Origin of the sequence: Mycolicibacterium novocastrense (assembly GCF_001570485.1) — a bacterium.
Lineage (GTDB): Bacteria > Actinomycetota > Actinomycetes > Mycobacteriales > Mycobacteriaceae > Mycobacterium > Mycobacterium novocastrense.
In genome coordinates this window covers 1-57,671 of record NZ_BCTA01000018.1, presented here as the reverse complement: position 1 = coordinate 57,671, position 57,671 = coordinate 1, and the positions used below count along the sequence as shown (strand labels likewise).

At 64.0% G+C, this 57,671-nt stretch carries 49 protein-coding genes and 5 pseudogenes (1 of these 54 running past the window's edge); 25 read left to right on the top strand and 29 right to left on the bottom strand.

Translation table 11 applies throughout. From position 1 onward, the window contains the following. The 8 genes from RMCN_RS05610 to RMCN_RS31370 form a co-directional block, all read right to left on the bottom strand. A protein-coding gene (locus RMCN_RS05610) for a complex I subunit 4 family protein (protein ID WP_067387766.1) crosses the window boundary here: on the bottom strand, nt 1-1,326 show its 5' portion. It extends 165 nt beyond the left edge of the window; 1,326 of the gene's 1,491 nt are visible here — the first part of the coding sequence; its start codon is at nt 1,324-1,326; its stop codon lies beyond the left edge, outside the window. Between the two features lie 3 nt (nt 1,327-1,329). Next, the gene (locus tag RMCN_RS05605) at nt 1,330-3,195 is read right to left on the bottom strand and encodes a proton-conducting transporter transmembrane domain-containing protein (protein WP_067387778.1); all 1,866 of its coding nucleotides are present in this window, start codon (nt 3,193-3,195) and stop codon (nt 1,330-1,332) included. 8 nt (nt 3,196-3,203) lie between these two features. Continuing rightward, nucleotides 3,204-3,506, bottom strand: a complete 303-nt coding sequence (locus tag RMCN_RS05600; RefSeq protein WP_067387765.1) for an NADH-quinone oxidoreductase subunit NuoK — start codon at nt 3,504-3,506, stop codon at nt 3,204-3,206. Next, nucleotides 3,503-4,066, bottom strand: coding sequence for an NADH-quinone oxidoreductase subunit J (locus tag RMCN_RS05595; protein ID WP_067387764.1), 564 nt, complete (start codon nt 4,064-4,066; stop codon nt 3,503-3,505). Before RMCN_RS05595 ends, RMCN_RS05600 begins: the two co-directional genes overlap by 4 nt. Nucleotides 4,067-4,069: 3 nt before the next feature. Beyond that, complete coding sequence (locus tag RMCN_RS05590; RefSeq protein WP_067387763.1) at nt 4,070-5,008, bottom strand: complex I subunit 1 family protein; 939 nt, start codon at nt 5,006-5,008, stop codon at nt 4,070-4,072. Further along, a complete protein-coding gene (locus RMCN_RS05585; RefSeq protein WP_084377196.1) occupies nt 5,001-6,170 on the bottom strand; it encodes a hypothetical protein in 1,170 nt (389 codons plus the stop codon). Before RMCN_RS05585 ends, RMCN_RS05590 begins: the two co-directional genes overlap by 8 nt. Further along, nucleotides 6,140-6,484 carry an NADH-quinone oxidoreductase subunit A gene (locus RMCN_RS05580; RefSeq protein WP_067387761.1) on the bottom strand — a complete coding sequence of 115 codons (345 nt, stop codon included), beginning with the start codon at nt 6,482-6,484 and terminating at the stop codon, nt 6,140-6,142. Before RMCN_RS05580 ends, RMCN_RS05585 begins: the two co-directional genes overlap by 31 nt. 532 nt (nt 6,485-7,016) lie before the next feature. Next, complete coding sequence (locus RMCN_RS31370; protein WP_234787583.1) at nt 7,017-7,322, bottom strand: rhodanese-like domain-containing protein; 306 nt, start codon at nt 7,320-7,322, stop codon at nt 7,017-7,019. A gap of 310 nt (nt 7,323-7,632) precedes the next feature. On the opposite strand from RMCN_RS31370, the gene RMCN_RS05570 reads away from it, so the two are divergent. Beyond that, the gene (locus tag RMCN_RS05570) at nt 7,633-8,343 is read left to right on the top strand and encodes a DUF1326 domain-containing protein (RefSeq protein WP_084377190.1); all 711 of its coding nucleotides are present in this window, start codon (nt 7,633-7,635) and stop codon (nt 8,341-8,343) included. Nucleotides 8,344-8,663: 320 nt separating this feature from the next. Beyond that, nucleotides 8,664-9,224: an MPT63 family protein gene (locus RMCN_RS05565; protein ID WP_084377188.1), complete on the top strand. Its 561-nt coding sequence runs from the start codon at nt 8,664-8,666 to the stop codon at nt 9,222-9,224. 216 nt (nt 9,225-9,440) lie between these two features. Here the strand turns inward: RMCN_RS05565 and istA are convergent. After that, nucleotides 9,441-10,599: pseudogene (istA, locus tag RMCN_RS05560) on the bottom strand (IS21 family transposase); the annotation flags it as partial. Nucleotides 10,600-10,775: 176 nt separating this feature from the next. Continuing rightward, nucleotides 10,776-11,603, bottom strand: a complete 828-nt coding sequence (locus RMCN_RS05550) for an alpha/beta hydrolase (RefSeq protein WP_165604415.1) — start codon at nt 11,601-11,603, stop codon at nt 10,776-10,778. Between the two features lie 673 nt (nt 11,604-12,276). On the opposite strand from RMCN_RS05550, the gene RMCN_RS05545 reads away from it, so the two are divergent. After that, a complete protein-coding gene (locus tag RMCN_RS05545) occupies nt 12,277-13,698 on the top strand; it encodes a SagB family peptide dehydrogenase (RefSeq protein ID WP_067387775.1) in 1,422 nt (473 codons plus the stop codon). 332 nt (nt 13,699-14,030) lie between these two features. On the opposite strand, the gene RMCN_RS05540 is transcribed toward RMCN_RS05545, so the two are convergent. Together RMCN_RS05540 and RMCN_RS05535 are read right to left on the bottom strand one after the other, a co-directional pair. Beyond that, complete coding sequence (locus tag RMCN_RS05540; RefSeq protein WP_067387757.1) at nt 14,031-18,548, bottom strand: non-ribosomal peptide synthetase; 4,518 nt, start codon at nt 18,546-18,548, stop codon at nt 14,031-14,033. Nucleotides 18,549-18,557: 9 nt separating this feature from the next. Beyond that, on the bottom strand, nt 18,558-23,594 hold the full coding sequence (locus RMCN_RS05535) for a non-ribosomal peptide synthetase (RefSeq protein ID WP_067387756.1): 5,037 nt from the start codon (nt 23,592-23,594) through the stop codon (nt 18,558-18,560). 256 nt (nt 23,595-23,850) lie between these two features. Here RMCN_RS05535 and RMCN_RS05530 point away from each other — a divergent pair, with 256 nt between their 5' ends. The 11 genes and pseudogenes from RMCN_RS05530 (at nt 23,851) to qcrB (ending at nt 37,089) form a co-directional block, all read left to right on the top strand. Beyond that, nucleotides 23,851-24,489 (top strand): GNAT family N-acetyltransferase, encoded by a 639-nt coding sequence (locus RMCN_RS05530; RefSeq protein WP_110765759.1) that lies wholly within the window; start codon nt 23,851-23,853, stop codon nt 24,487-24,489. A 90-nt stretch (nt 24,490-24,579) separates the two neighbouring features. Next, a complete protein-coding gene (locus RMCN_RS05525; RefSeq protein WP_067387755.1) occupies nt 24,580-25,338 on the top strand; it encodes a thioesterase II family protein in 759 nt (252 codons plus the stop codon). After that, nucleotides 25,335-26,663 carry a beta-ketoacyl [acyl carrier protein] synthase domain-containing protein gene (locus RMCN_RS05520; RefSeq protein ID WP_263987683.1) on the top strand — a complete coding sequence of 443 codons (1,329 nt, stop codon included), beginning with the start codon at nt 25,335-25,337 and terminating at the stop codon, nt 26,661-26,663. The genes RMCN_RS05525 and RMCN_RS05520 overlap by 4 nt, the downstream gene beginning before the upstream one ends. Then, the gene (gene nbtC, locus RMCN_RS05515) at nt 26,644-29,757 is read left to right on the top strand and encodes a nocobactin polyketide synthase NbtC (RefSeq protein ID WP_234787582.1); all 3,114 of its coding nucleotides are present in this window, start codon (nt 26,644-26,646) and stop codon (nt 29,755-29,757) included. Before RMCN_RS05520 ends, nbtC begins: the two co-directional genes overlap by 20 nt. Next, a pseudogene (locus RMCN_RS32210) lies at nt 29,750-30,181 on the top strand (transposase); the annotation flags it as partial. The gene nbtC and the pseudogene RMCN_RS32210, both read left to right, overlap by 8 nt. 850 nt (nt 30,182-31,031) lie before the next feature. Then, the gene (locus tag RMCN_RS05510) at nt 31,032-31,301 is read left to right on the top strand and encodes a metal-sensitive transcriptional regulator (RefSeq protein WP_067387753.1); all 270 of its coding nucleotides are present in this window, start codon (nt 31,032-31,034) and stop codon (nt 31,299-31,301) included. Nucleotides 31,302-31,315: 14 nt separating this feature from the next. Beyond that, entirely contained in the window at nt 31,316-31,711 is a 396-nt protein-coding gene (locus RMCN_RS05505) for a DUF302 domain-containing protein (protein ID WP_067387752.1), read from the top strand. 2 nt (nt 31,712-31,713) lie between these two features. Continuing rightward, on the top strand, nt 31,714-32,487 hold the full coding sequence (locus RMCN_RS05500; RefSeq protein WP_067387751.1) for a sulfite exporter TauE/SafE family protein: 774 nt from the start codon (nt 31,714-31,716) through the stop codon (nt 32,485-32,487). Between the two features lie 38 nt (nt 32,488-32,525). Continuing rightward, a complete protein-coding gene (locus RMCN_RS05495; RefSeq protein WP_067387750.1) occupies nt 32,526-33,860 on the top strand; it encodes an MBL fold metallo-hydrolase in 1,335 nt (444 codons plus the stop codon). Between the two features lie 223 nt (nt 33,861-34,083). Further along, complete coding sequence (locus RMCN_RS05490) at nt 34,084-34,953, top strand: L,D-transpeptidase (protein WP_067387749.1); 870 nt, start codon at nt 34,084-34,086, stop codon at nt 34,951-34,953. A gap of 477 nt (nt 34,954-35,430) precedes the next feature. Beyond that, on the top strand, nt 35,431-37,089 hold the full coding sequence (gene qcrB / locus RMCN_RS05485; RefSeq protein WP_067387773.1) for a cytochrome bc1 complex cytochrome b subunit: 1,659 nt from the start codon (nt 35,431-35,433) through the stop codon (nt 37,087-37,089). Nucleotides 37,090-37,292: 203 nt separating this feature from the next. Here qcrB and RMCN_RS05480 read toward each other — a convergent pair whose 3' ends face one another. The 5 genes from RMCN_RS05480 to RMCN_RS05460 all read right to left on the bottom strand — a co-directional run bounded on the left by RMCN_RS05480 (nt 37,293) and on the right by RMCN_RS05460 (nt 41,488). Next, on the bottom strand, nt 37,293-38,498 hold the full coding sequence (locus tag RMCN_RS05480; protein ID WP_067387748.1) for an NAD(P)/FAD-dependent oxidoreductase: 1,206 nt from the start codon (nt 38,496-38,498) through the stop codon (nt 37,293-37,295). Between the two features lie 4 nt (nt 38,499-38,502). Continuing rightward, entirely contained in the window at nt 38,503-38,691 is a 189-nt protein-coding gene (locus RMCN_RS05475) for a ferredoxin (protein WP_067387747.1), read from the bottom strand. Nucleotides 38,692-38,733: 42 nt separating this feature from the next. Continuing rightward, a complete protein-coding gene (locus RMCN_RS05470; protein ID WP_067387746.1) occupies nt 38,734-39,663 on the bottom strand; it encodes a metal-dependent hydrolase in 930 nt (309 codons plus the stop codon). A gap of 514 nt (nt 39,664-40,177) precedes the next feature. Beyond that, nucleotides 40,178-40,909: a ZIP family metal transporter gene (locus RMCN_RS05465; RefSeq protein WP_067387745.1), complete on the bottom strand. Its 732-nt coding sequence runs from the start codon at nt 40,907-40,909 to the stop codon at nt 40,178-40,180. A 42-nt stretch (nt 40,910-40,951) separates the two neighbouring features. Then, entirely contained in the window at nt 40,952-41,488 is a 537-nt protein-coding gene (locus RMCN_RS05460) for a methyltransferase family protein (protein WP_067387744.1), read from the bottom strand. 493 nt (nt 41,489-41,981) lie between these two features. Between RMCN_RS05460 and RMCN_RS32080 the strand changes: the two genes are divergently transcribed. Continuing rightward, the gene (locus tag RMCN_RS32080) at nt 41,982-42,848 is read left to right on the top strand and encodes a flavin monoamine oxidase family protein (RefSeq protein WP_084377182.1); all 867 of its coding nucleotides are present in this window, start codon (nt 41,982-41,984) and stop codon (nt 42,846-42,848) included. Beyond that, entirely contained in the window at nt 42,730-43,314 is a 585-nt protein-coding gene (locus tag RMCN_RS05450) for a hypothetical protein (RefSeq protein ID WP_409366036.1), read from the top strand. Before RMCN_RS32080 ends, RMCN_RS05450 begins: the two co-directional genes overlap by 119 nt. Before the next feature lie 16 nt (nt 43,315-43,330). On the opposite strand, the gene RMCN_RS05445 is transcribed toward RMCN_RS05450, so the two are convergent. After that, nucleotides 43,331-43,717 (bottom strand): DUF2752 domain-containing protein, encoded by a 387-nt coding sequence (locus tag RMCN_RS05445; RefSeq protein ID WP_067387741.1) that lies wholly within the window; start codon nt 43,715-43,717, stop codon nt 43,331-43,333. A gap of 619 nt (nt 43,718-44,336) precedes the next feature. Between RMCN_RS05445 and RMCN_RS05440 the strand changes: the two genes are divergently transcribed. After that, on the top strand, nt 44,337-44,906 hold the full coding sequence (locus RMCN_RS05440) for a DUF1942 domain-containing protein (protein WP_409366035.1): 570 nt from the start codon (nt 44,337-44,339) through the stop codon (nt 44,904-44,906). A 31-nt stretch (nt 44,907-44,937) separates the two neighbouring features. Here the strand turns inward: RMCN_RS05440 and RMCN_RS05435 are convergent, their stop codons facing one another. Together RMCN_RS05435 and RMCN_RS05430 are read right to left on the bottom strand one after the other, a co-directional pair. After that, nucleotides 44,938-45,597, bottom strand: coding sequence for a TlpA family protein disulfide reductase (locus RMCN_RS05435; protein ID WP_067387740.1), 660 nt, complete (start codon nt 45,595-45,597; stop codon nt 44,938-44,940). Between the two features lie 10 nt (nt 45,598-45,607). Beyond that, nucleotides 45,608-45,898, bottom strand: a complete 291-nt coding sequence (locus RMCN_RS05430; RefSeq protein ID WP_234787580.1) for a sulfite exporter TauE/SafE family protein — start codon at nt 45,896-45,898, stop codon at nt 45,608-45,610. Nucleotides 45,899-45,987: 89 nt separating this feature from the next. Between RMCN_RS05430 and RMCN_RS32075 the strand changes: the two are divergent. The 3 genes and pseudogenes from RMCN_RS32075 to RMCN_RS31365 all read left to right on the top strand — a co-directional run. After that, a pseudogene (locus tag RMCN_RS32075) lies at nt 45,988-46,119 on the top strand (copper resistance protein CopC); the annotation flags it as partial. Nucleotides 46,120-46,209: 90 nt separating this feature from the next. Further along, nucleotides 46,210-46,710, top strand: coding sequence for a hypothetical protein (locus RMCN_RS05425; protein WP_234787579.1), 501 nt, complete (start codon nt 46,210-46,212; stop codon nt 46,708-46,710). 12 nt (nt 46,711-46,722) lie between these two features. Next, nucleotides 46,723-47,676 (top strand): CopD family protein, encoded by a 954-nt coding sequence (locus RMCN_RS31365; RefSeq protein WP_067387738.1) that lies wholly within the window; start codon nt 46,723-46,725, stop codon nt 47,674-47,676. A gap of 352 nt (nt 47,677-48,028) precedes the next feature. Here RMCN_RS31365 and RMCN_RS31810 read toward each other — a convergent pair whose 3' ends face one another. Genes RMCN_RS31810 through RMCN_RS05405 form a run of 4 tightly spaced genes read right to left on the bottom strand, consistent with a single transcriptional unit; the run spans nt 48,029 to nt 49,908 of the window. Beyond that, nucleotides 48,029-48,160: a hypothetical protein gene (locus tag RMCN_RS31810; protein WP_263987684.1), complete on the bottom strand. Its 132-nt coding sequence runs from the start codon at nt 48,158-48,160 to the stop codon at nt 48,029-48,031. Nucleotides 48,161-48,168: 8 nt separating this feature from the next. After that, nucleotides 48,169-48,681: an SRPBCC family protein gene (locus RMCN_RS05415; protein ID WP_067387737.1), complete on the bottom strand. Its 513-nt coding sequence runs from the start codon at nt 48,679-48,681 to the stop codon at nt 48,169-48,171. 13 nt (nt 48,682-48,694) lie between these two features. Continuing rightward, the gene (locus tag RMCN_RS05410) at nt 48,695-49,069 is read right to left on the bottom strand and encodes an FAD-dependent oxidoreductase (RefSeq protein WP_131808527.1); all 375 of its coding nucleotides are present in this window, start codon (nt 49,067-49,069) and stop codon (nt 48,695-48,697) included. Between the two features lie 50 nt (nt 49,070-49,119). Further along, nucleotides 49,120-49,908 (bottom strand): flavin monoamine oxidase family protein, encoded by a 789-nt coding sequence (locus RMCN_RS05405; protein ID WP_165604414.1) that lies wholly within the window; start codon nt 49,906-49,908, stop codon nt 49,120-49,122. Nucleotides 49,909-50,352: 444 nt separating this feature from the next. On the opposite strand from RMCN_RS05405, the pseudogene RMCN_RS05395 reads away from it, so the two are divergent. Then, nucleotides 50,353-50,493 (top strand): annotated as a pseudogene (locus RMCN_RS05395) (ArsR family transcriptional regulator); the annotation flags it as partial. A 72-nt stretch (nt 50,494-50,565) separates the two neighbouring features. Here the strand turns inward: RMCN_RS05395 and RMCN_RS05390 are convergent. Continuing rightward, on the bottom strand, nt 50,566-51,201 hold the full coding sequence (locus RMCN_RS05390) for a class I SAM-dependent methyltransferase (RefSeq protein WP_067387733.1): 636 nt from the start codon (nt 51,199-51,201) through the stop codon (nt 50,566-50,568). 2 nt (nt 51,202-51,203) lie between these two features. After that, nucleotides 51,204-52,157 (bottom strand): alpha/beta hydrolase, encoded by a 954-nt coding sequence (locus RMCN_RS05385; protein ID WP_067387732.1) that lies wholly within the window; start codon nt 52,155-52,157, stop codon nt 51,204-51,206. On the opposite strand from RMCN_RS05385, the gene RMCN_RS05380 reads away from it, so the two are divergent. Beyond that, on the top strand, nt 52,156-52,596 hold the full coding sequence (locus RMCN_RS05380; protein ID WP_234787578.1) for a MerR family transcriptional regulator: 441 nt from the start codon (nt 52,156-52,158) through the stop codon (nt 52,594-52,596). The two genes, RMCN_RS05385 and RMCN_RS05380, sit on opposite strands and share 2 nt — an antisense overlap. A gap of 1 nt (nt 52,597) precedes the next feature. Here the strand turns inward: RMCN_RS05380 and RMCN_RS31230 are convergent, their stop codons facing one another. After that, nucleotides 52,598-52,804 (bottom strand): hypothetical protein, encoded by a 207-nt coding sequence (locus RMCN_RS31230; RefSeq protein WP_201028792.1) that lies wholly within the window; start codon nt 52,802-52,804, stop codon nt 52,598-52,600. A 503-nt stretch (nt 52,805-53,307) separates the two neighbouring features. Here RMCN_RS31230 and RMCN_RS05370 point away from each other — a divergent pair. From RMCN_RS05370 to resB, 3 genes are all read left to right on the top strand, one after another. Continuing rightward, nucleotides 53,308-53,760, top strand: a complete 453-nt coding sequence (locus RMCN_RS05370; RefSeq protein WP_165604413.1) for a DUF2752 domain-containing protein — start codon at nt 53,308-53,310, stop codon at nt 53,758-53,760. A gap of 291 nt (nt 53,761-54,051) precedes the next feature. Continuing rightward, the gene (locus RMCN_RS05365; RefSeq protein ID WP_067387729.1) at nt 54,052-54,822 is read left to right on the top strand and encodes a cytochrome c biogenesis CcdA family protein; all 771 of its coding nucleotides are present in this window, start codon (nt 54,052-54,054) and stop codon (nt 54,820-54,822) included. Continuing rightward, nucleotides 54,819-56,411 carry a cytochrome c biogenesis protein ResB gene (gene resB, locus RMCN_RS05360; RefSeq protein WP_067387728.1) on the top strand — a complete coding sequence of 531 codons (1,593 nt, stop codon included), beginning with the start codon at nt 54,819-54,821 and terminating at the stop codon, nt 56,409-56,411. The genes RMCN_RS05365 and resB overlap by 4 nt, the downstream gene beginning before the upstream one ends. A gap of 197 nt (nt 56,412-56,608) precedes the next feature. Here the strand turns inward: resB and RMCN_RS05355 are convergent, their stop codons facing one another. Then, nucleotides 56,609-57,271: a DsbA family protein gene (locus RMCN_RS05355; protein ID WP_067387727.1), complete on the bottom strand. Its 663-nt coding sequence runs from the start codon at nt 57,269-57,271 to the stop codon at nt 56,609-56,611. Nucleotides 57,272-57,334: 63 nt separating this feature from the next. Next, nucleotides 57,335-57,671 (bottom strand): annotated as a pseudogene (locus tag RMCN_RS05350) (peroxiredoxin); the annotation flags it as partial.

Sequence of the window (57,671 nt, the reverse complement as noted above, 5' to 3'; positions counted from 1 at the left end):
CCCGGTGAACACCCGTTGGAAGGCACGCAGGAACAGCGCCGCCGTGATCAATATGCCGGGCAGCGCCACGGCGGTAACCGGCGCGGCGGCGATGCTGCCGGTGAAGATCTGGAATTCGGCGATGAAACCGGAAAACCCGGGCAGGCCCAACGACGCGAAGGCGCCGACTGCGAACAGCGCGGCCAGTTTGGGCGCCGGCCCGGCCAGTCCGCCGTAGCCGTCGAGGTCGTAGCTACCGGCCCGGTCGTAGAGCACCCCGGCGAGCAGGAACAGTGCGGCGGTGATCAGTCCGTGGCTGACCATCTGGGTCACTGCGCCGGTGACTGCCACCGAACGGGCTTCGGCGGTGTCGCCGGCGACCAGGCCGGCTGCGCCGACGGCCATCACGATGTAGCCCATGTGGTTGACCGAGGTGTAGGCGATCATGCGTTTGATGTTGTTCTGCGCCAACGCCACCAGCGCTCCGTACAGTACGGAGACCACCCCGACGGCGACGATCAGCCAAGCCCAATCTCGCCAGGCCTGCGGCAGCATCGGCATCGCGATCCGCACGAACCCGTAGGTGCCCATCTTCAGCAGTACGCCGGCCAGCACCGCGGATCCGATCGCCGGCGCGTCGGTGTGGGCGGGCGGCAGCCAGGTGTGAAACGGGAACGTCGGTGTCTTGACCGCCAGACCCAACACGATCGCGCCCAGCACCAGCCCGCCGGTCAGCGAACTGCCGGCCAGCGGCATGGCGGCTGTCAGTGCCACCATGTCGAAGGTGTGCGGATCGGCGGCGATGTAGAGGCCGATGAACCCGACAAGCAGTGCCAGCGAGCCCAGGAAGGTGTAGAGGAAGAACTTCAACGCCGAGCGGGCCGCGTTGCCGTGCCCCCAGCCCGCGATCACGAAATACATTGCCACAATTGACAGGTCGAAGAAGACGAAGAACACGATCAGGTCGGCCGCGACGAACAGGCCCAGGCTGACGCACTGCAGGAACAGGAACAACGCCGCCTGGGCGCGGGTCCGATCGGTGCTGCGCACCGCGTACCCGGCGCACGCCAGGAAGATGACCGCGGTCATGATCACCAACGGCAGTGACAGCCCGTCCACACCGACGTGATAACTGCTGTTGACGCCGGGAATCCACGGCACCTGCTCCTCGAAAGCCAACGCATTGGGCGGCGGCGACTCGTAGCCCGCCCACAGCACGAGCGTCAACGCCACCTCCGCCGCGGTGACCGACACCCACAGCCAGCGCGCGGCGCCATCGCCGATCTGGGGCACGGCAACAAGTAGGGCCGCGGCGGCCAGCGGCAGAAAGACGATCAGACTGAGCACGGTTCACCTCACCACCACGAGGAGCAGGACACCGAGCACCAGGAGGATCACGGCCACGGCGTAGTACTGGTGCAACTGGCCGCTCTGCGGTTTTCGGGCCAGCTCACCGAGGCGACGCATCCGCGACGCCACTGTCTCGACCGCGGCGTCGACGCCGCGGGTATCGGCCCGACCGGCATAGTGGGCCACGTTCACCGTGCCGGTTGCGGCGGCGTCGACGGCACGGTCGAGAAGATGGTCGTCAAAGCGTGCCAGCGTGGCGGCGAGCGCCAGCGTGGGACGTACCAGCACCGTGTCCGCCGCGTGCTGCAGGCCCAACCACCCTGCGGCCCATCGTGGTTCGGGGACACCCCAGCGCAGCACCGCCAGCACGACGGCGGCGGCCAGCACCGCCGACGCCGTCAGCTCCACGATGGTGGCGTGCGGGGCCTCGGCGCCGTCGAGATCTCGGCCAAGCCAGGTGCCGATCGGGGGCAGCACCAGCGCCCCTGCGAGCACCGCACCCACCGCCAAGGCCACCAGCGGCACCTGCTCGAAGGCACTGAGGTGGGTGGGGTTTCGTGCCTGCCCTTCGCTCGGCACCGGCTCGTCCGGTGCGACGTCCGTGCGCCACAACACCATGACGATCTTGGCGGCGTAGGCAGCCGACAAGACCGCGGCCACCATGCCCGCCGCGTAGAGCCACGGTGAGCGCTCGAGCGCGGCGGCGAGCACCGCATCCTTGGTGGCCCACATCGACAGCGGCGCAACACCGGCCAGTGCCAGCGCCGACACGGTGGCCGTCGCGCGCAGGAGCGGCCAGCGCCGCGCCGCACCGCGCAGCATGCCGAGCCGCTGGCTGCCCAGCAGCGACAGCCAGGCCCCGGCGGCCAGGAACAGCCCGGCCTTGGTCCAAGCGTGCGCAATCAGTTGGGCCGCACCGCCACTGACGGTGGCCAGGCCGGCGGCCATCACCACGAACCCCAGCTGCGCTGACGTCGACGCGGCCAGCAGTTGCTTGAGGTCGCGTTGGGCCACCGCAACGACGCCGAGGAGCACGGCGGTCACCGCACCCGCCCACACCGCGGCGGTGGCGGCCCAACCGGTGGCGGCCAGCAGCGGTGCGGTGCGCAGCAGCAGGTAGGCGCCCATCGCCACCATCGCCGCCGAGTGCAGCAGCGCACTGACCGGGCTGGGACCCTGCATCGCCCGCGACAGCCAGAACGAGAACGGCAGCTGGGCGGCCTTTCCCAGTGCGGCGACCAGTACGCCGAGCGCGATCACGTGCCGCCAACCGGCGTCAGCGGTGGGCAAGTCGGCCAACGCCAGGCCGGCACCGCCGGCCAGCGCCGCGCCGGCGGCCAGATACAAACCCAGATCGGCGCTGCGGGTGGTGACGAACGCGGTCAGCCCTGCCGACACCCGTTGCTCCTCGCGCCAGTGAAATCCGATCAGTGCGTAGGACGCCGCCCCCATCACCTCCCAGGCCAGCAGCAACGCCGGTATCGACGACGCCGTCGCCGTCAGCACCGCGGCGGATGCGAACACCAGCATCAAGCCGTGGAATCGGCCGCCCGCCAGGGCGCTGTCTGCACTGGCGAACACCAGCACCAACAACGTCACCGCCGCGACCGCGGGCACCACCGCCGCAGCCAGTCCGTCGATCCGCAAACTGAATTCGGCACCGGCGACGAACGGTGTGCCGACCGCGGGCCGCGCCACCGCCACCCATCCCGACAACGCCAGCACGGCCGCCGAAACGGTGACCGAGATCGCCGCGGCGGTCCGTCTGAGTCCGCGGCCCCACAGCGGGCTCAGCAGTAACCCGGCGCCGACGATCGCCGGTAGCCCGATGAGCGCCCAGAGCGCCAGCTGCGTCACTGATGTCATGGTCGCCATCACCCGGACAGGTCGGTGGCCATGTCGGTCATGTCGGTCTGCCGGTCGCGGTGCAACAGCGTGGCGACGGCGAATCCCATCGCCATCTCGACCGTCATCGCCGCAATGACGACCAGCAGCAGCACCTGTCCGGTCGGGTTGGGCGCCAGGAACCACCAGAACGCGGCCCCGGCGAGGATGACCGCGTTGATCATCAATTCCAGGCCCATCATCACCATCACCACGACCTGCTGAGACAGCGCCCCGTACAGGCCGACGGCGAAGATTGCCGCAGCAACGATCAGCACGGTCTGCAGAGTCATCGGCCGACCCCGCCGGGTTGCGGATCGCGGGCCGGTCTTTGGTCCAGGTCGTCGCCGAACCGGTCGTAGCGGGTGCGGTGCGCGGCCAGCACCACGCCCGCGACGATGGTGGCCACCATGATCGGGCTGATGACGATCATCGCCAACATCTGCGGGCCCATCAGAGCCTCACCGAGCGCGGCGGTGACATCCGGCGCGGGCGCACCCCGGCGGGCGGGCCAGTCGACGAGCAGGATCCCGGCCGACAGGAGCATGAACGCCGCGACGGCGATCGCGAGCGCGGGCCGCTTGCCGTGCACCATGCTCATCGGCATCAACGCCGGGTTCATACCCATGAACATGACCATGTAGACGCCCATCACGGCCATCTCCATCACCATCATCAAGATGACGATCACTCCCATGTAGTTCTGCTGCATCAACAGCACGGCGACACCGACCGCGATGAACGACGCAGCCAAGGCATAGGTGGCGCGCGCCATCGAGTCCACCCAGAACACCGCGGCACCGGCGGCCACCGCGACAACGGCGGTGGCCCAGAAGACGATATGCGTGATCATGTGTCAGCCTCTCCAGACCGCGACGACGGCGACGACGAGGTCTTGTACGAGGACAGCCGGCAGCAGTACCATCCAGCCGATCTCCATGAACTTTTCCGGCCGCAACACCGGCAGCCGCTGCTTGATCCACACCAGAACCGTCAGCAACCCAGCGGTTTTCAGGATCGTCCACAGCCAGTCGGGAAGCACCGGGCCGGCGCCGCCACCGAGGAACATCGGCACCGCGAACGCCGCGCCCGCGGCCAGCAACGCATACCGGCCGGCCCCGAACAGCAGCCGGTCCACCCCGGACAGTTCGTCCGCCACCCCGCCGGCAATGTCGACACCCAGCGCGGGACGCAACGGACCCCACACCGAAAACCCCGCCACCCCAACGCAATACACGACAAACGCGACGGGCATCCACACCACAAACCACAGGTTATGCTGCGCGGCCGAGATCGAACCGACATGCAGGCTTTGGGCGGCGATGGTCGGCGCAACCAGAGCGAACATCAACGGCAACTCATACCCCAAGCCGTGCGCCAGGAACCGGTAGCCACCGATTAGCGAATGCACCGAATTCGGTCCCCACCCCGCCAGCCACACCAACGCCCACACCATGACATCCATCGCGTTGAACCACACGACACCGACATCCAAATCGAGCAGCGTCCACCGGCCCAGGGGAACAACGGTGACCATCAACAAGGCCACGGCGAGCAGGCCCGCACCACCGATGCGCCACAACAGCGTATCGGCGGCCACCGTAACGCGACGGCGTTGGCGCAGCAGCCGGACCGTCTCATACAACGGCGCAGCGACAGGGAATTTGGCGGCACCGGCGGTGCGCGCGGTGAGCGTGGCGTCCAGGGCTGCGGCGTAGCAGGCGAGGACGGCGACCAGTGCGGCAGCAGCCAGCGACCACGCCGCGGGCACCAGCACAGCGATCGGTTCAGCCATGATGACCGGCTTGTCCGCCGCTGACGCCGTCGATTCCGAGACTCGCGATCACCAGCCGGGCCGCGGCCACATCCAGGCCGGCCACAATCCCGGGCAGGGCATCGACCACGTCAGCGCTCGACGGCGGCAGCCCAATACCGCTGCAGGCGTGGTGGATTCGGTTCAGCAGCCGGTCATAGGTATCGCCCGCCCAATCGAGGGGTAAGTCCTGACTGCGTAGCTCCTCAACAGACAGCGCACCGAGGTCGCGCAGTGACCACCGCAATACCCGAGATCGCCGCACGATGTCATGCAATTTGACCAGCAATGCCGCGGCCCGGTCACTGTCGGCGTGAGCGAGCAGCGCATCGCGCGCCCGGCGGGCCTGCCCGGCCGCACGCGGCCAGCCTGCCAGCGCCAGCACATCTACGATGTGGTCGCACTGACGGGCAACCGACGAGGCCCCGCCGTTGGATCGCAGGAAATGCTCGGCATCCACACGTAACGCCTCGGGCTTGCCGATGACGTCACCATGCAACGTGCAAGCCAGCACCAGGCCCGCCGGCCAGTGCGGCAAGATCGGACCTAACCTGGCGTGCAAGACGTCCATTTCCAGGCCGTCGCGGTCGCCGGCGCCCTGCGCGAGCGCAATTCCCGCCGGCGCCACGTCCATGTCGCCATGATCCATGTGTCCGTGGTCCATCCCGTCGTGGTCGGTGTGCGCGTGGTCCATCCCGTCGTGGTCGGTGTGCGCGTGATCCATCCCGTCGTGGCCCATAGCTTGGCGACCGCCACCGGCTACCTCCTCGACGCCGGATTGTCGGCGCTGGCGGGCGTCGTCACGGTGACGGTAGATGTCTGTGAGTGCCGTGACGGCATCGTCGAGCGCTGCACCGACGGCACCGCCGTCGGCGATCGCCGCTCGGACGCGCGGACCGGGCAACTGCTCCCACACCCGCTCCACGGCCGCAGACAACTCGGGCCCAGGCGTTCCGCACACAGCCAGCACGTCGGCACCTGCAGGCGACGGCGCGATCTGCCAGCCGCGTGCCGCCAGCTCCCGTTCCACCCCCGCCCGCAGCGTCCACTGCCCCGGAGTCTCAACCAGCAGGGCATGGGGCCGACGGGCTGCCCACCGTGCCGCCAGCGCCGTCACACCCATCGCAGTGCGCCCTCTCGCCACGCCCACACCACCGCCACGAGCAGCGCCCCGAGAAAGACGAACATCTCGACAATCGCCGATACACCGAGCTGCGCGACCACCACCGCCCACGGATACATGAACAGCATTTCGACATCGAAAGCTAGGAAGACCAATGTGGCCAGATACCAGCGGACGTGGTAGCGCGACAGCGCGTGCTCCGCGGGAAGCCATCCCGACTGAAACGGCAAGCACACCAGTGCGCGGTTCGCGCCGGAAACGACCCGGCTCGCACCGTAGGCCGCGGCAACGCCCGCAAGCGATATCGCCAGCATCCACGCCACAGCCGCGTACACGAAAGTTTTCCTCCCGCCTCGATATCCAGAACCGCTCTACGAGTGGTGCGAACATACGGTGAACGGCACCTCCCGAGCAATGACGGTTAGCCGCGCGGTCTGCTTCTAAAACCTGCCCGAGGTCTGCGCGGCCCGAAGTAGGCCGCCGCATCTATTGAGTTGAAAGATTTCGCATCACGCCGAAGAAGATCGATGCTGCGTCGCCCGACTGGGCGGCGCGGTTGGTCACCGTCGTCGGAATCGGCATTCTCGTCGGCTATCTCGCCACGGAAACGCTCGTGCAAAGGGCTGCCGATGGTGGTGCGCCCGACACTGACGTGGATCGGTTTCTGCCTCATCGCCGGATATCGGCATTCGCCCTATTCCGGTTCGACCGCGCCGGACGACTTCAGCTCACGTGCCTCTCAAGTCTGCACCACCACGTAAGTCGACGCTGCAACCGAATAGGCCCTGCGACGAGGATTTGCCTGTCGACTCGCAACTTTACCGACAGTGAATCTCGTCGCCGCAGCGTATGTGTGGCAGAGGCTGGTCAGACACCGGTCAGCGGGCGGCCATCGGCCTGCCAGGCGCGCATGCCGCCGCGAAGTTCGACAATGTCGGTGTAGCCGAGATCGCGAAGTGTCTCAGCTGCAATAGCACTCATTGGTCCAGACCGGCAGTAGATGGCCAACCTGGTAGAGCGATCGGCTGGGAGTCGACCAGCCTGCGCCGCGATCTGATCGAACGGAATCGACAGGTCCGTGCCCGCGATATCGCCTTCGAAGGGCACATGAACATTGACCGTCACCCGATTCGGCTCGGCGATGACTGCGGAGAATTCGTCGGGATCGACCAACCGGGCGGCGCTCGAGACCTGGGTCTGCGACGTTGACGTCGGGGGCGGACCTCCCGATGCGCACGATGCCAACACGAGCAAGCCGGCGGCTGTGAGAGTCGCGACAACGAATCGCGATGAAGACGCAGGAAGTACCGGCTGCTCCGGCTGTTGATACCGCGGTCGCGACGCTTCCACACGACTGCGGCGGATCGATCCACGCATGTCCGCAATATACCCCCGGAGGGTAAGGGTACTTGCGCCCAAGTCCATCGAGGGCTAACGTTCCCACCGTAGTAATACCCCCGAGGGGTATAGATAAGAGTGAAAGATGACCGCTACAACGGCCGTCGACTGGCATCTGCGCGGCGACTGGTTCGACGTGTGTAGCTGCAAGCTGCCCTGCCCATGCAGCTTTGCTCAAGAGCCCACCCACGGGGACTGCCTGTTCACCCTCGTGTGGCATATCCGCGATGGCCACTTCGGTCAGGTGGATCTAGCGGGATTCAACGTCGTCTCCCTCGGGGAGTTCACTGGCAACATGTGGGTCGGTGACCCCAACGCCATGATGAAGCTGATGTTCTACATCGACGGCAACGCCGACACCGCCCAGCGTGAGGCATTGAAGCGCATCTTCACCGGCAAGGAAGGCGGCTGGCCAGCCGAATTCGCAAGCCTCATCGCCGATTTGCGCGACATCGTGTACGCGCCGATCACCTTCGAGGCCGCCGACGATCTGACCTACTGGCGAGCCGAGATCCCGGCCAAGGTCGATGTGCGGGTCGCCGCTCTGACTGGGCCCACGTCGGATCCGAACCGGCGGGTCACCACAATCAACGCGCCGGGAGCTGAGGTTGGCCCCGGTCAGATCGCCACATGGGGCGTCGTCGAACGCGATCATGCTGTCGGCTTTCAGTGGTCGCACGAGTACCGCGGCGGTTCCAGTAAGCACTTTCCGTTCGATTGGCGACCCGACGGCGGTGACGCACGCCAGCAGGAATCCACGACGAGTGAGGGGTCGTCATGCAAGTGCCATGCCTGACCGTGGCGGCGCGCAACGACCGATGAAGGCCGGGGGAGGCCGCCGAGGGCACAACGGTCCATAGGCGGCCAACCCACCCTTCGTGCGGCGTCGGTTTGACGAGAGCCACCGGTGTGCGCACGTAAGCCGGATTCGCGCCGCCCGTGCGTTTCGCCCATGCGGCGAGAAGCCCTCCGCAATTCCGCACGACCGCCGAACGCCAAGGCCATACCCCACAACACGGGTACACTCATCTCAACTACTATCAGACTACGTAGAGAGGCGAGCTGCCGGAACCGAGTGTCGACTGTTCGCTCAATCGCCCGAAAGGACACGTTGTCATGCGACTAACGACCACGCTGACCACGACGATCGCAGCTGCGTTCGTCGCCGCCGCAACAGCGTTCGCCGCACCCAGCAATGCCACCGAGCATTGCCCCCACAAATTCGGTTCCGCACAACAGATCGTTGATGCTGGGGGCGCGGCGGTCCAGGAGTGGGTCGTTGCCGACCTCCAGAAGTCCGAGACAGTCCTACCGGGATACAGTCCACGCGGACAGCTCTGGGAAGCATCGACGACAGTACGCGCAGCCACAGGCACCCTCACCCCGATCATCCCCAACCTGCACGCAGTTACCGCAGCCGGCCAGCGCTACCCCGTGCTGTGGCAGATCGCTACCCCCCAAGGCTTGCCCGCCGCTAACCTCGCGCAAGGCCAAAGCTCCAGCGGCAAAGTCTATTTCGATATCGAGGGTACAGAGCCGATGGCAGTGATCTATGCCGACGGGAACGGCACCCACATGATGTGGTGCTGCGACGGAATGATGAAGATGCCGATGGACAATTGCCCAATGTGTGCGACTATGGAAAAGCCGTGCCCACACTGCCGCGATCGGATGTAGAACCCTAGACCTTGCCTTGCACGGAGCGAAGGAAGGACGACTCGCTGCGGAGCGGGTGGTGTTATTCGCTGTGGTGGTGATCGCCCTCAGCTCTGTGTGAAAGATCCGTAGCCGCAGCCGGATGCTCAACCGTCGAGGATGTCGACCGGCTAGGTTGAGCTGGGTGCACTGGCACAACACCAGCCGCCTCCACGGCTACCTCGGCCACCACCGCATCCCGGAAAAGATCTGCACCACTTCGCCGGCGGTGCGGGCATGCAGACGCTGCCCGATCAGCCGCCACGAAACACTGTAGAGGGCTTTGGCGGCCTTGAGGTGCGCGTCGACGCCGACGGTGCCAATGGACCATGTGGACAGCTCAAAGGACGTAAGCGGCAACGCTATCAACGCTTCAGCTTCGATGGTCTCGAACCCCCGCAGGGTGCCGCTCCCTCCAACGCCCGGCTCTTGCGGGTGTCGGCGACCTCGACACTCCAGCGTTCGCCGTCGGCCTGCATCGCCGCGACTGAGGCGAACTGGCGGCCGCACCAAAACGAGTTCCGCACATAAGTCATGGGACGTTCTACCCGAGATTTGTCTTCGGGTTTGAACGCTCGCGTCGAGTCGATCAGAGTGCCGTAGTGCACCGCGAGTTCGGCGTGGGTGCGGTTGATCTGCGTGTCGTACAGGTCGAGCTTGTCCACCCCGGTCTTGAGGTTGTCACACACCAGTCGCGCGGGCACCCCGCCGAAGAATTCGAATGCCGCGACATGGAATGCGCACCAGGTAGTTTGGTTCATCCGGCTCACCGGGCGCACGAACAGGTGCCGCGAGCTGGCCAGCACCATCACCAACGCCCACACCGCCACCCGCTTGGCCGCGGCCGGATCGACCCACATGCCCAGCGATCTGGGCCTCACTGCCGGGATCGACCCCGTGGCACCGTCACCTTCGCCCGGGCCACCTCCTCGGCGAAATACGTGGCGTTTCAGCGCCGCACCGACGATTCCGAGGCCCCCACATCATGGTCGTCGCGCAACCGTTGGGCGATGGTGGCCACCGTGACATCGTCGTCAAGCCAGCCCTTGATCCGATCGTGGTGCGGCGCGATCAGCGGCCACGTCGACGCCTGCGCCGCCGGATCAGACATTCCGGGAACCAGCCCCCGATCAACTCCGCCCACGCCTCGGCTCAACGGTTCGCCGCGGGGTTCTATCGTCGGCGATCGCCGGGCTCAGAATTTTTTGCGGATGGTTTTGCGGTCGATGCCCAGTGACTGCGATAACTGGACCTGTGAACGGCCCGCATGCCAGTGGGTGAACGACTCGACCAGGTCGACATCACGATATTTCTCCTCGCCATCAGCGGCCTTCCATCCATCACCAGATAGATGCAGAGCGAACCTTCCAACGAGGCCAACACCGGACAGACACACCGCCCAGGGGGGAATTACGTGACAGCCGGGGTGCGGAATTACGTGGCGGACAACCCCTCAAACCTGAGGAAATCCGTGACCGCTGACAGTCAACCCCAGGATTGCGTGACACGTCATCGAAGCAGCGGGTTCGATCGCTACTGTGCACCGCGGGGATCGTTGGGTGCCAGCTCGCGCCGGTGGCCGGCGATTCGGATGATCTCGTCAGCGACTAGTAGTGGTTCGGTGATGACCACTTGATGATTCGACCGCGCCGCCTCGACGTGACGCGCACCCAATCGCACAGCCGCCCGACGGTGCGCCCCCAAGAACGCCTTACGGATGGACCTGTCGAAGATCGTCGACTTCATCCCTGAGATGACAGTGATCGGGGTGTCCCCGAGAACAGGCGGATTACGCCGCAGAGTCTGCAGACCCTGGATGAAGAACCGTTCCTCTTCGTCGGCCGCCTGGACGGCACGCACGGTGAGATCTTCGGTAACCAGATCGTGCACCACGTCCGCAGGCATGCCCGGCATGGCTCGCCGAACGGCCAGCGGTAGCAGGCGCAGGCGCCTCAGGACGCCGAGCACCCACCGGCCGGCCAGCACAATCCTCCGCAAATGTTTAAGCGACGACCCGCAGCAGACGTCGAGATGTTCGTCAGCATGGTCGATGAGCACCAGCCCTGCACTCAGACACGGATTCGCCGCTGCAGCAGCCAGGGCGATCGTTCCGCCGTAGCTGTGCCCGGCTAGGACGTACGGGGCGGCATCCACCGCTGACAGCAGCTGGGTGAGGTCATCGGCGATGCGCTCCAACGTGCGTGGTTCGGGGTCGTCGTCACTGCGGCCCAGGTTGGCCCGGTCATAAACCACGGTCCGGAATCGTTGTGCCACAAGGGGCTGCACGAGTCCCCACTCCGATCGTGAAGCGCCTAAACCCGATTCGAACACCACGGTGGGGGTGCCAGTGCCTGCCGTCATGTAGTGCAGCTTGCGCCCGTCGTGTAGGCGGACAAAGTGACTGCTGCCTAGGGTGTGTATCACCTATCGTTTTCCTGTCCCAGAATTCACCAGCCCCAGGGGTTGGTCGGTAACTACACTGTTGCTATACGATTTGGCAACCCATCGATGATCGCACCGACGTTCAATGGCCCGAGTGCGGGATCACGCGGGTCGCCGTCCACGCCCACAGCAAATCGAACCGATCCGGATACCCTAAGTCAAATCCATCCCCGTTGGTCTATAGGTCTAGCGGCTCGCTCGGAGCCCGGCTCGAACGTTATCGCCGGTCCGCCGAGCATCGACAGTGCGGCGATCGCGGCGATGGCTGAGCTGGCGATCACCGACCGCACCGGTCTTCGCCGGCACGCGGCGTGGGGCCACGCACTGCTTGGATAGCAGCAGCACGCAGGGACGGTCAGGCGGTGCGGTTTGGCTGGTGGATGATCAAGCACCTCTTCGGCTGGCCGCTAGGATATAAGCATTCTCGACCGCGGGGGTTCGGCGACGTGCTGGGGTGTTGCGCCCAAACGCCGTCATCGTCCGGATGGTGCCGCGGTAGCCTCTTTGCCGTCGGCAGCCGTACGTTGTGCACAGGTAGGGACTTGTCGTTATCGCTGGTTGCGCTTGATTTACGCTGAGGCTTGACGCGGTGATGCAGTTCGAGAACGGAAGGGCTTCCGGTTTGCCCAACATCAGATATCCCCATGAGACGACATTGGCCTTGGCTTCGGGTGTCACCTGCGTGACCACTTCCGCCGGGGCGGTGCTGTTGAATCCTCCGCGCAGTGAGAGGCTTACCCGTTTGACCGCTGATCAGATACTGGCGCTGAAAGCACTCAACGTCGGGGCGGCAACGGTGGCGGAGCTGTTTGGGGCAAAAAATGCATGCGATATGGGCGCGTTATTGGATCGCCTCATCGCCGGCGGCTGGTTGACGGTCAACGTGCGCGAGGAGGGGAAGCTTCTATACTCTATTCAGCCGTTCGGACAACCCGCACCGCGGCCGGGCGCGCCGTCGCAATCCGTTGTAATGTCGAAATACGCTGTGCTGCATCGGGCCACAGAGGGCTTTATCGTCGAGCATCCCTTGGCGTGGTGCGATCTGTGCATCTATGACCCACGTCTGCTCGTTTTGCTCGACGGACCATCGACGTCCGTTTCTGACCTCTCTCCTGCAGTGACATCGCAATTCGTCGAGGACCTGCGCTGGTGCGGCATCCTTGCGGCCTGTGGTCACGAGGACTCCAGATTTGAAACCGTCAGCTGGAGCGCACCGGATGTGTGGTTCCATCGCCGCAGCACGCTCGGTGAGCGCATCGTCACGTGGGAGCGTTTTGGTCCGACCAAATGGGCCAAGGGCCGATTCCCGCAGCCCCCGGCACGCCGTGCCAACTATTCGGGTGAACCGATCGTCCTGGCCGTTCCCGACTTGACGGCGAAACGGAGCCAAGACCCGTCCCTGACGGCCGTCATCGAAGATCGAGTCTCCACAAGGTCCTTCGACGACGGCGTCCCAATCAGCGTTGAACAGCTGGCGGAGTTGCTATACCGCACAGCACGAACACGGAGCGTCCAGCCGGTCGGTGAGGGCGAGGAACTCCTATCACGGCCATATCCTTCCGCCGGCGGCCTCTATGAGCTGGAACTCTATCCGGTGGTGCGAAATGTCGCCGGACTCGAACCTGGCATGTACCACTACGATTCATTCGACCACGTGCTGCGCCCACTGGCCGCAGCGGATCCACGGGCGGTGTCCCAGCTATTGAAACCGGCTTCCGCGACTCTGGCTGGAGGCGCCGAGCCGCAAGTGCTCGTCGTCATTGCCGCGCGCACCGGTCGCATCATGTGGACCTACGAGCAGGTCTCTTACGCGCTCATTCTGAAAAATGTCGGTGTCCTCATGCAGACGATTTATCTGGCTGCTACCGCGATGGGTCTTGGTGCCTGCGCTCAGGGATTCAGTGATACCGCAGGGTTTGTCGCGGCCACCGGGGTTGAGGAGTTACAGGAGTGCAGCGTCGGTAGCATCATTGTCGGCTCGCGTGCCAAAAGTCGGCCGCCGAGCCGTCCCTGAAACAAAAGCTCCTCATCAGTCTGTGCTGTGGCCTCGAGGGTAGTGGCGGGCGGCCACAGATAGTCGTTGCGACATGCCGGACCGGGCTTTCCCGTTATTCAGCCGCTCGGCAAACCGGCCCGCGTTGGCTGAGGCATTGATGTGCGCCAACCGCACGATCGAGCTCCGGTGAGTCGCGCTCCCACGCGGTTACGGTGGTGGCAGTGCCGAATCACCTCGCAAGCGCGAAGAAATCGTCTGACGCCGCCCCAAGCCTGGTCCCTCATGCCCGGCCGACTCGCGTCTCCTCGCTGCCAGAATTCTGTGGCGGCGCATTCCTTTCCTTGACCGGCCTATTCGCCAGCCAGCACGTCGATGCCGCGCCGCCAGAGGTCCGTCAGCCGGTCGATATCGGAAGGCGCGAACAGGGCTTCATTCCAGCACCAGTTGGTGATCAGTTGAGGGCCTTCGGATGAGGCGCCTACAAGCGCACCGATGATGAGAGCGAAATGCAACGGCAGATCGGGCTCGGGATCAATGGGGAGCGCATCGATTTGGGCTCCGGTGATCAGTGACCACGGTTGGCCCTTGCCACCGCCGAGGTCCATCCGGCCCATATAGTTGAACTGGACCTGGGGTTCGGAGGCCGCCCGCAACTCGGGCGTGCGCTCGACATAACGAAGCAGGCCGTAATCCAGACCGTCATTCGGGATCGCGGCAAGGTGGGTAGCCACTGAGTCGAGTAGAGCCCGAGCCGCACCTGGATCTTCTTCAGCCCGCTCGACATCGACGGCCGCCTCACCGACGCCCAGCCGTATCGGAAATGCACTGGTGAACCAGCCGACGGTGTTCGTGGTGTCGGTGCCCAGAATGGCATCAGCGCGGCCGTGGCCTTCCAGGTCGATGAGCGTGCCGGAAGCTGGATCGGCGCCACGCTCCTTCCGCCAACTCGCAATCGTCATCGTCATTGCGGCCAGCATCAATTCGCGCATCCCCTCCTCTCTGGTGAGTGTGGCCAGCAGGCGCTCGGTGACATGAACGGGTGTGACCACAGGGGTGACTCGCAGGCTGGACCAGATATCACGGGTTGGGTCGGGGTGCCGCACACCCAACGGGGGATCGGGTTCGCGTACCTGCGTGACCCAGTATTCGCGCTGGGCCGCTACCTCGGGCGTCGTGGCTCGTTGCCACATCAGCTCCGACCACTGGCGGTAGGAGGTGAATTCTGGCAAGATCTTCGGCGCCTCTCCCGAAGTCACCGAGCGCCAGGCTTCTGCGACCTCACCCAGCATGATGTGCCAGGAGACCACGTCCACCGCCAAATGGTGCGCGGTGAGCAGCAGCACCTGGTCCTGTTCGCTGCCGGAGAACCAAACCGCTCGCACCACCGCACCTGCCCGAGGATCAATCTCGTCAATGATCGTTCGTGCGGAATGGGTGATCGCCGAACGGAATTCGGCATTGGTCGATTTCGGCAACTCCACGCGGGTAAGCAAGTCGGCGGCGACGACCGCGCCGGGTGCGCGAGTAACCAAGCGCGGTCCACTGGGAGTATCGACCAGGATGGATCGAAGCATGTCGTGCCCGTCGAGCAGCAGCTGCAGCATCGACTCGATCGACGAGCGGTCGATTTCGGCGGGCAATTGAAGCAAAACAGTATGGGTGAAGCGGCGGTAATTACCGTGCTCGTACAGCCAGCACACCATAGGCAGTGGCATCACCTCACCGTATGCAGCACTCTCGACGGCGTTGTCCGGGCCGGCCGCATCGATCGTCGCCGCCAGTTGACGGATAGTCGGGGCGGTGAACAGCATCCGTGGACTCAATGTGAGGCCACGCCGACGAGCCTTGAGAGTTACCGAGATCGCCACGATGCTGTCTAGTCCGAGCGAGAAGAGGTCGTCGTCGACGTGCGGGACAATGCCGTTGAACTGTTCTTGGAACGTTTCACACAGCAACCGTTCAGTATCGGTGGACGCCGACTCCATCCCGTTTTCAGCGACGCGCGAGAGCGCGTTTTCTGCTAGCTGGTCGATCGCGTGGATATCCAGTTTTCCGTTGGCGTTCACTGGCAGCGTCGGTAATGCCAGGATACGGGCCGGGACCATATACGACGGCAGTCGGTCGGTGAGCGCAGAGCGCAGTCGGGCGAGATCTCCATCCGATTCCTCCTGCCACACAACGAAACAGACGAGGCTGGTGGCGCCGTCGCGACGCACGACGGAAACTGCCGCGTCGTGTACGTTCGGCTGACAGCGCAGCGCGGCTACGACCTCTGCTATCTCGACGCGGTAGCCTCGAATTTTGACCTGGGTGTCGGCGCGTCCCACATAGGAATAGCCTCCGTGCGCAAGGCGACGTACCAAGTCGCCGGTGCGGTACATGCGTTGTCCCGGGCGCAGTGGGTCGGCGACGAACCGAGCGGCGGTCATCGCAGATCTACCGGCATAGCCGCGGGCCTGCTGTACCCCAGACAGGTACAGTTCCCCAACGACGCCGTTGGGGACCATCCGCAACCTCGAATCCAGGACGTAGGCGAATGTTCCAGCGTTCGTGGTGCCGATCGTCGGTACTTGGTAGTCATTGACGGGCGCCACCACGGCCTCGACGGTCATTTCGGTGGGTCCATAGCAGTTGTACACCGCTGTGGGTGATAGGTCGCGCAACTGTTCCCACAGCGTGGGGTTGATCGCCTCGCCACCTAGGGCCAGTACCGAAAGACCATGATCGAGGAGTCCTGCCGCACGCAGCTGGACAAGCATCGAGGGCGTGGTGTCGATCATGTCGATCCGGTGTGCAGCAATTCCTTTCACCAGCCGATCGGCGTCGCGCATTTGTTCGGCGTCGAATAGATGAAGCGCATGGCCATCGAGCAGACCGACCATCGGCTGCCATGAGGCGTCGAAGCTCAAAGACCAGGCGTGCGCGATGCGCATCGGGCGGCCTAGGCGCTCCCAGGCGGTTCGGTAGACGCGCTCCCGATGATCAGCGAAATAACCGAGTAATGCGGCATTGGTCCCGATGACTCCTTTGGGTTCACCGGTAGAACCAGAAGTGAAGATCACATATGCACTGTGCTCCGGATGACGGCGCACCGCTGGCGCGACGGCGCGACGGCGCAAAATGCGCTCGGCTACAGCTGGGTCGTCGAGGACCAGCCTGGGCAGCTGCGTGCCGACCAGTTCGCAGAAGGACAATTGGGTGATAGCGAGTACCGGGTTGGCTTGGTGCAGAATGGATCCGATTCGAGCTTCGGGCAGCGTGATGTCGACCGGCAGGTAGGCGCCACCTGCGGCAAGCACCGCAAGGATGGCGACGATGGATCTGCTGGAACGTGCCAACACCAGAGCAACGACGCTCTCCGGTCCGACGCCGTATTCGGCAAGCTCCATTGCCAGCCGGCTTGCCTCGGCGTGCAATTCGGCATAGGTGTATGCCTCGGCGCCGTCGGTGGTCAGCGCAACGGCGTCAGGCGTGGCTCTGACTTGCCGCTCGAACGTTTCCCACACTGTCGTAGATGGGGCCGCAACGGGTTGCCCCGCAAGGAGTCCTGTGCGCTCCGCCGACGTAAGAATATCCAGTGCGTCGGCGCTGCCGTCGCCAATACCGGGCAGTTGCCGCAATACGCTGAGCAATCGCTCGCCGAGGTCGGCGGTTGGGAAATGCGCTAGTGCTCCGCGAATCGCTTCGACGAGCACCACGAGTTCGCCATCTCGCAGGTGCGAAACCACCGTCAACGGGTAGTGAGTCAAGCTTTCCATCTCTATGGGAGAGAAGCGCACTCCGTCGGGTGTATCGACCGTGCGGATCGCATCCTCGATCGGTGCGTTCTCGAAGACGAACAACGAATCAAACAAAGTCCCTCGGCCATGTTCACGCTGAATTTCTGACAGGCTGAGATAACCAACGTCCCGCATCGCCGACGTTTCGCGCTGCAACCGTGCGCATTGCTCGACCACCGAGTCGGTTCCGCTGAAGCGGTGCACAACAGGTACGGCGTTGATGAACAAGCCGACCATGGTCTCCACGCCGAGCAAGCTTTCTGGACGACCGGAGATGATGGTGCCGAACACTACGTCGCGACGGTCGGTGAGCCTGCTGAGCACGACCGCCCACGCGAAAAGCACTGCGGTGTTGAGTGTGAGACCGTTGCACCCGGCCCACTCCTGCAGTCTTACCGCGTCGGCCTCAGGCAACCGCAGTTCCCTCTTTTCCGGCACGTGATCGCCCGCCACGACGGTGCCATCGGCGACCATGAGCGGTCCGGACACGCCGCGCAAGTACTCAGTCCATTTCGCAGTCGCGGCGGTGCGGTCCTGTTGGACGAGCCAGGCGATGTAGTCCCGATAGGGACGTGGAGTCGGTAGCTCGTTGGCTGAGGCCCCGGCCTGGTACACGGCGAGCATCTCCATGAAGAACACGGCGAGTGACCACCCGTCCACCAGAATGTGGTGCGCGGTGAAGATCATCCGTCGCCTGGTCTCACCGGGAACGGTAAGTAGGGCGACCCGCAGTGCCGGCCCACGACTCAGGTCAAACGCGCGCCGTCGTTCCGAGCGTGCGATAGCGTCGAATTCCGTTGGCGAGGCAACCCGTTCAAACCACGGCAGGGTCGCCTGCGCGGGCACGACCTGCACCGGTTTCGGTACATCACGATCCCAGAAGGCGGCGCGTAGATTCGGGTGCCGGTCCAGCATGACTTGAGCGCTGCGGCGAAGCAACTCGAGGTTAACCGGTCCGTGGATATCCACAACAAACTGCATGCTGTAAAGGTCGAGGTGGTCTTCGGCCAGTCGGGATAACGCAAACAGCCCTTCCTGCAGAGGACTCAGAGCAAGAACGTCCTCGATCGGCCGCGGAGTCGGGGTCATGGCCGCGATTCACGACTCCTTGAGCCAGGATGCAGTGAGATCGGCCAGCGCATCGGGACTCAGGCCGGATGTGCTCATCGGCGTGTACTCGTGTCCTGCTACCGGACCGGTCTCTTCTGCAGCAGCCTGAAGAGTTGCGGCGTCGACTGCCGCCGCCAACTCGGCGATGGTCCTGTGTTCAAACACCATTGCCGGGGTCAAGGGCAGTCCCCGCTCGGTAGCCTGCGCCGACCACTTGATGGAGATGATGCTGTCGCCGCCGAGCGCGAAGAAGTTGTCATCGGGTTCTGCGCCGGTGATGTCGAGCAATTGCTCCAACAGGGTGATGAGGGCCCGCTCGGTTTCCGCGGAACCTCCTGTGACCGGTTCCAATTGCTGGACCACCTTAGGGGTTGGCGGAGCAAGAAGCTCCTCCACGGCGGCTGCGGGTAGCAAGTCCAACGCGGGTAGCCTGCAATCCGGCGTCGTCGCGAATGCATCGAGTGCGGCATTCAGAGCGTCGGCGATAAGCGCGACGCTTTGCGACTCGTAAAGGTCGGCATTGGCGACGATCCGCACGTCGAGTTCTCCACGCTCTGTCACGTTCATGCCGACGTCCAGATCCAGGAGTGACACATCGAAGTCCATTGACAGCGGACAGACCGTGGTTTCCCCGGTCTCGGTCAGGTCGCGCGGCATGAGCGCCCAATCCTCACCGCGAAAATGGATAAGGACTTGGAACAACGGATTCCAGGACCGCGAGCGCGGCGGGTTCAACGCTTCCACCAAGCGTTCGATGGGTAGTTCTTGATGCGCGAAGGCATCCAGCACCGTATCGCGGCTACGCGCGACCAAGGTGCGCAGGCTTGGATCACCGGACACATCGTTGCGCAGGACCACCACGTTGGCGAACAGCCCGATCAAATGCGCGGTGGCGGATTCGACGCGAGATGCGACTGGGCTGCCAATTGCGATGTCCGTCCCGCCGCCGAGCTTGTGCAGCAATGCTGCAAGAACGGCCTGATAAACCATGAACTCAGTGGCGCTATTCTGCTCGGCGAGCTGCGTAAGCGCCGATCGACGGGCCGCGGACACCGTGAAGCTCGCCACCTTGCCGCGCTTGCCGAGCACTGGCGGCCGTGAGTGGTCGGGCGCTACCGAGATCACATCGGGCGATCCGGCCAATGCTTCACGCCAATGAGCCAGCTCAGCCCGTCCCCATCCACTGGATGCATCGAAAGCATTTCGTTGCCACAGCGCGTAATCCGCGAACTGAAGGGGGAGCGTTGCCCACTGGGGCGGCTTACCCCTCATCCGCGCGCGGTAGGCGCAGATTAGGTCTTCGGAGAGGATGCCGAGTGAGGCGTGATCGCTGACAATGTGATGGACGATCAAGAACAACACATGCTTATCCGAGTCGAGCACCAGCAGGGTCGCACTAATCAATGGACCGCGCTCCGGCGTCAAGACGTGCCGACGCAACTCGGCCACCGTTTCGTCGAAGCGATCGGCCGTGATCTTGGAGATCGGTACATCCACGTGCACTTTCGAGTGCACCGTTTGGTATGGGACTCCTTCGTGTTCATTGAAATTCGTTCGTAACGGCTCATGCCGGGCCACCACGTCGTTCAGCGCCTCGGTAAGTGCGGCGGTGTCCAGCGGGCCTTCGACGCGAAGCGCGAACGGCATGTTGAAGCCGTCATGTGCGCCTTCGATTCGATATTGGAACCACGCAGCTAACTGCGAGTAGGATAGGGGGAGCCGTTCCGGGCGAATGGATTCGACTAGCGCGGGACGGCTCGATTGCGCTCCTGGCATTGCATCGTCAGATAGCTCTTCGGCCTCCATGTCGTCGAGATCAATGTCGAATTCGGCGCGGAACCGATCGACGAGCTGAGCCGCCAATCCGGCCGGGGTGGGAGCATCGAACACCGCGCGAACGGTTAGCTCAACGCCGAACTCGGCCCGGATTTGCGCGACCAAACGGGCCGCCAACAGGGAGTGGCCGCCCAGGCCGAAGAATGAATCCTCAGCGCCGACTCGTTGCGAACCGAACAGACCGGCGAAGATTGAGCACATTCGGCGCTCGGTGGGCGTCCTCGGCGCGCGGTAGCCAGGTAGCGCGATAGGCGTTGGTGCGGGCAGCGCCCGCTTATCCAATTTGCCGGCAACGGTCAGCGGAATCTCGGGTATCACCGCGAAGGCACTCGGCACCATGTACTCCGGCAGTACCGAGCGGGTGTGTGCGCGTATGCTCTCCAGATCCAATTGCGCAGTGCCATCGGAAGGCACCAGGTATGCGACGAGCGCGGGGCCGGCCTCGGCATTGTCCACGGTGACAAGGCAATGCCGCACCGATGGATGCGTCGCAATCACGGACCGAATCTCGCCAAGCTCGATACGGAAGCCGCGAATCTTGACCTGCTCATCGGTCCGGCCAACGAATTCCAGGTCGCCGGTTATATTGCGGCGGACTAAGTCTCCCGACCGGTACAGCCGCATGCCGGGGTTGAATGGGTCGGCGACAAACCGCTGTGCGGTCAGTCCCGGACGGCCCAGATATCCACGCGCCAACTGAGCACCACCGAGGTACAACTCACCGATCACCTCGGCCGGCACCGGCTGCAACTCTTCGTCAAGTACGTAGGCGTAGACGTTGCGGTTCGGCACACCGATGGGCACTGTGCGCGCGCCGTGCGACCCGTCTACCAGCTTGTGCGTCGAGCAGACGACGGCCTCCGTTGGACCGTAATGGTTGTGTAACTGAGCGTCGAAGTGGCTGGCGAATTTCGCGGCTAACTCGCCGGGAAGCGCTTCACCGCCGACCGGAACATGACGCAGCGACCGCCATTGTTTGACCTGCGGCAGCATCAGGAGAGTGCTCAGCATTGACGGCACCACGTGGAGCACGGTGACGCCGCGGCGACTGACCAGATCGGCCAGGTAGTCGACGTCACGTGAAGCCCCGGCGTCGGCGAGGGTGGGCATGATCAACTGTGCGCCGAGCGACAACGTGATGAAGATATCCGCCAATGAGGCATCAAAGCTCACTGACGACGATTGCAGCCAGCGGTCTTCGGCGGTCATGGAGCACTCGGCGATGAAACCCTTGACGTGCTCGGAGATGGCCCGATGTGAAACCGCCACGCCCTTGGGTCGGCCGGTGGAGCCGGAAGTGTAAATGACGTAAGCCAAGTGCTCGGGGAGCAGCGGAAGTGATCGATCGGCATCGGTCAGTGCTGCGTCAGACAGCTGCGCGGCGGCGATCTCAGCGGACTGAAACTCCCGGGGCCCGATAACCGTCTGTGGGCGGGCATCGGTGACCAGGTAATCAATGCGTTCGGCAGGGAATGCCGGGTCGATGGGCAGGTAAGCCGCACCGGCTTTGAGTGCGGCGAGCGAGGCGACGATGAACTCGATCGATGTCGCAATGCGCAGGCCGATGATGTCGTCAGCACCGAGGCCCTGCTGGATGAACCAGCGTGCCAAGCGATTCGCGCGCCGATGGAGTTCGGCATAGCTTAGCTCAGTCTCGTCCGAGGAAAGCGCCACAGCGTCCGGTGTGGCAGCTGCGGCCGCTTCGAGGATCGCGACCATCGTGATGGCGGGCGTGTCGACGAGTTCGCCGTGCGACCGTGCCAGGATGGTTTCTCGCTCCCTGGGGTCGAGCATGTCCAGACGGGTGACACGGCGTTCCGGCTCGGCCAGCGCGTTGTCCAACAGCTGTAGGTAGTGAGTCACCATCTGTTCGACGAGCGCACCGCTCAGCACATCCCTCTGATACTCGACTTCGACTAACACGCCCTGCGGGTCCAACACGATCGCCAAGGCAAGCGGAAGCTGCGCGGCGACCGCGCCCAGTTCGAGCTGTCGTACAGCGACGTCGCCCAAAGCGAATCCGCTATGGCTTTTGCGCATACTGAAACCCACCCTGACCAGGCGGTCCAGGCCATCGTGGCCCATCCGGTCCGGGTTTATTTCGCGGACCACTCGATCGATGCCGACCGACTTGTGGGCGAAGCCGCTAAGACAGGTTTCGCGCACGGCGTCCACCAAAGAGGTGAAAGTGTCGTGGGCTCGTGGGCTGATTCGTAGCAAGAGCGTATTGCCGAAATACCCGATGGCAGCCTCGGTCCCGGGCCTGCGATCGGTGACAGGGACGGAAACCAAGAAATCCGCTGCGCCGGTATGGCGACGCACCAGCACACCAAAGGCCGCCAGTAGCACCATAAAAGGGGAACCGGAGCGCTTTCGGGCGAAGTTTTCGATCCGGTTGAAGAGGCCTGCGGGCAGCGCCCGAGTGTGACGTTCGGCCCGCCGAGACGGATGCGCGCCACCTGCGTCGAGACTCTCCAGCGCCTCGGGTAACGACCGCAATGTGTCAGCCCAGTAGCCGATGTCGCTAGTGCTGGGTTCTTCTGAAGTCTCGAGCACCTCGACCGCGATAAATTGTGGTGCGGGCCGACCCAGCTGGCGACCGTTGTAAGCATCGTTGAGTTCGCGGAGGAAGATAGCGCAGGAGTCCTCATCCCAACAGATGTGATGCGCGACAAGCAACAGTACGAACTCTTCCGTACCGATACGTATCAAGTTGATGCGCAGCGGCGGCTCGTTCGTGAGATCGAATGGCCGGCCGAACTCGTCTCGCGCTAAAGCCTCGATTCGCCGTTCGCGTTCCTCGTCGGTAAGATCGGTCAAACCATCTGTCCGCCAACCGGGTTCGGCACCATCGTGAAAGACTTGATATGGCTCACCCTGGTTGTCCACGCCGTAGGTTGTGCGCAGAATAGCGTGGCGCGCCACGACATCATAGAAGGCGCCGCGCAAGCGTGACTCATCCAAGGCACCTGTCAGTCGGTAGGCAACACAAATGTTCAACGCGGTGTCGGCGGGGTCCATGGTCTGCAGGAACCACATCCGGCGCTGACCAACTGATAGCCGGTAGCGCTCTCCCGCACAGATGCGCGCCGGATCGGCCGTCCTTTTCGCTGCCAGACCCTTTTCGGCTATACGCCTTCGCAGCAGTTCGAGACGACGTTCCTGCAAAGTCTCGGCATCGTCGACCATCGCTCGTCTCACCCCTGATTTCAGTTCGCTGGATCGTTCAGACTCTGCTCGGTTCTGCACCACAGGGCTGTAGCACCATCGACACGAACCGAATCATGGGAAGTCCTCTCTTCCGAGCGTTCGTAGAGCTGCCTTAGGCTAGCCTAAAGTAAGTCGATGGCTCCCGCGGCTGTTGCGGCTGTCGCGTGAGGGAGCTGGAGACACCTACCCCATGCGCTCATGGCGACCATGCGGGCCGTTCGGTTGGAGGTACGTCGTGGATGCGCTGAACGTAGGGCGATACCGCGCAGCACTGGATCATCAGGCGTTCTCGGGAGAGTTCACGCTGCGTCGGCTCGACCTCGACCGCGACCTCGATCTGGTGCACTCATGGATGAATGACCCTGAGGTGGCCCGTTTCTGGCGGAAGCCATGGGCGCGACACCGGATCGCGTCCTATCTGCGCCGGCAGCAAGGCAGCGACCACCTGGCTCCATATCTGGGCCTGCTGGATGGTGTTCCGATTAGTTACTGGGAGCTCTACCGCGCCGATCTCGATCCGCTCGCCGAGTACTACGCCGCACACGAACGCGACGCCGGCATGCACATGCTGCTGGGGCCGGCCCCGTACCGCGGACGGCGACTGGGCATTGACTTGCTGCAGACCGTATCGACTTGGCAACTGGAAGCAGATTCTCGCGCCACACGAGTGGTCGCAGAACCCGACGTCAAGAACGCGCGAGTGATCCGGGCTCTCGAACGCGCCGGATTTCGACGCATCACGGACCTCGATCTGCCGGATAAGCGCGCTGCGCTCATGGTCCGTGACCGAGAGGGGATGAGCACTTCGGTTCGCGCAGCAAACCGGGAGGCGAACAGCCCGGAACCGACCACGGAAGATGGAAGCTTATGTTAGCCTCAGCTAAGTCACGAACGTGGGAAACGATAACAACCACCAAGCCGGGTTGCAGAATGGCGGCGACGGATGGGCGAGAGGTTATAGTGCATGCCGCGCATAGAGGGGTGGTTGAGACAATTTCACGAGCCGGATTCCCCCGACAACATGACGTTGCTGGTGTTTCCGCATGCCGGGGCTGGCGCGTCGGCCTACCGCGAATTCTCCAGGATTCTGAGCGCGGAGTTCAGAGTCGTTGTCTTTCAGTATCCCGGGCGCCAGGATCGAGCGACCGAGGCGTCGTTGAACTCGCTTCCCGAGATCGCCGCCGGAGCATTCCGTGACTTCTCGAAGTCGGAGCACAATCGCGCAGCTCCGCTAATCGCATTCGGCCACAGCATGGGAGCTTTGGTGGCCTTCGAGTTTGTCCGGATTGCAGAAGCGAACGGGATCGATGTGCGGCACCTTACCGTCTCGGCGGCGGTAGCTCCCTCAAACGTCGCAACCAAACCACCGCATCCCAAAGACGACGAGAAGATCTTGAATCATCTTGCGGCGCTCGAGGGCACCGACACGGATGTGTTTGCAAGCCGAGAAGTGATGAGGCTGGCACTTCCCGTGATAAAGGCGGACTACAACGCCTTCGACGCGTACTCCTGCGCCGAAGGCATCAAGGTAGCGGCTCCGATTCATGCTATCGGCGGTGATTCGGACCCGTATATCACGTTGGGTGATCTCTACGGGTGGCGCAAGCACACCGACACGGTCAAGGTAACAATGTTTGACGGTGGACACTTCTATTTGAAATCGCACATCGACGCTGTTGCGGAGTTGTTGGCGGCGAGCGCACAATGTGAGCAGACCGCGTGAGCCTCAGCGAATCTACCTCCACGACAACGGTCGACCCTATCGTCATTTCCGGCATGGCTGTCGAGGCGCCTGGAGGAATCGACAGCCCCAACGCCTTATGGTCAGCCTTGGCCGAAGGAAGGGAGTTGCTCACCCCCTTCCCGCGCAACCGCGGCTGGCCAACCGATGATCTGCTGTCGGTATCCGAGCTAGACGGGTGGGGACCCGTTTGCGACGCGGGTGGTTTTCTCGACGGTGCCACGACATTTGATCCGTCCTTCTTCGGCGTCACCCACCGCGAGGCCGTCGTGATGCACCCCCAACAGCGGGTGGCGATGCGGGTGGCATGGAAAGCACTTGAGAATTCTGGCGTTAATCCGGGCACGCTTGAAGGCGCGGACGGTGGATGCTTCGTCGGCATGTCACCGATGGAGTACGGCCCACGCGCGGCGGTCGCCGACGCCTACAGCGGACATCGGATCGCCTCGTTGGGACAACTGGGGGCCGCCGGCCGGATCTCGCATTGCCTGGGACTGACCGGTCCATCGATCTGCGTCGATACCGCATGTGCATCCTCACTGACCGCATTGCACCTGGCCGCGACAGCAGTGCGAGACGGCGAGTGCGAATGGGCACTTGCCGGCGCGGTGTGCGTGATGGGGTCCCCTGGTGCGTTCTACGAATTCGCCAGACTCAACGCGCTTTCCAGTGACGGGCGCTGCCGCGCGTATTCGGACGACGCAACCGGGACCGTCTGGGGCGAAGGCGCCGGAATGGTTCTCATCGAGCGTGAATCCCGAGCGCGTCAAATGAGACACCGGATCTATGGACAAATCCTGGCCATCCGCACCAATCACAACGGGAAAGGTAAGCCGATCTTGGTTCCTCGGGTGCGCGCGCAGGAACAGGTCATCCGTAAGACGCTCGACGCTGCGGGAATTGACCCAGCCGATGTGGGAATGATCGAAGGACACGGGACCGCTACCTCGGTGGGCGACCCAGTGGAATTAATTGCCCTTTTCAACACTTACGGCGCGGCGGGATCCCATGCGCTCTTAGGCTCGATAAAGGCGAATGCCGGCCATGCCCAGGCCGCATCCGGGATCCTCGGACTGATCAAACTGTTGCTCGCCGGTCAGCACGGTCAAATTCCGCCGACCCTGTTCTCGGACAACCCCACTCAGACAGTGGATTGGGATCTGACGGGCGTGCGGCTAGCGACAAAACTGCACCATTGGGAGCCCAAAGGCGGCGTCCGCTACGGTGCCGTTTCCTCGTTTGGTGCGGGAGGCGCCAATGCACACGCGATCATCGCCATGTCCTCGAGTGAGCAAAGTGATTCCTAGTTATAGACTTCCGAACGGCACCACCCCCGTCCTGCTGTCGGCGGATACCGCCGATCTGCTCGTCGACGAGGCCGCGGGCCTTCTTTCTTATGCTGCAGATCATCCAGACGTGGCACCTGACCAGATAGCCGAAATGTTGTTTCGGACACGGATAGCTCGCCGGCGCCGCGCGCTGGCGATGGTGACCAGCCGCGATGATCTGCTCAGCGCCTTACGGGCACTGGTTGATAGACGAGAACATCCGTCGTTGATCCAGACCAACACGACCGCCACCACCCGTAAGGTGGCCTACGTCTTTCCCGGGCAGGGCAACCAAAGGCCAGGGATGGGGCGGCTCTTCTATGAATCGATTCCCGCATTTCGCGCCGAAGCGGACCGCTGCACCGAGGCTTTCCAGAGGCAGTTCGGTGAATGTCCGCTCAATTACCTTCTCGACGAACACCTTCCGTCCGATGACAGTGCGGTGACCGTTCAGCCGGCATTATTTACTCAAATGGCCGCCCTGGCCGCAACGTGGCGTTCATTCGGCGTGACACCGAATGCCACTATCGGACACAGCCAAGGTGAGATCAGCGCGGCCTACGTTTCGGGTAAGATCACTTTGGCTGATGCCGTCGTCGTTGTCGGGATCCGCGCACACTTCGCCGACACATGGGCCTCCGATGATTACTCCATGGCAGTCGTCGCCGCCGACCGGGACGCCTGTGAGGATTCGATCGCGCGTTGCTCGGGTTGGGCGCAGCTGTCGGTGGTCAATTCGACTGGGATGCATTGTATTTCGGGTGAACGGGAAGCGGTGCAGGCAATCGTGGACGCCTTTGTCGAGAATGGCACGTTCGCTCGAGTCATTCCCGTCCAATATCCCGCACACACCAGTTTGATGCATGACCTTAGTGCCGAGGTACGTGCCACGGTGCAACGGCGACTGCAGAATCTTGTGTTTGTCGACTCCGAAATCGACTGGATCGGAGCAACTCTTGGCAGCTCGGTCGACCAAGGATTGCCCGTCGACCAATATTGGTTCTGGAACCTCCGCAACACCGTTCGGTTCGACAAGGCAATCACGGAAGCGGTGCGGCGCAACGTCGACACGTTCGTGGAGTTGGCCGAGCACCCGACACTACAGCTGGCGATTCAAGAGAATATGGCCGGGCTTCGGGACACGAGCTCGGCCGTCGTGGTCGGCTCGTCAGAGCGAACGGCCACGGATCTCAACGTGTTGACACGCAATCTCGCGAACGTCGCCGTACATGACTTGGACTACTCATGGGAGTGCCTGCGCACTGGATCTGACGAAACCGTCTCGCTTCCATTACGTGCTTTTCCCAACACCCGGATGAATGAGATACCGCTGTGGCTGCCATATGACGAGGCGCTGCCCCGGCGCGCCGCTCAGACCTCCGCCGTCGATCCGGTCCCAGTGCCTGCAGACTCAGCCCGTGAGTCGAGCGCGCAAACCACGCCGGCGCGCCTTCTCGTCGAGGAATGGGTTCGGCTGTCGAAGCGCTCACTTGTCCCACCGCGTGACATCGGAATCGTCGACCACACGACAACTTGCGCGGGTTTGGCCACTGCCATATGCGCTGCAGCCGGTGAAGCTGGCGCCGCGGCTCGCATGATCGACAATGAAAGTGGCGGCGTCGCAAGTCATTTCAATACACTTGTCATACTGCTTCCGCAATCGCCGAAGATGGACGACGTCGCCGCCGCGGCCGCAGTCACGGAATTCTTTTCCAACCGCACGTGGTGGCCGGGAGTCACTCATGTAGGTACGGACTGCTGGCTAGTGACGGTGGGCGGTGAGGCGGTCGTCGCTGACGACGCACCACCGGATCCGGTGCACGCAGCGGCAAGTGCGGGGTTCCGCAGCATTGGCGCCAACTATCCGGGCGTAGGATTCCGGCACCTCGACCTGCCGGGCGGATCCACCGCCTCAGACTCGGGGCGTGCGGTCGTCGCGGCCCTGCACACCGCCGAAGAATCGGAATTGGCTTTCCGCAATGGGGGTCTATACGCCAAACGGATCGTTGCTTGCGACAGCTCGGCAATCCAGTCCGATTGCGTGCCCTATGAACATGTGCTCATCGTCGGGGGAACGGGGAAACTCGGTCTCGAATTCTGCGACCACTTCGCACACTGCGGCGCTCGGCGAATCACGCTGGTGAGCAGATCGGGCGGGGCCGCTGCAGTCGCGGACCGACTCCAGGGGATCCGTTCGACCACAGCCACGCAAATCTGTGTCATGAAGTGCGACGTAGGCGACCAGGCGGCAGTATCGCAACTGGCTGCGGAGAACCAGGGCGCCCCGGCTGATCTGATAATCCACGCCGCTGTCAACTATTCGGCTATCGAACTCGAGGACATTACCGCCACGAAGGTAGACGATGCCTTGCGGGCCAAGGTTATCGGCATATCGCGGGTACTGGAGGCGTTCCCGCGAGCGGAAAACTGTCGCGTCATTCTGTGCTCCTCAGCGAGAGCGACAATCGGCGGACGCGGGCAGGTGGTTTACTCGGCTGCCAATCGGATGCTCGACGCCATAGCGCACCGACTCCGCACCGATGGTTTGGACTGTGTTTCGGTGCAGTGGGGTCAGTGGACCGTTCATTTCGACCTCGATGAAAGGAGTATGGCGCAGCTTGCGGCCATCGGGGTCGTCCCGATGTCTCCGAGCGATGCAATCGCTTTGGGAATGAACCGGCTGGGCAGGAATGCCATCGTCGGGGCGTTCGATTTCGCCCGAGCACGATCGGTGCTGGGTGAGTTCGGCTACGGCCCGCTAGTTTCACAGCTGATCAAGCCCGACGTCGATGACCCAACAACCGACAGACCCGTTGAGCCGGACATGCACCCGCGACGGTTGATTGATCTGTTCGCCGAATCCATCGGTATCGATCGCGCCGAGTCGATTGATACCGATATCCCCATGGTGGCGATCGGCCTGGATTCGTTGCAGGCGCTAGAGTTACGTCGTCGCATTAAGAGCGAGTTCAATCACGATCTCGAGGTATCGGATCTGCTCGGAGGGGCGTCCATAGCTGATGTCGCCGCGCAGCTGAGCGCACAGGAATTGTGGCAACAGCCGCTCGGGTAACTCCCGCAACGGCACGATGCCGAAAACGGTGTCAACGGTCAACGGTCCTGTCAAGATTGACGGCCCCGCAACCGCAACGAGCCGTTTGAGCCAGCGATCGTGCCAAAAAGACCCGTCGGCCTAACCCCACCAATTCCGTTGAGTTGTAGCTTTATTCGCGCGTCATGTCTACCGGCGATATCGAGGCGCACATGGCCGAGTGTACGGCGCGTCGGTGTCGCGGGAACTGATTGCCAGCTCACCGAGGCGTCGTGGTCGATGAAATCAAGCCTGGCAGTCCCGCCCGCTCGACGAAGTCTATGGACCCTCTACATCGACGGGCTGCGGCCCATCGGCGAGAACGTGGTCATCACCCAACCAGGTGGCTTATCTGGCCATCGAAGTGGATCTGGAGGGCCGCAGACACGCCCTTGGGGTCTGGATCTAAGGCAGCGAGGGCGCGAAGTTCCGGCAGAACATCGTCACAGACCCGAGTAACCTGGCAGGGGTCGATTTCAGCTGCCGTCGACATCTCCGGCTTCACCGTCCTAACCGAGATGTGCGGCGACGCAGAAGCCGCTCACCTCGCCGGGCGGCTGGTCGACCACACGAGACTCACTGGTCGCCGGTGTCATCCTGGTGAGCAGCATGGGACCAGCCCTTGATGCTGCACGCCAGCGGGCCTAAGTAGATGATGGCGACGATCGCAGCCTAGCTGACGGGCCGCGGCCGAAAATGGCTTCCTCGGCCTGCGAGCCGGAACGCAGCACGGGAGCGCCATCTAACGCGCTCGACTTCTTCAGTTACGTCGTCAACACCGCCACGGATCACCGCACTCACCTGCGCCCGGCCAAACCGTGATCACAGAACCGGTCCTGCCCGCGTGTGACGGCATGGGCCTCATAGCAGACCCGTTCGGGCCACCGCGTTGCGCAACATCACGTCTCCGTGGCGGTAAGTCATGCCGCTACCACCACCTGGTATCGACTGACCCACACCGCTGCGTCCACATCGATCACCCACGACCAGTCGCCGCTTATGTCACGACAATCATGACATTCGCTTCTGCTCCCACCGAGTTCAGCGATGCGCGCGTTCACGTCCCCCGACGACGGTGGCGAACCAAGCGCGTAGGTGGCGGAGCCACTGCGCCTGCACCTCGAGGGCCGACTTGATGCTGACTTCTCGCATCGGCGCAAGCGCGAGGGAGGTGGGCCGCCCCTCCACGGACTATACCCCTAGGGGTATATTAGGAGGCAATCGGACAAATACCCCGTCCGTACTGAGGAGTCGCTGTGATTGGCGATGAGCAAAGCATCGCGCTGGTATTGAACAGGTTGCGCCGCGCTCAGGGCCAGCTTGCTGGCGTGATTTCTATGATCGAGCACGGGCGCGACTGCAAGGACGTCGTTACGCAACTGGCGGCAGTCTCCAGAGCGCTCGACAAGGCGGGATTCAAGATCGTCGCCACCGGCCTGCGGCAGTGTCTTTCCGGTGACACTTCAGAAGACGAGGAGCCAATGACCGAGGCAGAGCTGGAGAAGCTCTTTCTCGCGCTGGCCTGACGAAAGGACATCAGATGACCTTGGCCATCTCTACCACCCTCCACACATACTTTGACGACGCAGTCGAACGGACTCGTAAAGCGTTGTCAGATCACGGCTTCGGCGTACTGACCGAGTTCGACATGAAGGCAACCCTGAAAGCCAAACTTGGCGAAGATATGGAGAACTACCTGGTTCTCGGCGCATGCAACCCGCCGCTGGCCCACTGTGCCATCGGCGTGGACCGCCAGATCGGATTGCTGCTGCCCTGCAACGTGGTCGTGCGTACGGGTTCGACCGACGGAGTGGTGATCGTTGATGCGATGGATCCGCAGCTTATAGTGCAGGTCGCGGACCAGCCGCGACTGGCGCAGGTGGCCGACGAGGCTGCCGCGCGGTTGCATGCGGTCATTGAGGCGCTGGCGCATTAGCCATGACGCTGCCCATCACGCTTGCCCTCGGCGCCGTCATCGGCGTCTTCTTGGGCTTGCTCGGTGGCGGCGGCTCCATCCTGGCTGTCCCGGCGTTGGTCTATGTGCTGGCCGTCCCGGTGGAGCAGGCCATTCCGATGTCGCTGGTCGTGGTCGCCGTAGCCTCTGCGGTCGGCGCGCTGCCCAAGGTCCGCGCCGGGCAGGTGCAGTGGCGACTGGCAGGGGTGTTCGCCGCGGCCGGTATCCCCGCGACGTTTGTCGGAAGCTCGATCGGCCGGCACCTGCCGGAGTCGGTGCTGCTGCTGGGGTTCGCCGCTGTCATGGTGATCGCCGGCATACGCATGGTGATGGATAACGCCGATACCGGAACCGCCTGCACGGTCGGCGATTCGGGCATCAACTGGCGTCGCTGTGCGACTCGGTCAATCCCGGTGGGACTGGCAGTCGGCGTGCTCACCGGCTTGTTCGGCGTGGGTGGCGGCTTCCTCGTCGTCCCGGCGTTGGTGTTGCTGCTCGGTGTGCAGATGCCCATCGCCATCGGCACATCGCTGTTGATCATCGTCGCCAACTCTGTTGCCGGTTCGCTCGCGCACGCGAGTCAAAGCAGCATCGACTGGATCATCACCGCGGCGTTCGTCGCAACCGCCGTCGCGGGATCGTTGATTGCCGGTCAGGTCGGTACCCGGTTGGACACCGGGCGAATTCAACGCTGGTTCGCCTACCTGGTGTTCGCGGTCGCCGCATATGTGGTGGTCGACATCGTGTTCCTGCGCTGACGCGCCAGCAACAAACTCTTAGAAAGGCGAATTTCTCTATGCAGATATCCATTATCGACACTTCGAGTCTTGGTGACCGTAGCTATTTGATCGACCATGATGGTGTCGCCGTCGTCGTCGACCCGCAGCGCGACATTGACCGCGTCCTCGCGTCGGCGGCCGAGCGCGGCGCGACCATCACCCACGTCGTGGAAACACACATTCACAACGACTACGTCACCGGCGGGCTGGAGCTGTCCCGTGTCGTCGGCGCCGAATACGTGGTGCCTGCGGGCGATGACGTCGACTACGAGCGGCGGCCTGTCCGCGACGGTGACGTCATCAACGCAGGGTCGATGCGACTCGAGGTGGTGCACACCCCCGGCCACACACACCACCACGTCAGCTACATCCTGCGCACCGGCGACCGGACGGCAGTGTTCACCGGTGGGTCGATGTTGCACGGAACGACGGGACGCACTGATCTCGTCGGCCCTGACGACACCGTAGCGCTCGCCCATGCGCAGTTTCACTCCGTGCGCCGACTGGCCGGCGAATTGCCCGACGACACCCAGGTGTATCCCACACATGGATTCGGCAGCTTCTGCTCGGCGTCGCCGGCCAGCGGGGACTCGTCGACCATCGGCGAGCAGCGGCGCACCAATCCCGCGCTGACTTCTGACGAGGAAACCTACGTCGAGAATCTGCTCGCAGGTCTGACTGCATATCCGGCGTACTACGCGCACATGGGGGTGATCAACACGGCTGGCCCGGCTCCCGTTGACTTGTCCATGCCAGCGGCGGTCGACCCGCAAGAGTTGCGTCGGCGCATCGATGCGGGGGAGTGGGTCGTGGATCTGCGCAGCCGAACCGCCTTCGCGGCGGGCCATCTGGCCGGCACGCTCGGCTTCGAGCTCTCGGACTCGTTCGTCACCTACCTGGGATGGCTGTACCAGTGGGGCGCGCCGCTGACTCTCATCGGTGATGACGAAAATCAGATCGCCGATGCGCGAAGGGAACTCGTCCGTATCGGGATCGACGAGGTTCGTGGTGCGGCTACCGGAGCGATGGACGACCTAAGTGCCGGACCCGCGTTGCGGTCCTACCGAGTCAGCGATTTCTCCGAGCTGAGGACGATTGCGTCAGAGGTCACCATCTTGGACGTCCGACAGGCCAACGAGTACGCCGACAGCCATGTGCCGGGTGCGGTGAACATTCCGCTGCACGAACTGCTCGCTCGCTTCGACGAGGTCCCTGCCGGGGAAATCTGGGTGCACTGTGGGTCCGGGTACCGGGCGTCGATCGCGGCATCGATCCTCGACTCCCGAAATCGGGCAGTCGTTCTCATAGACGATTCGTTCACCAAAGCCGTCGAACTCGGGCTCGCGGCGTAGGACGTCGCCCTCTTCTAGACCACCGAGGTTTTCGTGGCCAACGCCGAGGCGTGATCCGACCACGCGGCCGCCTTTCTCGAGGGCAACAACAACGCCGGATTCTTTCTGTGTCCGAAGCGTGACTGACCCTTGACCGAATCGCCAAGGCGCGTCTGCATATCGATAGGCCGAGCATTCCTACAATCCAATTGACGCCGTTGTCATTTCGGAGGAGTTTGGTGCCATGCGTGGGGTTGCTCTGGGGATTCTTGCTGCGATCGGAATCAATGCGATCGTGTGCGCAGCACCGGCCGTCGCCAGTAGGACGGCAGCTAACCCGTCGTATGTGCCGCCCACGGCGGCTGGCCCGTTGTTCAAGCCCGCCATTGCTTCGGTGCTGCCCGCGCGCGGGGACGTCGTCGGGGTGGGACATCCGGTGGTGGTGACGTTCAGTGCGCCCGTGGCCGACAAGCGCGCCGCCGAGCGTGCCATCGACATCACGTCGGTGCCCACGATGACGGGCAAGTTCGAATGGCTCGACAACGCGGCCGTGCAATGGATTCCCGACCAATTCTGGCCCGCGCACAGTACGATCGCGCTTTCGGTGGGCGGCGTGAAAACGGAGTTCGTTACCGGTCGCGCCGTGATCGGCACGGCCAGCATCTCTGAGCACACGTTCACCGTAAGCATCGACGGCGTCGACACGGGACCGCCGATTGAACTACCGGCGCCGCACCACCGACCAAACTGGGGCAAGCCAGGGGTATTTCCGGCCTCGATGGGCCGGCCCGAGTACCCAACACCTGTGGGCACCTACACGGTTCTCGCCAAAGAACGCGACGTGGTCATGGATTCCAGCAGTGTCGGCATTCCCATCGACGATCCCGACGGTTACCTGGTCACCGTGGAGTACGCCGTCCGTTTCACTCGCCGCGGCCTCTTCGTGCACTCGGCTCCGTGGAATGTCAATGTACTCGGGTATGAGAATGTTAGCCACGGCTGCGTCGGCCTTAGCACCGAGGACGCCGAGTGGTACTTCAACACGGTCAACGTCGGTGACCCAATTATCGTGCAGGAGAACAGCACTGAAGTTTCTCGGATGGTGACTGGTTAACCAGCTGCCCACACCTTGATGATGCGCCGGGCACCCGACTGATGCCGTAGTCGTTCGCCCAGAGGCTCAGTGGCCCATGGGTTCGTATCGCTGACGCCGCTGCGGTGCCGCTGCTGATTGACTGCTTGCTGCAGATCAATGGGCTGGTCTCGGCGACGAATATTGCTCGCCTAACTCGGAGCAGCACGGTCGTTGGCCGCATCTGGTGTAGGCGCTGCATAAACGGTGTTAGGCGTCCAATTCGGCGTCGCGGTCGCTTCTCTTCGTTGCGCCGCCGCTGCTCGCAATGAAGGCTTTGATCGAAAATCCGGATCGGCCGCGCCGAGCCCAGTCGCAGGTGCAGCACTGCTGCGGGCGGATAGTGTGCCGGCACGCGGAAATCTTCAGGGATCAAGTCCTTGGCACCCTGTTTAGCTCATGTGGTCGCGGGTTACCCAGGCGGCGGGCTAGATGGCAGAAAAGACAAGAAGAGTCGTGGTGAGTCCAAAACTTGACCGGCTTCTCGCCGAGCAGGGCGATGCGATCGATTCGCGCTATCACCCCTCGGCGTCCGCACGCCGCCAACTCAACAAGGTATTCCCGACGCACTGGTCGTTTCTGTTGGGTGAGATCGCCCTCTACAGCTTCATCGTGCTGATCATCACTGGGATCTACCTGACATTGTTCTTCGACCCGTCGATGGCCGAAGTCACCTACAACGGGGTGTATCAGCCGCTGCGCGGCGTGCAGATGTCGAAAGCCTACGAGTCGACGCTCGACATCAGCTTCGAGGTGCGCGGCGGATTGTTTGTGCGCCAGGTTCATCACTGGGCGGCGTTGATGTTCGCCGCGTCGATCATGGTGCACTTGGCGCGGATCTTTTTCACCGGCGCGTTTCGCCGGCCGCGCGAGGCCAACTGGGTGATCGGGTCTGTGCTGCTGATCTTGGCCATGTTCGAGGGCTACTTCGGCTACTCGCTGCCTGATGATCTACTCTCGGGCACCGGGCTGCGCATCGCGCTGTCTTCGATCACCATGAGCATCCCGGTGATCGGCACCTGGATGCACTGGGCCTTGTTCGGCGGCGATTTCCCCGGCGAGATCATCATCGCGCGCATGTACACCATCCACATCTTGATTTTTCCAGCGATCTTCGCTGCGCTGATCGGACTCCACTTGTCGCTCGTGTGGTTTCAGAAACACACCCAGTTCCCCGGCCCAGGTCGCACCGAGCACAACGTGGTCGGGGTTCGGGTGATGCCGGTGTTCGGCGCCAAGTCCGGCGCCTTTTTCGCGATGGTCACCGGCGTGCTGGGTCTGATGGGTGGACTGTTGCAGATCAACCCGATCTGGCAGCTCGGCCCATACAACCCGGCGCAGGTCTCGGCTGGTTCGCAGCCCGATTTCTATCTGATGTGGACCGAGGGCCTGGCCCGGTTGTGGCCGGCCTGGGAGCTGTATTTCTGGGGCCACACCGTGCCCGCCGCGTTCTGGGTGGCGCTGATCATGGGTGTGGTGTTCGGTCTGCTCACCGTCTATCCGTGGATCGAGAAAAAACTCACCGGCGACAACGTGCACCACAACCTGCTGCAGCGCCCGCGCGACGTGCCGGTGCGCACCGCTCTCGGGGCGTCGGCGATCGCGTTCTACATGGTCCTGACTCTAAGTGGGATGAACGACATCATCGCGCTGAAGTTCCACGTCTCGCTCAATGCCACCACCTGGATCGGGCGCATCGGCATGGTGGTCTTGCCCGCCATCGTCTACTACATCACCTACCGGTGGTGTGTAGCGCTGCAACGCAGCGACCGCGAAGTGCTCGAGCATGGTGTGGAGACCGGCATCATCAAACGACTGCCGCATGGCGCCTACATCGAGATACACCAACCGTTGGGACCCGTCGACGACGACGGCCACCCGATTCCGCTGCAGTATCAGGGCGCTGCGGTGCCCAAGCGGATCAATAAGCTCGGCGCAGCCGGTGCACCCGGCGCCGGCAGCCTGCTGACCGCCGACCCGCCCGGCGAGAACGAACAGCTCACCCGCATAGCGCACGAGCAGGAACGCCGAGCGCTGACCGCGCTTGGTCAATACCAGCACCGTTGCGACACGGGAGATGGCCAGGCGCCGCACGGCCAGCGAAACGACACCGAATGACCGACCGATACCGAATCAGGCACACCCCCGATGGCAGGCAAGTTGGTCCAGCAAAGGTCGATCACGACCATGCACGTTCAAACGAGGCACGGACTCCGTGCCGACGACCTTCAATCGTTACGCGTTGTCATCGGCGGGGGCGCTGCTGGCCGGCAGGCTCGTTGGCGTAGTTGTGTAGCTGATTCGCTGAGGTTTTAAGCGGGCTATGTGTGAAGCCGCGGAGGGAATTCGGCTTGATTGCCGATGGCGCTGCGGTAGTCGTTCACCCGGCCGGGGACGGTGCTGAGTACCGCGATGGTCCGTCCATTCTTCCCGTATGCGGCGACAAACTCCCAATCGCCAGCACTGCCCTCAATGATTTCGACGACGTCGTAGCCGGTTGGCACGCCGACCAATTGGAGCTTCACGTCGTACTGATCGGACCAGAAGTACGGCACAGCATCGTACTGCTCGGCGTTGTCGGGCCCGGCCAACAGAGTCCTCGCCGCCGCGACACCCTGCCGCGACGCGTGGTCCCAGTGCTCGATACGCAAATGCTGCTGATACAGCGGATGCCACCAGCGCGCGACATCACCCGCGGCGACGACACCGGTAGCACCTTCTGCAGCCCCGGTCGCGTCACACATCACACCCTTGTCGACCTTCAATCCGGAGCCACGTAGCCACTCGATGGCTGGCTCCACCCCGAGGCCGATAAGCACGAGGTCGGCCTTCAGCCTCGAGCCATCGCTGAGTTGAACGGCCTTCACATGTCCGTTGCCGACCAACCTGTCGACGTTGACACCGACTCGCACGTCGACGCCATGCTGGCGATGCAAGTCGGTCCAGCACTGCGCCATCTCGTGGCCCAACGCGGACTGCAGCAAGGTGTCGGCCTGAGACAGCAGCGTCACCTTCAGACCCAACGAGCGCAGACTCGCGGCGACTTCGGTGCCGATGAACCCGCCGCCGACGACCACGACGCGAGTTCGTTTGCCGAGCTTGTCGCGAATGGCCAAGCAGTCATCGACCGTGCGGAGCGCCATCACGCCGCCGGGCACCGGGCCGCCCGGCCATTGGCGCGCCACGGCGCCGCTGGCAATGACAAGTCCGTCGAACGTCAGGGCTCGGTTTTGGTTGTCGTCGCGCACCTCAACCGTGCGCGACGACATGTCCAGCCCGATCGCGCTGGCGCCTCGCAGCGCGCGCGCGGCGAGCTCATTCTGCGGCGCCATGTCGATGCCCGCCCGATGCACTTTGCCGGTGAGCAACTTCTTGGACAACGGCGGCCGGTGGTACGGGGAATGCCGCTCGGCGCTCACAATGGTGAGCTCGCCGTCGTAGCCCTCGGTCCGCAGCGTTTGAGCGGCCATCGTGCCCGCCACGCCGGCACCGATGACAACCACCCGCTTCAGCTGATTCGACGGCATGCGGTCAGTCCTTCACCGTGATTGCCTGGGTGGGACAGGACACTTCGGCACCCACCAGCTTCTTGCGCAGTTCGTCCCCCGGATGCTCCTGCAGCAGGTGAAGACCGTCGTCTCGTACTTCGAAGACCTCGCGGCAAATACTCATGCAAACGCCGTTTCCGTCGCAGGTGTCCAAATCAACCCGAACCTTCATCGACCCTCCCGATTCTCTTGAAAAGCTCGTCGAACATCCGGCCTAGCTGTGGGCCGCCTGAACGGCCTTCGACCGTTCGTGGGCGTCGGCGCGCTCACGCGCGTCGCGGGCCGCCGGCGAGTACGCCAGGTAGTCGATGGCCATCTGCGTGTTTGCTTCGGTGCTGGGATGGTGGCTAGGACGCAGGTAGCGGAGCGGGACGGTCACGATGAGTTGCCACGGCCCGGGGACCCGGTACTCACGCGCCGCGCGGAACCAGTCTCGCCACCGCGGTCTGGCGTCGATCGTCGGGTCATGCCTCATCAAGTGCCGCAAACCCACAAGCCACCAGAACAAGAATTGCGGCGCAGTCGTCAGCATCGAGAATGCCCTGATCCAATAGCTCCCGCAGACGTGTTGGTACACGTCGTAGACCAGCGAACGGTGTTCGACCTCCTCGGCTCCATGCCATCGGAGCAGATCAAGCATGACCGGATTAGTGCGCGCGTAATCAAGACCTCGGTTCTGTAGCACCCACTGACCGAGCACCGCCGTGAAATGTTCCAGGGCGGCCACGTCGGCCAAGCGCCGGTACAGCCACCACCGCTTCAGGGGCGGCGGGAAGAACTTGGGTGGATCGCCCAGGGCGACCGACAAATATCTGCCGAGCCGATCGGTGTATCCAGTTGTGTCGATGCCCTGCTCGGCCAAGTGGTCCAGCACCACCTGGTGTGCCCAGGCGTGCCAAGACTCCTGCTGGATGAACGGCTTGATGGCCGCCTCCAGCTCAGGGTCGTCGACCAGCGAGGAGGCCTCGAGGACGGCCTTGATGAAGTGTCGCTCACCTTCCGGCAGCAGCAAATGCAGCACGTTCATCATGTGCGTCGAGAACGGATCACCGGGCACCCAGTGCAGCGGCAAATCCGACCAGTCGAAGCGGACTTTGCGGCGATAGGCCGGGTGTCCGTCGCGATGCAGTTGCACTTCGGGCATTGGGTCACTCCTCCAGCTACGCGGACGGCTTCACAGCGAAGAGCGGGGGATCACAGTCATCCAAGCTGGCAACCGCGGCCCCCGATCAAAGCCACGTTGATCCGATTGCGACAAAAGCTACTTACGAGTAGGTTGCCGGTCGAGTCGCCGTTGAAACGTGTTTAGGTGATGCGTCGCGACATGTGTGTCGGCCCTAGGTCGCTCCAGCCAAATCCTGTACCAGCCGATGTCATAAGGCCGCGCTGCGACCAGCCGACCTTGGCGCAAAGAGCGGGCCCAGGGCCGTGATCGTCGTGGTCGGACAACCTCCGCTAGCCGAATGCCCACGTCGAGGGCTCCGTGGCGCAACAACGCGCACAACAGAACCAGCAAGCGGTTCCAGCTACTCGCCGAAGCAAGAGCGACGCCGGGGCCAACAATGAGGATCGCCGGTCATCGCTATGATCGGAGACGGCGTGTCGGCGCCTTGTCCCCACTCCCGCACCGCGCGTTTGCGTTCAGGCCAACGCCATGATCAACCGACGTACACCGAGATCAAGGCAAACAGAGCAAAGCCGGCTGTGAGGAACAGTGCTTCCCAGCGACTGGTGTCGGCTTCGTGCGCTTCGGTGAGCATCTCCTCGACGACGACACTGATCAGTACACCTCCTGTCAGTGCCAAGATTGCGAGGGTCACCATTTCCGGCGCGTCTCTGAGGGCGAAGTAGCCCAGGGAAGCCCCGACAAGGATCGGAATGGCGAAGGCCAGCGACATGAGGATGCGCTTGACGCGGGATATGTCGGCTCGACGAAGTGTCGCTACTGCAGCGAAGCCTTCGGGAACGTCGGCGGGGACCTGACCCAATGCGAGCAGCAGCCCGAGCGTTGGGTTGAGCACCGTGCCGGTTCCGATCATCACGCCGTCGCTGAACAGGTCCAGAGACACGCCCGTGAAGATCGCCCAAGGTCCGGCGCTTTTTTCGGTCGCGCCGAGTCGTGCCTGCACATAGCCGATGCCATGCTCAAGTGCGATGAACGCCGCACCGCCGACGACGAAGGCGACGATGGGCACCCAGGCCGGCGACCCCTTCAAGGCCTCGGGCATCAGTTCGATGCCGACCACGGCTAGCACGATTCCGGCGGCCAAATGAAGCGCAAGACTCAACGCTCGTTTGGACACACTGAACATTTCGGCGACGACACCGCCCAGGAAGTTCCCTGCGGCCGGCAGGGCGGCCAGCGCAAGAACGAGGCCAAAGCCCTCCACGTTTTGCTCCTTTTCGTGGGTGCGATCTCATCGTCCACACAATCACGACGGGCGACGCCACCACCTGCCCACCTGGCCCGCATAGTCCCCGTAGGCCTGGCCGTAGAGGGCGGTGAGTTGTTGCTCCTCAATAGGAATCCAGGCCGCGCAAACGCCAGCCCACCCAACGGCTAGAGCGGCTGAGGTCAGACTGTGCCGGGCCACGGCAGCGCCGCCGAGAGCCATGATGTAACCCAGGTACTGGGGGTTGCGCGAGTAGCGGTAGACGCCCCCGGTAATCAGTGCATCGTTTCGGGTCCCCTCAACCTCGCCCAGGTTGGCGAAGCGGCTCATGCCAGCGATACACAGACCAATGCCGCCGATTACCGCGACCCACCCGATGGACGACACCTTGCGCGGAACAGGCAGCCTGCGGTCCGGGCATGCCAGCGCCCACCCATTGACAGCCGCGTGTGCGCCATAGGCACTCCACATGTAGAGGGCGGTAGATCGACGCATGGAGCCGCCTTGACACACATCGCGGGCCATGCGGGACAGCAGGGGAAGCCGCGGGTACATCGGGTACTCCTTGTGCGTCATCGCTTCAGCATGCAACGACCGACAGCGGTGTCACCAGGGCCTGGAGGAAGGAAACTTGTTTGTACTCACCGCAGAACCATGCGACAACGCCAGCACCTCCGCTGCAGCGGCACCGGCGGTCATGCTGCTCGCCCGTCCTGGCGCGCGTGGTGAACCGATACCCCAACTAGGAACGGCGGAGAAATATCAATGACAGCCTCCAAGCAACATACCGCGCGGAATTCCAAGCGCGCCAACGGTTTGCGCCCAATACGGGCGGCACCCTTGGGGGCACCTGTTGCGACGCTGCCGCGCGCCCGGCCATGTCACCAGCGACTGGGCGGTTAAGGGCGCCCGCGGCGACCGGGTTTGATCCCGACGCCTACCCTGGTCGGCCTGGGTCACAGCGATGCCATCCTCACCATCGCCGCGCGGTCAGTCACACTGCGCCGCGACGACCCCTCCTCGCCCGCACCACCCGCCGACATGATCCCTGAGCTCAGCAGGTGCCACAATGACTTCGACTGAGCGACGCTGCGACGTCGTAGTTGTCGGTGCCGGCCTCGCCGGTCTCGTTGCGGCCGACGAGCTGACGCGCAGGGGCGTCGATGTTCGCGTCCTCGAAGCTGGCAGTGACGTGGGCGGGCGGGTTTTCGGCACGTCCGGCGGCACGGACACAGGGGCGGAGTTCATCGGCAAGCCCCACACGCAGCTGCGGACTCTGGTGGGCGAGTTGGGATTGCGGATTCGTCCCGCCGGAATCGATCGGGGCCCGATCCTGTGGAGGCTGCCAACGGTGAGCCGTGTGTCGCGGCGACCGCCGGGATCGTTGGCCGATCTCTGCAGTCTCGCTACCGCGTGGTGGCGGCTGCGACGACGAGCGCTGGCACTAGATCCCGTCCGGCCGTGGGACTCCGCAGGCATTCGGAAACTGGACGAGGTCAGCCTCGCCGACTGGCTCGCCGCGTCCGGAGCCAGCGACCGCGCGCTCGAGCTCAGCGACGCGCTGGTCGGCGGATTCGCGACACGTCCCATCACCGACATCTCGGCAGCCCACGCCGCCTGGTGGATAACCGCAGCGAACGGACTACTGGCCGCTATGCGCTCCGGCCAGCAATACTTCGTGTCAGGCGGGGCACACCAGATTCCCCGGCTGCTGGCCCAGCGCCTTGCCGACCGCATTCACCTCGCTTTGTCCGCACTCCTACCGGCGCTGACGAGTACGTTGAGGTCAGAACGGGAGATGATCGGATATGGCCAAGTTGACCAGGCGGGCGGCACTGGGCGTGCTCGCCACCGGGGGCGGCCTCGTTGGTGTGGGATACCTGCTGCGCAACATCATCGACATGCCCGCCAGCCGCGCGCAGGGGCCGGGATTTGATGGCGCTTCGAGCGGCGAGATGAGCCAGTACATGAACATGTTCATGCGACACGGCGAGCTCAGGCGCAGCGTAGAAGACATTCCCGGAGGCATCCGCACGGTCACAGAATCGGACTCTGCCGACCTGGTTGCCGAACTGCAGTCGCATGTGGCGGCGATGTACGCGCGTCTCGACCAGGGCGCCGAGATGATGTGCATGAGCTCCAGCCTCCCGACTCTGTTCCGCCGCGCGCCCGACTATCAGCGCCAGCTCACCTTCACCGCCAACGGCGTGATCGCCGAGGAAACCGCCACCGATCCCGAAGTGACCCGCGCGATCCGCGAGCATGGCCGCGAAGTCACCGGGTTCGTCGTCGACGGCATGCCGGCGATGATGCGCGGAATGATGGGCGACGGAATGATGGGCGACGGAATGATGGGCGACGGAATGATGGGCGACGGAATGATGGGCGGTAGGCCCTCCTAGTCTCAGCCGCTGCGTCCTAGCCAGGCGGCCAAGGCGCCATCAGAAGATCGGCATTGACCTGTTGACGGATCCACAGCATCAGGACCGCGGCGACGAAGACCACCAGCAGGATGCGCCGCCACCGCGCTCCTACCACGAGGCCGAACCACCGACCGGTTAGCTTGCCCACCGCCCCGCGGACCAGGATGGCCAGCACGACCGCGGCGATCACGAAGACACCCGGGTTGTATAGGGCGGCGGCGCCGATATCACCGGAAAGCAACAGATAAGTCGCCCTGGTCGCACCGCACAGCGGATCCATGATGCCGGCGTAATGCAGTGGACCGTGAATGTCGACCGGCGGGATGCCGAATACCCACAGCGCGGCCGCGGCGGGCGCGAACCCCAGCGCGAGTCTCGTCATCCACCGGAAGCGATCGTGGTTGGACCAAACCAGACCTCCGCGTGCCGACCGGGACGGTGCGGGCTGTCCGTGGATCATCTGATCTCCTGTTGCCACCTGTAACGTAGCGGCGGCTCTGATCGGCGTTGTGGCACATCACGCCTGCAATAGCATCCCTGCCGACGTCTACGTGCCAACTTAGTAGCTGTGCATATGGTCTGGAAGGGTAGTTGCTGGGTGTGACGGCGCGCTCCGCCGTGGGTTGCGTCGATCGTGCCGGTTCGTCGTCGTCGGCCCTCACTGGCCCGCTGGTCGTAGCCGGTGCGGGTGTGGGGCCGAAAGCCGGGCCTGGGATCGCCCACAGTGCATATACGATGTACGTACATAGGCAGTAGGTTACGGTGCGGTGGGCGGTATTTCTGCGGCGCGCGGCCGTGCCTGGCCGGTGAGTGTGCCCGGAAGTGGTGGGCGCTCACCGCGGGATGGCGACAACATCGACGACTTGCAGCGGGGGTCAGAAGTCCAGAACGGGAACGGAACAGACGCAACATTCCCGGTGCCGACGGAATATTGCCAGGGCAGCGTCGGGGCAGGTTGGACAATCGCAGGAATATCAGAGCTGTTGTGAAAGGAGCATGGAGTGCGCAGGTTTAGTGTGATAGCGATTGCATCGGTAGCCATCGTGATGGCTGGTTTCGGCAATCCGGCGATTGCCTCCGCTGTCGGTGAGTGCCCACATCGTTTCGGGTCGAACCAGCAGCTGGTGGATGCGGGAGGTGCCGTCGTGCAGGAATGGACTGTGACGGATTTGAAGAAGAGCGCCGGCTCGGCGCCGGGGTATCCACTGGCGGGCCAGCTTTGGGAGGCTACGGCGTCGGTGGAGGCGGTTTCCGGGACGGTCACGCCGATCATTCCGAACTTCCGCGCGCACGCGGCCGACGGCGCCAGCTACCCCGTGTTGTGGCAAGTATCAAGTGCCGAGGGCATCCCGGGAGCAACCATCACACAAGGGCAGACCGCAACGGGCAAGCTGTACTTCGATGCCACCGGCGCCGATCCTGTCGCAGTTACCTACGCCGGTGGTGGCGCGCACCCGTCGATGATGTGGTGTTGCGGTGAGGCGATGATGGCGATGCCGATGGACATGATGATGGACATGCCGATGCCGATGGGGATGATGGACAATTGCCCCCACTGCAGGAACCAATGACCCGTCCCTCGTCAATCCATGGAATGGCCTGTCACCCAGCCTGACTCGTCGATCCTAGGTATCGTTGCACCGCAGCGTCGACCTGCTGTGGATCGCCGAAGATCGGTGGGTCGGTGATGCGCCGGATCCTGCCGTCGGGCGTGACAAGGTAGTTGACCGGTAGCACCGGTGGGACACCCAAAGCGCGCTGGACGGATTTGTCCGGGTCATACACGGACGGGAATTTGACGCCCAGTTCGGCGGCCAGCGCCAGGGCGGATGAGGTGCGATCCAGGACGTTGACTCCCAGCACATCGATCGCGCCGGGCTGGCGCGCGTAAGCGTCGAGCACCGGCATCTCTTCGCGACAGGGTCCGCACCACGATGCCCAGACGTTCAGCAGGGTCGCGCGCCCAGCCAACGCTGCGCCCAGGTCCACGTCACCTGGTGCGCCCAGGCAGGGCGCCGAAACTGACCGCAACGGGCCCGAGGGCGGGGGCGCCTCCGGCTGGGGGCGTGGGCATGATGGCACGCGGGCCCGTTCGCGCAACAGGGCCAGGGCGGCGTCGTCCTCGGCGGGGGGCGTCGGCCGTCCTTGTGTGCTCCACGGGGTTGTGTTGGGCGCTTCTGGCTCGGTCCTCGGCCAGAGGGCCACCACTCCGGCCGCCGCCAAGATGACGACGACGATGGTCCATCGTCCGGTGTTCGTCACTACTGTCCCTTCAGATCGGCGGCCAGCCCAGGCGCGCGTAGACGGCGAGCATCCTGCTCATCACGACCGTCCAGCCCCCGGTCATCAGCGCGATACCCATCAAGACGAGGATGACCGCGCCGGCGATCTCGATTCGACGAGCGTTGCGGCGAAGCCATGCCAGCCGGCCGCCACCGCGTGCCAGCGCGGCAGCCACGGCGACGAAGGGCAGCCCGAGACCGATCGAGTAGGCCAGCAGCAACACGGCGCCTCGGGTGATGGTGGCCGTCGTCGCGGCGGCGGTCAGAATCGAAGCGAGCACCGGGCCCACGCACGGCGTCCAGCTGAAGGCGAATGCCGCACCCAGCGGAGCGGCACCGACGGGGCCGGGTCTGATTCGGGTGAGGTCGAATCGGATTTGGCGGTGCCAGCAAGGGCAACACCGTCGTCAGCGCCGAACTGCCCGAAACGCTGCAGCCAGGCACCTACCGGGTGCACTGGGCCGCCGTCGGACTTGACGGTCACTTCGTTGAGGACGAGTTCCGCTTCGCCGTTGGAGCGGAGGTAGTAGGTGCGGGACCGGGGGAGGGCGAACCGATCGCCGATTGGTTCGCCGCACTGCGTAAGTGGCTCATGCTGACCGGATTCGCGCTCGCCTTCGGCGGCATCGTCGCTGAACGCTTCACAGCCACCGCGCGCACCGAGAATCCTGCCCTGCCGCCGGTGCGTCCGTGGTCGAAATATGCTGCGACGCTGGGGTTTGCCACGGCAGCAGTTAGTGCTGCGACGCTCGTCGCGGGCCTTGGCACGCCCGCCGCGCTGTGGGAATCCCGAGCCGGCCTCGCGATTACCGCCGAGGCCGGCGGGTTTGCCGTCGCCCTTGTGCTGCTGGGGCTGCGACGGCCGATGTGGGCGCTGGCGCCGCTTGCGGCTGTGGCCATCGCCGAGGGCGTGGTGTCGCATGCCGGTGCCGAAAGCCCAGTCCTGGGCGCAGGGCTGACCGCGATCCATGTCGGCGCCGCGGGACTGTGGGTCGGCGCGTTGGTTCATACCAGCCGCACGGTGTTGGCATGGCGATCCTGGCCGCACGCCGCGCGATGGATGGCGATGTCTTATGCACGGATGGCGCTGTGACTGTTTCTGGATGTGGCCGTCGCAGGTCTGCTGCTGGCGCTGATTCTGGTACCGCTGCCGACGCTCACCGCCACGGCATATGGCACAACGCTGCTGCTGAAACTCGCACTGGTAGCGGTCGCCGTTGGGCTGGCAGTGGTGGGCCGCCGCGCACTGCGCATGGCCAGACTGCACCGGCTCCGCCAGACCACCCGCGTGGAGGGCGTGGCGCTGCTTGCAGTCATCGCGGTGACCGCGGTGCTGGTGTCGATGCCCAGCCCGGGCGGGGCTGACACCGGCGCCGCTGCGCCGCCACCGCCGCCGCGCGGCGTGGCCGTTCCCGGCGGGGGGCTCGCGGGACAGATCGGCGTCAACGTCGTCGCCAGCGAGCAACAAGTGGTGGTACGCCTGTTCACCCCTCGTCTCACCGACTACATCGGCGCACCCGAGGACCAGACCTACGAGTTGTCGGGGCGGCTGACCATGAGCGACGTGACCGAGGATGTGCGCTTCCGGCCGTGCGGCGGTGGGTGTTTCGTCGCTTCGATCCGCTGGCGCGACGGTGACAATGTGCTCACGCTTCGGGCGGCGGCTGAAGGATGGACCGGCGGCACGGTCGCCATCGTCGTTCCCTGGCCCGGTGTGCCGGCGGGTGACTTGATTCAGCGCACGGTGCGGGTCATGAACCGAGTGGACGACGTCACCATCTACGAATCCGGCACCAGCGACACCTCCGCGGGCTTTCCAGACCCCATGATCATCGACACCGACGGTCCCCAATTGCTGTCGAATGAGCCGTACAACGCCGGCGTCGCGCCCGTGGCCGTCGTGGTGCGCCGGGAGTCGGATCCCACCCGGCTACTGCTGGGCTTCCCGTCGGCCGGCTACTTCGTCGAACTTGGCCTCGACGGCCTAGGACGGATCATCTCCGAAACCCTCGTCGGCCCAAAGGTCATCTTCCAGCGCCGCTTGGTCTACCGTGACTAGAAGCGAGCTGCGCACGAGCCCGCCCCACAGGGCAAGACTGGCAACGCATCTCCTGTCGTTTCTAGTAGATGACTATTGCAAATTGCAGCCCTCGGCAATGGCGGAGCGTCTGGCGGCTTGGCGATTCCGACAGGCTCCGAAGCCGCGCTGGGGACTCATACCGTCGGCCGGGCAATCGAAGTGTTCTGAACTGCGTTTATGCAGTGAAGACTGATTAGAATTCGCGAGACGCCGAAGTGTTGTCAAGGTAGCCAGGCCTTTTCCTGTCAATCTTCGCTGCATCTCGACAACAGCACCTGGCTGGCTCCTCGGACCACCACCCGGCAGCAGCTGTGCCGAGCCGCCGCCTTCCTCACACCACCCGCCCAAGCAGCAGTTGTTTCCCTCTGCTGTAGATGCAGCCGATCGCCACGGCATCAAACACACCACGCTGCAAGGCGATCATGCCTGTCCCCGCGACGACGAACACTACGCGCAACTGCACGGCGAACGTTATCGACGTGAGGACCCGTAGCGCGCGCCTCCGATGGTGCGCTTGAGGTATCGCAGCTCGGTGCGTGCGTGTTCGCGGTCCTTGGCCTCTCCGTTGAGCAGATGCACGAACATGAATGCCGCCAGGCGACCGAGGACTCCGCGCGGGGCGGTGGCCCACACGCGGGCGCTGACCACAGCTGACGAGGCGCTCTGGGGTTCGACCCGCCAGATGACGCCCTCGCCGATCTCAACCGAGACTCCGAGCCACCGGTAGGTCGCGTCGGCTTCCCACGTCACCGCGGCTCCGGGTTCGACCATGGTGATGGTGCCCACCGCCTCGCCGGGAATGCCGCCGATTTTCTCGCGAATCCGCAGTCTGGCACCGACTTCGGTGGCCGGGCGGTCATCGAGGTGCTCCAGGCTGATGTGTTCCGGATTTGAGGGTAGCCACCATTGGTCGACATGTCCCAACATCTTCCACACCCGCTCGTGTGGTGCGTCGATGACGATCGATTCGGTGAAATCGAACACTGCTCTTCTCCTTTCACGCAACGACGCGCAGCAGGGCATCCGCGGCGTCGTGGCCGGATCGCACCGCACCCTCCATGGAATTCGGCCAGGAACTGAAATCAGATCCGGCGAATCGCACCAAATTCGTTGCCGCTAGCCGCAATACGGGGGCAAACTGCTCGATCTGGCCGGAGCGGTATACGAGATAGCTGCCGCCGATGTAGTCGCGATGAGTCCAGTCGGTGACCGTCACGTCGGTGAGACCGCCCGGGGGAACGCCGAACGCCCCGGCCAGATCTCGAATCAGGTCGTCGGCCGTTGGCGTGCCGGTGCTGATGCCGGCCATCGCGCGGCCTCGACGCCAGGCGACGGTCAGCGGATGCCCGCCGACGACCGATCGATGGCGCACCGTCGGTGTAACGGCGGCCGTCGCGGCAATCTTGACGGCATTGCCGTAGCTCAGTTGTGTTGATGCCGACCGGAGCGGCGCCGGCAATGGGGGATCGAAGACGATGCGTGGCAGCGAATTTCCAAGGTGCCATCAACGGAACGAATCGAGCGCACCGGCGAGTCGCAGTGGACGCGGTCGCCAAGTCGACTCGTGAGTCTTTGTGGAATCTGATGGGCGCCGCCCGGCACCACGTATTGCTGCCCGGAGCGCAGTGCGGCGACGAGCCCATCGGCCGCGGCGATCCACCACGCTGCATGCGCGGCCGACATGTCGTCGATCGGCCGGGTCGCAAAGCCCCCGATGAGGGCGTCGGCAAGGGCCAGACCGTGTGCGCTGACCCCGTGGTGGGAGAGCCATGCCGCCAGCGTCGTCGAGTCCAGCTCACCGATGCCGGCCGACATCCAGGGAGCGTCCGCATCAAGCCGCAGCGCCTGGGTGCGCAGCCGCCACAGCGCGACGCCAAGCGACCAGAGATGGCGGGCGCGTCCCGGGGGGCGGACGGAGCTTCGCGTCGATCCGGTTACTCGCCAGAGGATGGGGCCACGGTCAAGACCCGCTGATGCCGTGCGCAGTCCGAGGTCGGCAATGAGGCCCCGTACCGCGGTATGAGGTTTTCCGACGAACTCGGCGCCGGTATCGCGCCCGCCGTCAACTCCAACGACGCGCCCCCCGGTTACTGGAAGCGCCTCCACCACGCGCACGTCGACGCCCTGGCGCGCGAGGCGGTCGGCAGCGGTTAGGCCCGCCAGGCCCGAACCCGCGACGACGACGTCGCACGTTCTGGATTCATCTCGCATGAGTGCCTTCCGGCAGCTCAACGTCGACTCCCCACTCAACATACCCATGCGCATATATGCATGAACAATCCGGTCTGTCGTCGCGGCTCTGCACTGCACTTATCGCGCGCAGCTCACTCGGCGTGGTTTCGGGCAGATTCATCACGGTCGCCGAGCTGTGCGCCTCATCCACGAACGCCGAGACGCAAGTGCCGCTGGCCATGGGCATGGCCGGGTTGGTATCGGAAGCTCGTGAGAGCCGGCGGATCCTGTCTACGAAACCATCGGCCATCTCACGCAACTCGCTATCCGACGAGCTTCCCGGTGGTGTTGATGGGCAGCCCGATCGGTGTTCATCGCGGCCCGTTCGATGGTGTTCAGCTTCATCGAGGCACCTCGCCATTAACCCCTATCGCTTACGCCGACTTTCACCGATCAATCGTCAGACTAGGCTATCATCGGGTTATGGTGATGGAAAGTCTTTCACCGGCGACGCTCAATACGTCGTCCCGCCATGAGTTGGCCGGCGCGGTGGCGCTGTTTCACAGCCTGTCGGATCCGACCCGGCTGGCGATCGCCCGCTACCTGGCCCACGGCGAGGCCCGGGCGGATGTCCGCAGCACCGGATCACGTTGCGACGTGGGTATTTCCGAGGCTTGATTTATTGGAAGCGGCCGATCACGTTGTGCTGGGTTTCCGGGCGATCAGGCGTTCGACGAGGCCGAGTTTGAACCGCTGGCTTTGTTCGATGTCGAACCCGGCTGCGCGCACGTGATTGAGCGGTCGGCGCAGGAAGTGTTCCCCGCCCAGCGGCACGGTGACGATCTCCAAGCCGCGCTGCGCGGCGCGCGCGACTCGCGAAGTGCTGGCGATGTGGTCGACGAGGATGAGTCGCCCGCCGGGCCGCAGCACCCGGATCATCTCGGCGATGGCCCGAGTGTGGTCGGGGATGGCGCAGAGTCCGAACGTGCAGACCACGGTGTCGAACGAGGCGTCATCGAAGGGCAAGCGGTGGGCGTCGGCCTGCTGCAGGGTGGCGGTGCGCCCAAGGTCGGTGGCGCGGCGCCGGGCGATGTCGAGCATGGCGTCGCTGAGGTCGATGCCCGTGAGCGTGATGTCGTGCGGGTAGGCCTCGAGGTTCAGGCCCGTGCCGACGGCGACTTCCAGCACCTTTCCGGTGGCTTGTCCGCACGCCCAGGCGCGAGAGTCGCCGAACAGGTGCCGGTCGAAGAACTTCATTTCCTTGTCGTAGTTGCGGGATTTCTTGTCCCAGTACCGATGCCAGCGGGCGGTGCGGTCCTTGGTCGAGGTCATGGCTATTCACCTCCAGTCGCGGTGGGTTCGAGCAGTGTGCGGTGCAGAAACGCGATCTGATCGTCGACGACGCGGTCGAACCACGGCGTGTGGAACAGGTCGAAGTGGCCGATGGGATAGCGGCGCAGCTCGCTGTGTGGCGCCCGTTCGGCCACCGTGATCGCGGGCTGCGGTGGCGCGATGACGTCGTGCTCGCACACGCACACCAGCAGTGGGCATGTCACCAGGGTGGCACGCCGTCCCGGGCGATCGGCGCGCATCTGCAGCACGATCCGAGCCGGCACCGCCGGTTCGAACCCCACGGGGTCGGCGGGAAGGATCGATGCGAATCCGGCGACTGCATCGGGTGTGGTCATCATCGCCAGCGACAGGGGCGGTCCTGCCAGCTCAACCCGGACCGGATCGCCGCGGTGGGCAGCAAGTGTGTCGCGGACTGCTCGCCACGCCAGCCGGTAGGCGTGCACGCGCCCGGCTGACCGGATAGCCGCAGCGGCCGCGGCGTGGCCGTCGACGAACGGGTTCTGGATGATCGCGGCCGCGATGCGCTGATCCCGCGCGGCGGTGGCCAGGACATGTCCGCCGCCAAAGGATGTGCCCCACAAAGCGATCCGCTCGTGATCGATACCGTCGAGTTGGCGGGCGAGGTCGATGGCCGCCCGGTAGTCGGCGCGCTGTCGCTTGATGTCGATCAGGCCGCGCGGTTCACCCTCACTAGTGCCCAAATGTCGGTAGTCGAACGTGAGGGCGGCAATGCCGGCGGCGGCGAACCGCGTCGCAAACAAAGGAAGGGCGGCGCTGCGGATACCGCCGATGCCATGGGCCAGTACCACGCACGGATGCGGCCCCGGGCCCGGTGGCCGGTAGAGCCACCCGTCGCAGCGCCGGCCACCGGAATCGAATGCGAGCTCCTCGCGCGTCACACCGGCGTCGTGGTCACAGGAAGGGGTTGTAGACATGGACGCGAGCGTGCGCCTTAATGTCGACATGAAGTCAAGTGGTCTGCGTCGAGAGATTTCGATCGGCGAACTGGCGGAGAGTTTTGGGCTGGCCACTCATGTGTTGCGCCATTGGGAGTCGATGGGTTTGTTGACCCCGCGCCGCTCATCGGCCGGGCAACGGGTGTACGGCCGCGCCGACCGCTACCGGGTGGCGGCGATCCTGCAGGCCAAAGAAGCCGGCATGGGCCTCGATGACATCCGGGCGATCCTGACCGCACCCACCCCGGCCGAGCGCAACGCGGTGCTGCAGCAGCAGCACGACGCGCTCACCCGGCGCGTCGCCGAGGCACAGGCCGCGCTCAATCTCATCGACACCGCGCTGGGCTGCGAACATGGCGACCTGGCTATCTGCCCGCGCTTTCAGGCTGTGCTGGCCGACCGCGTCAAACACCGTTAGCTCAATTGGTCTCGAGCCGATCTGGCCCAGAGGGTGTGGTGGCACGCGCTGGGTTCGTCGCCTCGTCTGCTTCGCGCCAGGCCTCTCGGCCCGAGTGCGCTGCGAGCAGGGCAACGACCAGGGCGACCACGGGGTCGGCCCACCACCAGCCGATCGCGGCGTTGAGTCCCAGCCCGGCCAGCACAGTGATGGACAGGGCGTTGGACATCCACGTTTCGGTGGACTGGGCGACCAGCACGGGGTTGTTCAGCGCCCGCCCGGTGCGCCGCTGGGGTTAGGGCCACCGGGATCATGACGATCAGGGCGACCACGTTGAGCACGATGCCGATCAGCGACTCGCCAGCCTTGTCCTGCGTGACCAGATCACGGATCGATTCGAACGCCACATAGGCGGCGAGGGCGTAGAAGGTTACCGCGATGGCGCGCAGCGCGGGCCGTTGGCGGGCGTGCGCGCCGCCGCGCAGCTGCCAAATGACCACGGCGGCGGCGAAGACCTCGACTAACCACTCGTCGATATCTTGCTGCCGGCGGGTGGCCGCGGTGCGGTGATGGGTTTCATCTAGCCAGGTATGGAACTTGGTCGTCTCGGTGGGGCCTGGCCGTTCCTCGGAATACCTACTGACCGCAGTGGTAGGTATGATTCAGAGGGTGCTGACCGATGACCGAGGCGGCGCCGACCCCAGCGCTCGCATGAGTCGCAATTCTGATTCGGTGAGCGGCGCCCCACGGACCGGCAACCAGCGCTGGCGTTTTCTGCAGGTTGATCCGGTGGACCGGTATTCGTGGTGGACCTGGGTGGGATTAGTCAGTGCGGTGATGCTTGTGGCGCTTGCGGTCGCGGGACTGCCCCCGATCGATCTGCGCGGACCGCTGCACGATCTCGGTGTTATGTGCCCGTTGTGCGGCGGCACCCGGTCGGTGTATTTGACACTGCACGGCCATCTAGGGGCCGCATTGCAGTACAACCCGGCTGCGCCCCTGGTTCCGCTCGGTGCGGCGGCGGTACTGGCTCGCGCGGTGGTGGGTCGGATTAGCGGGCGGTGGGTCACGCCCGTGGCGCCGCGTCGCGTCGCCTTGATTTGCTTTCTGTTGGTGGCGTTGATCGCGTTGGAGGTCAACCAGCAGCTCAACGCCGACCTGCTGAGCAGTCGCTGGCCAGCCTGACATCACCGACTGTGGCGGCGTGCGCACCGTTGCCGGGACCGGCTTCCGGGGCACCGATTCGCCGGTGATCGCGGGTAGATCCGTACTGGGTTCGTCCGGCGGTGATCCGTCCGTCGGCTACTGGTCGGTTTACGACGATGCAGCACCCCCGCACTCGTTAATGAATGAAGAGCGCCAGACGCGGTGGCCCGGCGTGCGGTTACTACTTTGTGTAGTACCCTGGAGAGGGTGGCTTGCGGTGGCCAGCGGTAGTGGTGGGCGGCGCGATGTGATGGTCGTCAGCGATCGCCGATGAGTGGTTTCACCGAGATTGCGATGTCAGGTCATATGATGCTGGCGCTGCTGGTGTCGGTGCTGGCTGGGGTGGTGTCGTTCGCTTCGCCGTGTGTGGTGCCCCTGGTGCCGGGATACCTCTCCTACCTGGCAGCTCTCGTCGGGGTCGACGAGGGGGTTGGCGACGCATCGAGGCGCGCGGCTCGGCTGCGGGTGGCTGGGGCGGCGGCGTTGTTCATCGCGGGTTTCACGGCCGTGTTCGTGATGGGCACCATTGCGATCTTGGGCTTGACCACGACAGTCATCGGCAATCAGTTAGTGCTGCAGCGGATCGGCGGTGTGATCAGCATTGTGATGGGCTTGGTGTTCATGGGGTTCATCCCGGGGCTGCAGCGCCAGGCCAGATTTGCGCCGAGAGCGCTGTCGACGATTGGGGGCGCCCCGCTGCTGGGGGCGGTATTCGGACTGGGCTGGACGCCGTGCCTGGGTCCGACGCTGACCGGGGTGATCGCGGTGGCCTCCGCCACCGAAGGCGAGAACATGGTCCGCGGGGTGGTGCTTGTCACCGCATACTGCCTGGGTCTTGGGATTCCGTTTGTTCTGTTGGCGTTGGGGTCGGCTCGGGCGGTGCACGCGATGGGCTGGCTTCGCCGAAACACCAGGGCGATTCAGATTTTCGGCGGGGTTCTGCTGGTCGCTGTGGGGTTGGCGTTGGTGACCGGATTGTGGAGCGAACTGGTCGCCTGGGTGCGTGACGCCTTCGTCACCAACACCACGTTGCCAATATGACCCGCATCGTCGCCTACGCCCGCAACACATGGCGTGCCCTTACCTCGATGGGGACGGCGCTGACGTTGCTGTTCCTGCTGGCGCTGGCGGCGATTCCGGGTGCACTGTGGCCACAACGCGACGTCAATCCCAGCACCGTCGCGCGATACATCGCCGACAATCCCCGGATCGGGCCGTGGCTCGACCGGCTTCAGGTGTTCGACGTGTTCTCCAGTGTCTGGTTCACATCGATTTACGTCCTGCTGTTCATCTCTCTTATCGGTTGTCTGATACCACGATTGATTGAGCACGCCCGCAGTCTGCGAGCGGCTCCGGTGCGGTCCCCGCGCAATCTCGCGCGTCTGCCGAAACACCGGGTCGTGCGCGCCAGCGGAGATCCACAGGCGGTCGCCGATGCGGTGGTCGCGAAATTGCGCGGCTGGCGCAAGATCAGCCACCCGAGCGGTGAAGGGCTCGAGATCTCGGCAGAGAAGGGCTATCTGCGTGAGGCGGGCAATCTGGTGTTTCACTTCTCGTTGATCGGGCTGCTTGTCGCGGTGGCGGCGGGCAAGCTGTTTGGCTACGAGGGCAATGTGATCGTAATCGCCGGCGAGGGGTCGGGGTTCTGTTCGGCATCTCCGGCGGCGTTCGACGTATTCCGCCCTGGCAGCACCGTCGATGGCACCGGGTTGTATCCGATCTGCTTGCGGGTCAACAACTTCGACGCCGAGTTTCTGCCCACGGGACAAGCTGTCTCGTTCGCCGCGGATATCGCCTACCAGGCAGGCGACGACCTGATCAACAACACCTGGAAGTCCTACCAGTTGAAAGTCAACGAGCCGCTGCGCGTTAGCGGGAATCGGGTGTATTTGCTCGGTCACGGCTACGCACCGACGTTCACGGTCACGTTCCCGGACGGGCAGACGCGTACTCAGACGCTACAGTGGCAGCCCGCAGACTTGCAGACGTTGTTGTCGTCGGGGGCGATGCGGTTCGATCCGCCGGCGGGCAGCTTCCCGGACCCAGACGAGCGGCGCACCAATCAGATCGCCATCGAAGGACTGCTCGCCCCGACCGAACAACTTGACGGCCGGCTGTTGTCCTCGGCCTTTCCCGCCCCAAACAACCCGGCAGTGGCTGTCGACATCTACAAGGGAGACACCGGACTGGATTCGGGTCGTCCGCAATCAATCTTCGCGTTGGACAAGCGCATGATCGAGCAGGGACGGCTCAAGCGAATGGCCCGGGTGAATCTGCGTCTCGGCGAACAAACGCGGCTCGCGGACGGCACTGTCGTCCGGTTCGACGCGGTCACAGACTTCGTCAGCCTGCAAGTCTCCTACGATCCAGCCCAAATCTGGGTTTTGGTGTTCGCCGCCACCATGATGGCGGGTCTGCTGGTTTCACTTACCGTTCGTCGTCGACGGGTCTGGGTGAAGATCCGCAAAGACGACGACACCGGTGACGTGACCGTAGAAATGGGCGGGTTGGCGCGCACCGACAACGCCGGATGGGGCGACGAGTTTGACCGGTTGGTGACGCGACTTATCTCCGAAGCCTCAGGACATGCGGACGCGCGCTCGTCGACCACAGCGAACCAACGCGGGTGACTACCCACGAAGAAGCTGTCGCGCGCATGTTAAGCCCATCGTGACACAGGCGCTCGACGGTCCTGGCGACGCCGGTTCGGTATTGCGGGTGCAGGCCGCGACCGCGACCGCAATCGGCGTCCGCCGCTGGACGAAGCGCTGCCTGCTAGCCTGCCCCACAGTACAACGTTTTTGACGCGGTGACGCGTTTCGCGGCTTTACTGCCCGGCGAGGGCCTGATCGACTGCCGCAGCGAGGTCCTCGTAGCCCTTGGGCTGGATTCGGGCGCCGTTGAGGAAGAAAGTCGGTGTGCCCTGTACGCCAAGGGCGTTGCCGTCGGCGACGTCCTGGTTGATTCGCTCAAGCGTTGCGGGGTTGTTGTACGCCGCGTCGAAGGCGAGCATGTCGAGTCCGAGTTCAGTCGCGAAACCTCGGAAGACGTCGTCGGCGGGAATTCGCTGCTCGCCCCATTCGGCTTGCATCTCATACATCTTCTTGTACATGGGCTCTAGCTTGCCCTGTTGGGCCGCCGCCTCGACAGCACGCGCGGCGCGCTCGGCGTTGAAATGCGATTGCAGCGGAAAGTAGCGGATGACGAAGTTGACACGATCGCCGTATTCGGATCGCAGCTGTTCGACCATGGGAAATGCCGCACGGCATCCCTCGCATTCGAAATCGAGAAACTCGACAAACGTGACGTCGCTGTCGGGGACGTTGTTCAGGCGGTGACTGTTGTCGCGGACCACCTGTCCCGCGTCGGCTACCCGCGGCTGCGCTGCGGCAGGCGCGTTTCGATCACGGACCGAGAGGTAGACACCTGCGCCGATAATCAAAGTGATGACTGCAAAGGCAGTTAGCAGGATGCGGGTGACGGGCGCCATTGCAGCAGAACCTTTCGCACATATCAACAACTATTAGTAGATGGACGCGGCTAACAAGGGCCGTCAGCTGCGGATCGGGTTGGGGACGATGCGCAGGTAGGGCCGCGGGGCATTCCATCCGTCCGGATAAATCTGCCGGGCCTCGTCGTCGCTGACGGATCCGGCGATGATGACGTCCTCACCTTGGCGCCACTGCGCGGGGGTGGCCACCTTGTGCTCGGCGGTGAGCTGCAGCGAGTCGACCACACGCAGGATCTCATCAAAATTGCGTCCGGTCGCCATCGGGTAGACGAGGACCAGTTTGATTTTCTTGTCCGGTCCGATGACGAAGACGTTGCGCAAGGTCGCCATCTCCGCGGGCGTGTGCTTGGTCGGATCCCCGGCGATCTCGGCAGGGAGC

Coding starts and splice junctions, on each gene's coding strand:
- RMCN_RS05605 (WP_067387778.1), bottom strand. CDS start 3,195: ATGACATCAGTGACGCAGCTGGCGCTCTGGGCGCTCATCGGGCTACCG.
- RMCN_RS05600 (WP_067387765.1), bottom strand. CDS start 3,506: ATGACTCTGCAGACCGTGCTGATCGTTGCTGCGGCAATCTTCGCCGTC.
- RMCN_RS05595 (WP_067387764.1), bottom strand. CDS start 4,066: ATGATCACGCATATCGTCTTCTGGGCCACCGCCGTTGTCGCGGTGGCC.
- RMCN_RS05590 (WP_067387763.1), bottom strand. CDS start 5,008: ATGGCTGAACCGATCGCTGTGCTGGTGCCCGCGGCGTGGTCGCTGGCT.
- RMCN_RS05570 (WP_084377190.1), top strand. CDS start 7,633: ATGACCGCTACAACGGCCGTCGACTGGCATCTGCGCGGCGACTGGTTC.
- RMCN_RS05565 (WP_084377188.1), top strand. CDS start 8,664: ATGCGACTAACGACCACGCTGACCACGACGATCGCAGCTGCGTTCGTC.
- RMCN_RS05550 (WP_165604415.1), bottom strand. CDS start 11,603: ATGACGGCAGGCACTGGCACCCCCACCGTGGTGTTCGAATCGGGTTTA.
- RMCN_RS05545 (WP_067387775.1), top strand. CDS start 12,277: ATGCAGTTCGAGAACGGAAGGGCTTCCGGTTTGCCCAACATCAGATAT.
- RMCN_RS05540 (WP_067387757.1), bottom strand. CDS start 18,548: ATGACCCCGACTCCGCGGCCGATCGAGGACGTTCTTGCTCTGAGTCCT.
- RMCN_RS05535 (WP_067387756.1), bottom strand. CDS start 23,594: ATGGTCGACGATGCCGAGACTTTGCAGGAACGTCGTCTCGAACTGCTG.
- RMCN_RS05525 (WP_067387755.1), top strand. CDS start 24,580: ATGCCGCGCATAGAGGGGTGGTTGAGACAATTTCACGAGCCGGATTCC.
- RMCN_RS05505 (WP_067387752.1), top strand. CDS start 31,316: ATGACCTTGGCCATCTCTACCACCCTCCACACATACTTTGACGACGCA.
- RMCN_RS05500 (WP_067387751.1), top strand. CDS start 31,714: ATGACGCTGCCCATCACGCTTGCCCTCGGCGCCGTCATCGGCGTCTTC.
- RMCN_RS05495 (WP_067387750.1), top strand. CDS start 32,526: ATGCAGATATCCATTATCGACACTTCGAGTCTTGGTGACCGTAGCTAT.
- RMCN_RS05490 (WP_067387749.1), top strand. CDS start 34,084: ATGCGTGGGGTTGCTCTGGGGATTCTTGCTGCGATCGGAATCAATGCG.
- RMCN_RS05480 (WP_067387748.1), bottom strand. CDS start 38,498: ATGCCGTCGAATCAGCTGAAGCGGGTGGTTGTCATCGGTGCCGGCGTG.
- RMCN_RS05475 (WP_067387747.1), bottom strand. CDS start 38,691: ATGAAGGTTCGGGTTGATTTGGACACCTGCGACGGAAACGGCGTTTGC.
- RMCN_RS05470 (WP_067387746.1), bottom strand. CDS start 39,663: ATGCCCGAAGTGCAACTGCATCGCGACGGACACCCGGCCTATCGCCGC.
- RMCN_RS05460 (WP_067387744.1), bottom strand. CDS start 41,488: ATGACGCACAAGGAGTACCCGATGTACCCGCGGCTTCCCCTGCTGTCC.
- RMCN_RS32080 (WP_084377182.1), top strand. CDS start 41,982: ATGACTTCGACTGAGCGACGCTGCGACGTCGTAGTTGTCGGTGCCGGC.
- RMCN_RS05445 (WP_067387741.1), bottom strand. CDS start 43,717: ATGACGAGACTCGCGCTGGGGTTCGCGCCCGCCGCGGCCGCGCTGTGG.
- RMCN_RS05425 (WP_234787579.1), top strand. CDS start 46,210: ATGCTGACCGGATTCGCGCTCGCCTTCGGCGGCATCGTCGCTGAACGC.
- RMCN_RS05405 (WP_165604414.1), bottom strand. CDS start 49,908: ATGCGAGATGAATCCAGAACGTGCGACGTCGTCGTCGCGGGTTCGGGC.
- RMCN_RS05390 (WP_067387733.1), bottom strand. CDS start 51,201: ATGACCTCGACCAAGGACCGCACCGCCCGCTGGCATCGGTACTGGGAC.
- RMCN_RS05380 (WP_234787578.1), top strand. CDS start 52,156: ATGGACGCGAGCGTGCGCCTTAATGTCGACATGAAGTCAAGTGGTCTG.
- RMCN_RS05385 (WP_067387732.1), bottom strand. CDS start 52,157: ATGTCTACAACCCCTTCCTGTGACCACGACGCCGGTGTGACGCGCGAG.
- RMCN_RS31230 (WP_201028792.1), bottom strand. CDS start 52,804: ATGTCCAACGCCCTGTCCATCACTGTGCTGGCCGGGCTGGGACTCAAC.
- RMCN_RS05365 (WP_067387729.1), top strand. CDS start 54,052: ATGAGTGGTTTCACCGAGATTGCGATGTCAGGTCATATGATGCTGGCG.
- resB (WP_067387728.1), top strand. CDS start 54,819: ATGACCCGCATCGTCGCCTACGCCCGCAACACATGGCGTGCCCTTACC.
- RMCN_RS05355 (WP_067387727.1), bottom strand. CDS start 57,271: ATGGCGCCCGTCACCCGCATCCTGCTAACTGCCTTTGCAGTCATCACT.